Here is a 57671-nt window from a genome sequence, read left to right as displayed (position 1 = left end):
CGGCGACACCGCGTTTCAACAGAAGTGCCTGGGGAAAATGGGCCAGATCGCGCGGGGCGGGCGGACGGTGCTGTTCGTGAGCCACAACCTGTCCGTTGTGAACCAGCTCTGCACCCGCGGGCTGTACCTGCGCGACGGCGGGCTCGTCGCGCACGGCCCCGTCGCGGACGTCATCGGCCGGTACCTGGGCGGCGCGGACCAGGGGGCGTACGCCGGCGCCGCCCGCCCGGACCGGCCGACCGTAACCTCGGTCCGGATCGATACGGCCGAACTCGCCCGCGGGCACCTGAGCGTGGCGGTCGGCTTCGAGTCGCCGGTCGCGTTCGACCCGCTCGTCGGGGTGGTGGTCTCGACGGACCTCGGCACCCCGCTCTTCGGCACCAACCGCGACCTGCACCCGACGAACCCGCACGGCAGCTCTCGGACCGGGCGGTCGGCGGTCACGTTCCCGGACGTCCCGCTGCAGTCGGGGACCTACAGCGTCTCGGTCTGGCTCGGGGACGGGACCGGGGCGGTTCACGAGCACCTGCCGGACGTGGTGCGTTTCGATTTCGTGTCGAGCGCGGCGCTTTCGAGCCGGTACTCGACGCGGGTGATCGGCCCGTTGCGGGTTTCGGCGCGCTGGTCGGTCGCGCTCGGCACGCGCGACGCACACGACCCAAGTGCCGGCGGTGCTCACGAACGAGGCGTGCCGTGCTCCGGGTGACGTGGGCGCGCGCGGTCCAGGCCGCGCGCCGCGCGCGGTTCGCCTGGGCGGGCGCCGAGTTCGGCGCGGGCTGCGACCTCGCCCGCGGGGTGGTGCTCGCGCCGGGGGTTCGGAACGGCCGGCGGGGGCGCGTGACCGTGGGTTCCAACGTGAGCCTCGGGCGCGGTGCGGTTCTGCGGGCGTGGGGCGGCTCGGTGGCGGTCGGGGCGAACGTGTTCGTCGGCGAGTACACGGTCGTCTACGGGCACGGCGGCGTGTCGATCGGCGACGACACGCTGATCGCGATGCACTGCCGCATCCTCTCCTCGAACCACACGATCCCGCCGCGCGGCGAGCGCATCCGCCACCACCCCGATGTGCTGCTGCCCACGGCCATCGGCCGCGACGTCTGGCTCGGCGCCGGGGTCACGGTTCTGGGCGGCGTGACGATCGGCGACGGCTGCGTTGTTGCCGCCGGGGCGGTGGTCACACGCGACCTCCCCGCATACGCGGTGGCGGCGGGCGTCCCGGCCAAAACGTTTCGGTTCCGCGAATGAGCCCCACCGTCTCGGTTCTGATCCCGACCCACAACCCGGACGCAGGCCGGTTGGCCCGCACGCTGGACGGCCTTCGCGCGCAAACGCTCCCTTTGGAGCGGTGGGAGCTGATCCTGGTCGATAACGGCTCGGCCGCGCCCGTCGCCCCCGTGCTGAGCTGGCACCCGTCCGCGGGGGTGCTCCGCGAACCGCGGTTGGGGCTGACGTTCGCCCGGCGGGCGGGCGCGGCGGCGGCCGAGGGGGCGCTTCTGGTGTTCGTGGACGACGACAACGTGCTCGCCCCGAACTACCTCGCGCGGGTCGTGGACGCCTTCGCCCGCCGCCCGCGGCTCGGCGCCCTCGGCGGCCGGTCGGTGCCGGAATGGGCGGTCGAACCGGCCCCGTGGGTTCGCGAGTTCGCGGGCGCGCTGGCCGTGCGCGACCTCGGCGACGCGGAGCTGATCGCGGACCCGAGCGCCGAGACCGGCTACCCGGCGTGCGCCCCCATCGGCGCCGGGATGGCGCTCCGGACCGAAGCCTGGGCGGATTACGCCCGCGCGGGCGCTTCAGGCCGCGGCGCGATTACGGACCGGAGCGGCACCTCGCTGGCCAGCGGCGGCGACTGCGACGTCGTGCTGCACGTGTTCCGGGCCGGGTGGCAGGTCGGCTACACGCCGGAACTGTGCCTCACGCACCTGCTGCCGGCGGCGCGGTTGACCCGCGAGCACCTCGCGCGGCTGAACCACGGCATCGCGAAGTCGTGGGTCCAGGTGCTGGACCGCCACGGGCTCCGCCCCTGGCCGCGGGTCGCGCGCTGGACCGTGCCGCTGCGCAAGTGGCGCGCGTACCTCCGCTACCGGAGCTGGACCGGACCCGCCGCGTACGTCCGCTGGAGGGGCGCGTGCGGTCAGTTTGAAGGCCGCGCGCTCCTGGGGGCGCCATGAGCCGGTTGCGTCAGCTCGCCAAACGGCTGCGGGTCGGGAGGCTGGCCTATCGGCTGGTCCACGCGCCGCGCGCGTTCCTCAAGAAGTGCGCGCGGGAAGGGCCGCTGAACCTGTGGCTCGCGCGGCGCGGTCGGGCGGCGATGGAGCGCGCCGCGCTTCGGCTGCCCCCCGCTCCGGAGCCGCTCGGTGCGGACGTTCCGTGCGTGTACTTCCTGACCGGCGCCCAGTTCTGGTACCAGACCGCCTTCTGCGGGCACTCGCTGCGGGTCCGCGCCGGGGCGCCGGTGCGGATCGTCGTCATCGACGACGGCACGCTCCGAGCCGAACACGCCGCGGCGCTCGCCCGCGTGCTACCGGGGCTCGAAGTGCGCCCCGCGGACGCGGTCGTTCGCCGGCTGGACGAGCACCTCCCGGCGTCGAAATACCCGACCCTTCGCCGGAGGCGGCTCGTGTACCCGCACCTGCGGAAGTTGACCGACGTCCACGCGGGCGGCACCGGGTGGAAACTGGTGCTCGACTCGGACATGCTCTTCTTCCGCCGCCCGGACGTGCTACTCCGGTGGCTCGCCGCGCCGGACCGCCCGTGTCACATGCGGGACGTGGAAAGCGCCTACGGGTACTCGCCCGCGCTGATGGCCGAACTCGCCGGCGCACCGGTCCCGGACCGGGTGAACGTCGGGGTGTGCGGCCTGCGCAGCGACGGCATCGACTGGGACCGTTTGGAACACTGGTGCCGCGCGCTCGCGGAGCGCGAGGGCGACCACTACCTCCAGGAGCAGGCCCTCACCGCGATGCTCGTCGCGGGCACGCGGTGCGTCGAGGCGCCGGCCGCGGAGTACGTCGTGCGGCCGGCGCGCCCCGAAGCGGAGCGCCCCACGGCCGCCCTTCACCATTACGTCGCCGAGTCCAAGGCGTGGTACTTCCGCTTCGGGTGGCGGCGCGCTAACACGAACCGAGGTGAGGTATGACGGCCCCCGACCGCGGCGCCCCGGGGCTCTGGATCGGCCCGTCGCTCAGGGCGATGGAGCGGCTCAGCGCCCGCCCCTTTCTGGCCCACGGGCGCGGCTGCCACGGGTACGTGTATTCGGTGCCGAAGGGCGTACCGAAAGGGAGCGCGATCGAAGACGCAAACGAGATCATTGATCGCTCCCGGACCCGGTACTTGGGGGCGGAGGCGTCGTGACCGTTCCACTCGTTTCGTTTCTCACCCCGGCGTACAACGCGGCGGCGTACCTCCCCGACACGGTGCGATCGGTGCTCGCGCAGACGCACCCGCGGGTCGAGGTGATCGTCGTCAACGACGGCTCGCGCGACGACACGCTCGCCGTCGCCCGGTCTTTCACCGACCCGCGCGTGAAGGTGATCGATCAGGAGAACCGCGGCCAGAGCGCGGCGGAGAACCGGGCGTTCCGGGAGGCGCAAGGCGAGTACGTCGTCCACCTCGACGCCGACGACCTGATCTCGCCGAACAAGGTCGAGGTCCAGGTGCGGCGGCTCGCCGGGGCGGAGCCGGGCTGCGTGTCGTTCCACCCGTGGGGCCGGTTCGTCGGCCACCCGCGGGGCACCCGGGCCGTCCCGCAGCCGTTTTGGCGCGACATCGCCCCGGTCGATCTGCTGACCGAAATGTGGGAGCAGCACAGCATGGTTCAGGGCGGGTGCTACCTGCTCCCGCGAGCGCTCGTCGAACAAGCCGGGCCTTGGGACGAGTCGCTTTCCCTCATCAACGACTTCGATTTCTTCCCGCGGGTCCTTGCCCGCGCTCGCGCGGTGCTGTTTTGCCCGGACGCGTTCCTCCACTACCGCTCGGGGCTGGCGAGCGCGCTGAGCGCCACGAAATCCGATCGGGCGTGGGACTCGGCCTTCCGCGCCACCCTCGCGGGCACGGGAACGCTGCTCGCCGCCGGGGACACGGCGCGAAGCCGGAAGGCGTGTTCGCGTGTGTGGGAAGAGTTCATTTTCGCCTGCTACCCCGCGGTGCCGGAGCTGCGGCGGCGTGCCCGCGAGCAGGTGCGGGCGCTGGGCGGCCCGCACTTCTCCCCTCAGATGGGGCCCAAGATGCGTGCGCTCGCGCGGCTCGTCGGCTGGAAGCTGGCGAAGCGGATCGAGAGATTGGCCCGCCGCCTGACGCGCGCCAAGAAGGCGTGACGAGAGCGGCGGGCACCCGTTCACGCTCGAAACGGCCCGGCGGCGCCTCTCAAGGGAGCACATGTGGACATCAGCGTCGTGATCCCGGCGTTCAACCGCGTTGATCTCTTGCGGGCGAGCGTCGGAAGCGTCCTCGTGGCGGCCGGCCGGGCCGCGCCGCTGCGGGTCGAATGCGTCGTCGTGGACGACGGCTCGGATTCGCCACTCGAGCCTCGTCTGGGCGACCTCCGGGCGAGGTTCGCCCCGCCTCATTGCCTCCGCGTGATCCGGCAGGCGAACGCCGGGTCGTCGGCCGCCCGGATGACCGGCCTTCACAACGCGAACGGCGAGTTCGTTCAGTTCCTCGATTCCGACGACCTCCTGCACCCCGATAAACTGGCGGCCCACGTGCGGGCGATGCGCGAGACCGGCGCCGAGTTGTCGTACTGCGACCAGGCCACCACGCGACCTTACGATCCGCTCAACGACGCGCACGAGCCGGCCCGGCTGTCTGAAAAAGTGCTCCCCACGGTTGGGACCGCAGCCGAGCTGTTTATCGGCGTTCAGACCGCCCCGCACGCCCCGGTTTTCCGTCGCGCCGCGCTCCTGGCCGCACTGGCGAACCCGTTGGTGCCCCCGAGCCGGGTGTTCGAACCCGCCGGGGACACGTGGCTGTTCTTCAACTGCGCGACGCAACCGTGGCGCGTGTGCAAGGTGAACGGCCCGTTCGCCGTTACCGTGTGCCACGACGACGAGCACCTTTCGATGAAGTGGGAGAAGCTCGGCGTCCCGGCGCTCGCCGTGACGCTCGTGTTCGCGCTCCGGTGCCCCCAAACGCCGGAAACGCGGGCGGCGCGCGCGTTGCTCGGCGCAGCCGCGTTCCAGAGCTACCGCCGGCTCCCGCGGCGGTTCCACGCGGAGTACGAACGGCTCACGCTCGCCGTTTACCAGACCAGCCCCATCGACGCGCCCCGCGCGCGCCTCGGCGGCCGGCGGTTCGCGCGGCTCGCGTCCGTGCTCGGCCCCGCGCGGGCGGCGCGCGTCCTCCGCCGGTTCCAGTGCGGACCGTACAGCCGTTGCCGGACCATCGACCGCGAGGAGCTCGACGACGTGTTCGGCCGGGCGCTCCGCCACGTGATCGCGGTCAGCGGGCGCGAGCCGTTCGAGGCGCGGTTCGGCCGCAGCCCGGTCCAACTGGCGCCCACGCTCGTCGGGGGCGCCTGAACGTGGCCCGCCCGCGAATCTGTCTGATCGGCCCCGGGGCGCCGTCCTCGAACCCGCGGCTCGTCAAAGAAGCGGACGCCCTCGCGGGGGCCGGGTACCCGGTTCGCGTCGTGTGCGGGACCGGGCACTCGCTCGGCACCGATCTCGATGACGAGCTGTTCCGGGCACGCGGGTGGCAGGTGGTCCAGGTGCCGTTGGGGGCCAAGTGGCAACGGGCGGCCCGCGTCTTGCGACAGCGGGCGGCGGCGGCTCTCGTTCGGCGCGGGCTGTGCCACACGCGGTCCGTGGCCGCGTGGGCCGAATCGGAACTCGTCGTGCGGCTGGCGCGGGCCGCCGCGGCCGAACCGGCCGACCTCTACATCGGGCACTATTTACCCGGACTCTGCGCGGCCTTCCGGGCGGCCCGTCGGCACGGCACGAAGTTCGGGTTCGACGCCGAAGACAGCCACGTTGACGAGCTCCCCGACTCGCCGGAACACCGCAACAGGCGCGCCGCCCGCGAGTCGCTCGAACGCGGGCTGCTCGCCCGGTGCTCGCACCTCACGGCTTCGAGCCCGCTGGTCGCGGGCGCCTACGAGCGCCGCTACGGCCGGCGCCCGGCGATCGTCTTGAACGTGTTTCCGCGGTCCGAAGCGCCCCGCGAGCCGGTTCCCACCGCGTACTTGAAGGGCGAGGGCCGACCGACGCTCTACTGGTTCAGCCAGACGGTCGGGCCGGGGCGCGGGCTGGAAGCGGTCGTCGCCGCGATGGGTTTAATGGTCACGCCGGTCGTGCTGCACCTGCGCGGCGTTCCCGCCGCCGGGTACCGCGAACGACTGGACGCGCACGCGGCCGCGCACGGGGTCCGCGGGCGGATCGTGTGGCACCCGGCGGCCGCGCCGGGCGAGATGGTCCGGCTCGCCGGTGCGTTCGACCTGGGCTTCGGGACGGAAACCGGCTTCACTCCGAACAACTCGATCGCGCTGTCGAACAAGATCTTCACCTACCTCCTCGCGGGCGTCCCGGTCGTCCTGAGCCGAACGCCCGCCCAGGCCCGGCTCGCGGGCGAACTGGGGGACGCCGTCGCGCTGGTCGACCTCGGCCGCCCGGGAAAGTTTGCACGCGCGCTCGACGCCCTCGTGCTCGACCGCGACGGGCTCGCCCGGCGCCGGGAGGCGGCGTGGAACCTCGGTCGCAACCGGTACAACTGGGACGTCGAGCAGAAGGCGTTCCTGGCCTCTGTCGGCGCCGCTCTGCGCGATTAGCTCACATGCGCGTCTTGCTCACCGCCGACCCCGAGATCCCGGTCCCGCCGCTCACGTACGGCGGGATCGAGCGGATCGTTGCCGACCTCGCGGCCGGTCTGCGGGAGCGCGGCCACGCCGTCGGGTTGGCGGCGCACCGGGGTTCCACCGCACCGGTCGACGCGTCCTTCCCGTGGCCCGGCGCCGCCTCGCAGAGCCTGCGCGACACGGTCCGAAACACCCGCGCCCTCGCGCGGGCCGTGAACGCGTTCCGGCCGGACGTGGTCCACAGTTTCTCGCGGCTGATGTACTTGCTCCCTCTGTTGCCCGGGCGGCTGCCGAAGGTCATGTCCTATCAGCGCAACCCGAGTCTGCGAACGACCCGGTGGGCAGAGCGCCTCGCGGGCCGAACGCTCCGGTTCACGGGGTGCAGCGGGTACATCTGCGCAATCGGGCAACAGGCCGGCGGAACCTGGGACGCGATCCCGAATTTCGTCGATCTCACGAAGTACACCTTCCGGGCGGGCGTGCCGGCCGATGCGCCGTTCGTCTTTTTGAGCCGGGTCGAACACATCAAGGGCGCCCATGTCGCCATCGCGGTCGCGAAACGCGCGGGCCGGCGGCTCGTGATCGCCGGGAACCACGCGTCCGACGACACCCCGAACGGGCGGTACTGGCGCGACCAGATTCAGCCGCACCTTGGGCGGAACGGGATCGAGTACGTCGGACCCGTGAACGACGCGCAGAAGAACGAGTGGCTCGGTCGCGCGGCGGCGATGCTCGTTCCGATCCAGTGGAACGAGCCGTTCGGGATCGTGTTCGCCGAAGCGCTGGCCTGCGGGACACCGGTCATCAGTTGCCCGCGCGGCGCGCTGCCCGAAATCATTCGCAACGGGACCGAGGGCTTTTTGGCCGAGACCGAAGAGGCCCTCGCGGCCGCCGCGCGCCGGGTCGGTGAGATCGACCGCGCCGCGTGCCGCGCGCGGGCCGAATCGGCGTTCTCGGCGGAACGTGTGGTTGCCCAATACGAGCGCCTGTACACAGAAGCCGCACGGGGCGGGCCACAAGCCCGCCCGCTGGCCGGGCGGGTGCCCTGATGCGTCGCGTGCTGATCGTGAGTCCGCACTTTCCGCCCGTGAACGCCCCGGACTGCCAGCGGGTGCGGATGGCGCTCCCGCACCTGCGCGAGTTCGGCTGGGACGCGCACGTGCTGGCCGTCGACCCGTCCGGGGTCGAAGGCTTTCTGGACCCCGACCTCGCGCGAACGCTCCCCGCGGGGCAGGCGGTCACCCGCGTGCCCGCGGTTCCCGCGTGGCTGACCCGGGCGTTCGGGTTCGGCGGCCTCTGGCTCCGCGCCGGTGGGCGGCTCGCGGCCGCCGGGGCGGAGCTGCTGCGGCGCGAGCGGTTCGATCTGGTGTTCTTCTCCACCACCATCTTCTCCGCGATGAAGCTCGGGCCGCGCTGGCTCCGGCGGTTCGGCGTGCCGTATGTAATCGACCTCCAAGACCCGTGGATCAGCGACTACTACTCCCGCACGGGCACGCCCCCCCCGGGCGGGCGCCTCCGCTACGCGCTCGCACAGTGGGGCGCCCGGCGGGCCGAGCCAACGGTGGTGCGACACGCCGGGCACGTCGCGACCGTTTCGCCCGCGTATGCCGATGCGCTCCGGGCGCGCTACCCCGACGTCCCCGCCGAGCGCTACACGGTGCTGCCGTTCGCGGCGGCGGCGAGCGACTTTCAGGTGGTCGCGGAACGCAACATCGGACACGGGGTGTTCGACCCCGCGGACGGGTTGCGGCACTGGGTCTACCTGGGGCGCGGCGGCGCGGACCTCGCCCCGGCCCTGCGCGGGCTGTTCGGCGCCTTTGCGGCCGTTCGCCGCTCGGACGCGCGTGCGGACCGCGTGCGCATGCACTTCGTCGGGACGAGTTACGCGAAGAAGGGGCTGGCGCGCGAATCCGTTCGCCCGCTTGCGCGAGCCGCGGGGCTCGCGGCCGTGGTGACCGAACAGACCGACCGGTTGCCGTACCTGCGCGGGGTGTCGCTGCTGCGCGCCGCGGGCGCGCTGCTCGTCGTCGGCTCGGACGACCCGAGCTACAGCGCCTCGAAGATGTACCCGTACATCATGGCCCGGCGGCCGCTGCTGGCAATCCTCCACGAGAACAGCCCGGCCGCCGCGGTCATCACCGCGTGCCGGGCCGGTGAGGTGGTGCCGTTCGCGACGGGCGAAAGCACCGAGAACCTCGCAGCCCGCCTCGCGCCGGCGCTCGGGCGCCTGCTCGCCGCGACCGGCACCGAACCGCCCACCGACTGGGCCGCGTTCGCGCCCTACACCGCGCGCGAAATGACCAGGGTCTTGTGCCGCACGTTCGACTCTGCGATCCCCGCGCCCAACCGAACCGGTCCCCGATGATCGACCCCAAAGCCAACCCGCTGTTCCTCCGGCTGTTCTGGGGCGGCGCCGCCGTGCTGGCCCTCGGCGGGCTGGTCGCAGCCGAGTCGGTCGTCTCGGTGGGGACCGCCGCCGGGTTCCTCATCGCGGCCGCGGCCGCGGTCCCGGCGTACCTCTGGGCGCGGGGCCACGCGTGCGGGCTGCCCATTTATCCCATCGTCTGCCTGACGTACATCTGGACGTGCGCGCTGCCGCTGGTCCAGGGCCACCAGGCGGTGCAGAACTACTCGACCGGCGACCAGCTCACGGCCGCCGCGACGGTCATCGGGTACCTGCTGCTCGGCACCGGGGTCTGGTGGACGTTGACCGCGAGCCGGCCCCGCGTGCCGCGCGCCTACTGGGGGTTCCCGGAGGCCCGGAGCGGCGTGTTCCTCACGTTCCTGGGCTGCGGGTGCGTGTTCCTGTCGCCGCTCCCGTGGATGGTGGTGTCCCTCCCCGGAACGGTCCACAGCGCGCTGCGGATGGGCACCCTGGCACTCGCGATCCTGTCCGCCGTGGTGCTCGCGTTCCAGTGGGGCCGGCAGCAGTTGAGCATGAACGTGAAGGCCACGTTCGCGGGACTGCTCGTCGTCTACATGCTGCTGGACGCGGGCGGGCTGATCATCCACGGGGTCGCGATGCTCACCTTCTCCACGGCGGCCGCGTTCGCGCTCGGCCGCGGGCGGGTCCCGTACCGCCTGATTATCGTCGCGTTCGTGGTCTTCGCGGTGCTCCACAGCGGGAAGTGGGGCATGCGAAAGGCGTACTGGGGCGAGTCGCCGAAACCGTTCCCGGGCTACGTCGAGTTCTACGCCGAGTGGGTGAGCGAAGGGGTGGGCGAGTTCGTGTCGGGGCGCTTCGACCCGGCCGCGGCCGAGCGCCCGCAGGGCTCCTCCGTCCTGAGCCGGGCCTCGGTGATCCACATGATCCTGCTGGTTCAGACCAACAGCCCGTCGCAGGTCGAGCACCTGAACGGCTCGACCTACGAGATCATCCCGGCCCTCGTGCTGCCGCGGTTCTTGAGCACCGACAAGCCGTGGTCGCACGAAGGCACGTACATCCTGTCCACGCACTACGGGCTGCAAACGCGCAGCCAGACCCTTAGCACGACGATCGGGTTCGGGCTGCTCGCGGAGTCGTACGCGAACTTCGGCTGGTTCGGGGTTCTGGCCCTCGCGGTGCTGACCGGCACGGTTACCGGGACCGCGGCGCGGTGGGGGGCGACCGTGCCGGTCACCTCGTTCCCGGGGCTGTTCGGCTTCCTGGTGCTGTCCGCGTTCCTGCAAACGGAGGCGACCGCCGGGGTCGCGGTGACGTCGCTCGTGCAAGGGACGCTGGCGCTCCTGGCCGTCGGACTCGTGCTGATGCGGAGCACCCCGAACGGCGAGCGCGTCCCGGAGCGGCACGCGCGCCTCGCGCTCGCGGGGGGAGACGCGTGACCAAACTCGCGATCGTCACCACGCACCCGGTGCAGTACTACGCCCCGTGGTTCCGCCACCTCGCGGAACGGTCGGGGCTCGCGGTGCGCGTGTTCTACCTCTGGGACTTCGGCGTCTCGGGGCGGGTCGATCCCACGTTCGGGGTTCGTGTGACCTGGGACATCCCCCTGCTGGACGGGTACGAACACGAGTTCGTCCCGAACCGCAGCCGCAGGCCGGGCACGAACTCGTTCTGGGGGATCGACAACCCCGGCCTGCTCGCGCGACTCAAGCCGTTCGCGCCGGACGCGGTCCTGTGCCTGGGCTACAACTACGCGACCTTCGCGAAGCTACTCCTTTCGCGGCCGCGGTACACGCTCATCCTCAGGGGCGACTCGCACCGGCTCGTTCCGCGGTCAGGGTGGAAGGCGCGGCTCAAACGCGCGGCGCTGGCCCGCGTGTTCCGCCGGTTCGCCGCGTTCCTCTACGTCGGGCAGGCGAACCGCGAGTACTACCGACTTCACGGCGTCCCGGAGGACAAGCTCGTCTTCTGCCCGCACGCGGTCGACAACGACCGGTTCACCGGGGGCCGCGGGGCGGCCGAACCGGACGCGCGCGAGTGGAGAGCGGCCCTCGGCATCCCGGGGGATCACCGGGTCGTATTGTTCGCGGGGAAGTTCGAACCGAAGAAGCGGCCGCTCGACCTGCTGGAAGCGTTTCGGCGCGCCGCGCCCGGGCGCGCGTCGCTGCTGTTCGTCGGCAACGGGCCGCAAGAGCCCGAGCTGCGCCGCGCGGCGGCGGGTGTTCCGAACGTGTTCTTCGCACCGTTTCAGAATCAGTCGCGGATGCCCCGAACGTACGCCGCGGCCGACCTCGTCGTCTTGCCGAGTTACGGACCGGGCGAGACCTGGGGGCTGTGTGTCAACGAGGCCATGTGCCTCGGCCGACCGGTCATCGTGAGTTCGCACGTCGGGTGCGGCCCCGACCTCGTTCGCGACGACGAGACCGGCGGCACCTTCCCGGCGGGCGACGTCGGCGCCCTCGCGGCCCGGTTGCGCGCGGCCCTCGCGGCCCCGGGCGCCCTCGCGGTGTGGGGGCGGGCGGGCGAAGCGCGTGTCGGCCGTTACAGCTACGAACACGCCACCGCCGGCCTCCTCACCTGCCTGGCCCGGCTGAAGCCCTCTGCCGGCGCCGCACCCGAAGCCGGGACGATCGGACGCGCGCGATGACCCGCCCGGCCCCTCTCTCAGCCGCCCCCGCGCGAACCGAGCGGCCGCGGGTTCTGTTCGCGGCGACCTCGCTGGAAGCCGGGTCCGGCGGGATCCAGCGCGTCGCCCGGCTGATGGGCCGCGTCCTCCTCGAAGACTTCGCCGACCGCGCGACGGTTTCGCTCCTGAGCTTGCACGACGAGGCCCCGGCCGCCGACGTCGGCGCCCCGGTCCGGTGCGCCGGCGGCTCGCGGCTGCGGATGGCGTGGCACGCGCTCCGGACGCGCGGCACGCACCTCATCACGGACACCTGCAACCTCGGCCGGCTCCGCCGCCTCCCGGGGTTGAACCGGCCACACCTCGCGGCGCTCCACGGCATCGAGATCTGGGAAGGCGCCAGCCCCGCCTGGGTGTCGAGCGCGAAGGCCGCGACCGTCCAGATGTTCAACTCGGACTACACCCGCCGCCGCGCCGAGCGGGCTCACGGCCGGTTCGGGCGCGCGGAGGTGTGCTGGCTGGCGACCGAAGCCGAGCGCCCGCCGCCCCCGCGCCCGCGCCCGTCCGCTTCGGCCGAAGTGCTCGTGGTCGGGCGCATGGTCGCGGACCGGGACAAGGGCCACCGCGACCTGATCGCGGCCTGGCCGTCGGTCGTCGACGCGGTGCCCGGCGCCACGCTCCGGGTCGTCGGGCGGGGGCCGGGGCAAGCGGCCCTGGAGGCGCTCGCCGCGCAGAGCGGTGCCGGCCGGAGCATCGTGTTCGAAGGGTTCGCGACCGAAGAGCGCCTCGACGAGTTGTACGCACGCGCCACGGCGTTCGCGATGCCGAGCCGCGGGGAGGGGTTCGGCATCGTGTACATCGAGGCGATGCGGCACGGGCTGCCGGTCGTCGCGTCGGTGCACGACGCCGCCCCCGAGATCGTGCTCGACGGCGGAACCGGGTTCACGGTCGATCTGGACGCACCGGGGCAACTGGCGGATCGCGTCATTCGACTATTGAGGGAGCCGGGGCTGGCCGATCGGTTCGGCGCGGCCGCGCGGTGCCGGTGGGCGGAGCACTTCCGCTTCTCCTGTTTCCGAAAGCGGTTCGGTGACATTCTGGGCCGGTTCCTCCGATGACGCCGCTCCGCATCCTCCATGTGATCCCCGCCGTCGCGCCGCGGTACGGCGGCCCGAGCGCCGCCATCGTTCCGATGTGCGAGGCGCTCAACGCGCTCGGGGGCGTCACCGCGGACGTGGCGACCACAGACGTCGATGGCGCGGGCGCGTACGACGCGGCCCAGTGGCCCGCGCGGAGCACCGCACTACGCCTCTTCCGGGTCAGTCGGGGAACGGGGGCGCGCTGGGCGCACTCGGCGCCCCTCGCCCGGTGGCTGGACGAGCACGTTCGGTCTTACGACGTCGTCCACGTTCATTCCGCGTGGCTGCACCCGACCTTCGCGGCCTGCCGGGCGGCCCGGCGGCACCGCGTGCCCGTTGTGTACCGCCCGTGCGGGACGCTGTCGCCGTACACCTGGGCGCGTCACCGGCTGATGAAAGCGGCGTACTGGGTCGGCTTCGAGCGGTCGAACGTCCGGTCGGCCGCCGCGTTCCATTGCACCAGCGACGACGAGGCGGCCGAACTGCGCCTGTACCGCGCGCTGAAAGCCCCGGTGGTTGTTCAGCCGCTCGGCGTTGCCCCCGACGCGTGGGCCGCTCCGGCGCGCGCCGCCGCCCTGCGCGAGCGGTGCGGCCTCCCGGCCGACGGCCCACCGGTCGTCCTCTTCCTGTCGCGGGTGCACCCCAAGAAGGGCGTGACGGACCTGCTCCTGCCCGCGTTCGCCCGGCTCACGCGGCCCGCGACGCTCGTGATCGCCGGCGGCGCCGACGGGTCGGCGCCGGACTACCCGGACGAGGTCGCGCGAACCGCCGAGCGGCTCGGGCTGACGGCGCGCGTGCGCATCCTCGGCCCGATCGCCCCCCCCGACCGGTGGGCGGTGCTCGACGGCGCGGCGGTGCTCGCGCTGCCGAGCCACCAGGAGAATTTTGGCCTCGTGGTCGCCGAGGCGATGGCCCGCGGCGTCCCGGTGGTGGTGTCCGACCAGGTTCAGATCGCCCCCCATGTCGTGGCCGCGAAGGCGGGGGCGGTCGTTCCCCGCGACGTGGACGCGCTCGCCGCCGCGCTCGACGCGTTGCTGGAGCACCCGGCGGGGCGGACCGCGACCGGGGCCCGCGGCCGGGAGTACGCGCGAGCGGTCTTCGATTGGGCCGCGGTGGCGGCGCGGCTCCGCGACCTCTACCGCGCACTGACGAAGTGAGCGCCAGCCGTGCGAATCACCATCTTGAGCGGGCCGTTCCAACCGTTCCCGCCGGCCCCCGGCGGGGCCGTCGAGCGGGTCTGGCACGGGCTGGCCGAAGCGTTCGCGGCACAGGGCCACACGGTCACGGTCCTCTGCAAAGCGGGCGTCGGGCAGAAGGTCGAAGAGACCGTCAACGGGGTACGATACGTTCGCCGGACCGGGTTCACGGCCGGCCCGAGGCTCCTTCCGAATCTGGTGAAGGATTTGGGCTATTCGCTCCAGATGCAGCGGCTGCTCCCCCCGGCCGACGTCCTGGTCACGCACAGCTTTTGGGCGCCGGTGGTGGCCCACCTCCGGCGCGGGGTCGGGCGGGTCGTCGTCCACGTCGCCCGGATGCCGAAGGGCCAGCTCCGGTTGTACGACCGCGCCGCCCGGTTGAACGTGCCGTCCTCGGCGGTCCGTGACGCGATCGCCGGAGAGCGCCCCCAACTGCTCGCGAAGGTGCGAGTCGTCCCGTACCCGGTCGACGGGCGGTTCACCCCTCCCGCTGAGAAGCGCCCGCGCAAGCCCCAGCCCACGGTGCTGTTCGCCGGACGGATCCACCCCGAGAAGGGCCTCGACTTGCTGGTCGAGGCGTTCGCGCGGTTGGACCCGGTGCGGTTCCCGGCGCGCCTGCGGATCGTCGGCCCGTGGCTCGTCGCGCAAGGCGGGGCCGGGGGCGAATACCGGGCCGCGCTCGCGGCCAAATCGGCCGGCCGCGCGGTCGAGCTGGTCGAGCCGGTCTTCGACCGCGTCGGGCTGGCGAACGAGTACCGCGCCGCGGACCTGTTCTGCTACCCGTCGCTGGCCGAAGCCGGGGAGACGTTCGGCGTCGCGCCGCTGGAAGCGATGGCCACCGGGTTGCCCCCGGTCGTCTCCGACCTCGCCTGCTTCCGCGACTTCATCACCGACGGCGCGACCGGGGTCGTGTTCGACCACCGCCGCCCGGACCCGGCGGGGCGGTTGGCCGAACAGCTCGGCCGGCTCCTCGGCGCCCCCGCCCTTCGCGAGCAGATCGCCGGCCGCGCGGCGAGCCGGGCCGCGGCGCACACGCTCCCGCGCGTGGCCGCGGCCCACCTCCGGGACTTTGAAGAAGTGCTCTCCGAATGACGAACTCGCCCCAAGCCGAGCGGCGGACGATGCCACAAGCCACCGCCTACGCCTCGCCGTGGTCGCTCGGCGTGCGCGCCCGACTGGCGCTGTGGGGGCTCGTCTGGCTGACGCTGTTCCGGCCCACCCCCAAGCCGCTTTCGTTTTGGCGCGTGTTCCTGCTGCGGGCGTTCGGGGCGACGGTGCGCGGGACGCCGTTCGTGTCGCAGTCCGCGGTCGTCAAGATGCCGTGGCTGCTGACGCTCGAAGACCGCGCGTGCCTCGGCCCGGGGAGCGAGGTCTACAACCTCGACCGGGTCACGCTCGGGGCGCGCTGTACGGTCGCGCAGCACGCGTACTTGTGCGGCGGGACGCACGATTTCACGCACCCGGACCTGCCACTGGTCGTCGCCGCGATCGTGATCGGGCCGGACGCCTTCGTCGGCGCCCGGGCGTTCGTGCTTCCGGGCGTGCGGGTGGGCGCGGGAGCCGTGGTCGGCGCGTGCGCGGTCGTCACCAAGGACGTCGAGCCCGGGACGGTCGTCGCGGGGAACCCGGCCCGGTTCGTCAAGCGCCGGGGGCTGAAATGACCGCCCGAGCCACGCTGCCCGTCACGGTCGTCGTCGCGGTGCGGAACGAGGAGGTGAACATCCGCAAGTGTCTCGCCGCGCTCGGCCCCGCCCGGCGGGTGATCGTCGCGGACTCGCACAGCACCGACCGCACGGCCGCGGTCGCCACCGAGCTCGGGGCCGAAGTCGTCCAGTTCCGTTACACCGGCGGCTACCCGAAGAAGCGGCAGTGGGTGCTCGACACGGTCCCGATCACAACCGAATGGGTGCTGTTCCTCGACGCCGACGAAGAGGTCCCCCCGGCGCTGTGGGACGAGATCCGGACCGCGGTCGCGGACCCGCAGGCGCCCAACGGGTTCCTGATCGTGAAAGGCTTCCACTTCCTCGGCCGGCGGTTCCGGTTCGGCGGGTTCTCCTTCGCCGCGGTCCTCCTGGTGCGATCCGGCAAAGCCCGATTCGAGCGGTTGGCCGGTGACGCGACCACCGCCCTCGACATGGAAGTTCACGAGCGCGTGATCGTGGACGGCTGGGTCGGGAAGCTGCGCACGCCCCTCATCCACGACGACTTCAAGGGGATGGACGCGTACCTCGACCGGCACAACAAGTACTCGACCTGGGAGGCCAAACTCCGGCACGCGTTCCTGACCACCGGGCAGTACGGCGACGCCCAGATCGCGCCGCGCCTGTTCGGCAACGCGCAGGAGCGGCGCCGCTTCCTGAAGAGGTGGGTGCTCCGGCTGCCGTGCGAATCGCTGATCTGGTTCGCCTACCACTACTTCGTCCGGCTGGGCTTCCTGGAAGGCCGGCCGGGGTTGGTTGCCAGCCGCATCCGGGCCGACTACATCGCGGCGGTCCGGGCAAAAATGTACGAACTTCAACGACAAGTAGATAGCAAGTAGCACCGACGCCACGCGCCGCGCACCGGCGCCACCGGTCCGCCCCGGCGCCGACTCAGGAGATCCCACGATGGGTCCGTTATCGGGCCGGCGGGTGCTGGTCACCGGTGGTACCGGGTTCCTCGGCCGGGCGGTGTGCGCGGAAGTGCGCAAGCGCCGGCCCGGCGCCCTCATCGCCCCCCGCAAGGCGCAGTACGACCTGACCGAACAAGCGGCCGTCCGCCAGATGCTCGACGAGCACAAGCCGGACCTCATCATCCACCTCGCGGCGGTGGTCGGCGGGATCGGCGCGAACCGCGAGAACCCCGGGCTGTACTTCTACCAGAACGCGGTCATGGGCATCATGCTCATGGAGGAGGCGCGCAAGCGCGGCGTCCAGAAGATGGTGACCATCGGGACCATCTGCGCGTACCCGAAGTTCACCCCGGTGCCGTTCAAAGAGGACGACCTCTGGAACGGGTACCCGGAAGAAACGAACGCGCCCTACGGGATCGCCAAGAAGGCGCAGCTGGTCCAGGCGCAGGCGTACCGGCAGCAGTACGGGTTCAACGCGGTCGCGCTGCTGCCCGTGAACCTCTACGGGCCGGGCGACAACTTCGACCCGAGGTCGAGCCACGTCATCCCGGCGCTCATCAAGAAGGTTGTGGACGCCCGCGAAGCCGGCCTGGGGCACATCGACGTGTGGGGCACCGGGGCGGCGTCGCGCGAGTTCCTGTTCGTCCGGGACGCGGCGGAGGGCATCGTGCTCGCCGCCGAGCACTACGACCACCCCGACCCGGTGAACCTCGGGAACGGCCGCGAGATCACCATCCGCGCGCTGACCGAATTGATTTGCGAGCTGTGCCACTTCGACGGCGAGCTGCGCTGGGACGCCACCAAGCCGGACGGCCAGCCGCGCCGGTGCCTGGACGCGACCCGGGCGCGCGAGCGGTTCGGGTGGTCGGCCCGCACCGAGTTCCGCGCCGGCCTCCGCGAAACGATCGTCTGGTACGAGCAGCTCCGGGCGACACAGACGCCCCCCCCCGCCGCGCCGCTGAACCTGGCGTCGCCGGGCACCGAACCGCTCGCGGCACTCGCTTCGGCCCCCCCGCGATGACCACCGCTGCCGCGTGCCCGAGTTGGCACCCGTCGCACGAAGCGCTGGGATTGACAGAGCTTTATCAACGGTTGCCCGCGGACAGCCGTCGGCGCGCCCCTCAAGCCTTTCAACCAACCACAACCATGTCCGACCGCCCACACGCCGTTCTGCTGTACCACTACTTCCACCCCGATGACGTGGTCAGCGCGCGAATGTTCACCGACCTCGCGGACGGCCTCGTCGCGCGCGGCTGGGACGTGACCGCCATCCCGTGCAACCGCGGGTGCCGCGAAGAGTCCATCGCTCACCCGCTGAACGAGACGCACGACGGCGTGAGCATCCGGCGCGTGTGGCGCCCGCCGTTCCGGCAGGCGTCCGCGCGCGGCCGGGTGCTGAACGCCGCCTGGATGCTGTGCGCCTGGGCGCGGGCCGCGGTGACGCTCCCGCGGCGGCGGAACGAGGTCATGATCGTCGGAACCGACCCGGTGCTGGGCGTCCTCGCGGCGCTGCCGTGGTGGGCGCTCCGCTGGCGCGCCGGGATCGTTCACTGGTGCCACGACCTCTACCCCGACGCGGCCGTCGCGGAGGGCATGTTGAAAGCCGGTTCGCTTCCCGTCCGGGTGCTGAACTGGTTGCTCGCGAAGGCCTACCGGCGCTGTGGCGTGATCGCGGACCTGGGGCCGTGCATGCGCGAGCGGCTCGAGCGGTACGGTTCGCACGCGCGGCCCGCGACGCTCACCCCGTGGGCGCTCGTGGAGCCGAGCCGGCCGGTCGAGGCGGACCCCGCAACGCGTCGGGAACTGTTCGGGACCGCGGCTCTCGGGTTGCTGTACTCCGGAAGCTTCGGCCGCGCGCACTCGCACACCGAGTTCCTGGACCTCGCGCGGCTGCTCCGCGGCGCGCCGGTGGGCCTGTGCTTCGCGGTCCGCGGGAACCGGGTCAACGAGCTCAAGGCCGCCGTGACGCCGGACGACGCGAACGTGTCGTTCGCGGGGTTCGCCCCGGAAGAAGAACTGGAGCGGCGGCTCGGGGCGTGCGACCTGCACCTGGTGAGCCTGCGGTCCGAGTGGTCCGGCGCCGTCGTCCCGTCGAAGTTCTTTGGCGCGCTGGCGGCCGGTCGCGGGGTGGTCTACGCGGGGCCGCCGGATTCCGCCATCGGCCGGTGGGTGACCGAGTACCGGGTGGGCTGGGTGCTCACCCCGGAAACGCTCGGGGCCGTTGCGGCCGACCTCCGGGCGCTCGCCGCCGAACCCGGACGACTCGCCGCGCTCCGCGCCCGGTGCCACGCGGCCTACCACGAACACTTCTCCAGGGACCGCCAGCTCGACGAGTGGGACGCGGAGTTGCGCGCCCTCCTCCCGGTCCCCGCACCGCAGCCGGCTATGGCACGGTCGTCGTGATGACGGAGCTCGCATCGGACCGGCGCAGGATGTTGAACACGCCCGACAGCCGGAACGTCTGGGTGAAGTACCGCGTGAGCGACTCGCCCGGGGCTTCCTGGAGAACCAGGACGTCGCCCGATTGGATCAGGATGCGCTCGCGGGGGTCGCGGAACGCCTTGTTCAAGTCGACCCGGATGGTGATCTGGCGCCGGTCCGGCAGCTGGCGCAGGACCGAGCACAGGCTGGCGCTCGGGTTCCCGATCCCGTTGTTCACCGAGGACGCGCTGAACGCCGTCTGGCTGAACGACCCGTTGAGGAGCGGGCCGCGGACGAACGCGATGGCCTGGATCACGTCGAGGTCGTGATCGCGGGGCAGCGGCACCACAAACGACCCCATGATCCCGGACGTGTAGAAGACCTCCGTTTCGCGCGACTCGATCACGACCACATCGCCTTCGTGCAGGATCACGTCTTCCGCCCGGATGACGAGCTGCTGATCGGGGTACACGCGGAGCGGGATGCGGACCAACTGGGCCGCGGGGTCGGTCCCCGCGCAGAAGTCGCGCCCGCCGCGGATGATGACGATCTCGTTCTTCGCGTCCGAGCCGGGGAGCCCGCCGGTCGCGTTCAGTGCCCGGAGGACGTCGTTTTCGCCCGCCGGGAGGTTCACCGTGAACCCCAGCCCGCGCTTCCCCTCGCCGCCGAGCGCGCCGACGTTGGAGAACGGGTTCGCCAGCCCCGGGCCGCCGAGCGGCCGGCCGGACGTGCCGCTGGCCGAGTCCTGCCGGACCACGAGCACCTGGTACTGCCGGCGCTGGTACATCTGCACCGACACCCGCGCCGCCCCCGGCTTGACGATTTCCGGGCCGCCGTTCTTGCCGGTCACCGCGTCGAGCAGCATGCGCTCCACGTCCCGGATCGTCTTCCCGCGAACGTTGAGCGGCTTGAGCAAGGGGAGGGACAGGGTCCCGTCGTCGCGGACGGTCACCGGGTAGCCCACGACCGGGGGCCGGCCGCTGGCGTCGGCGGGCCGGACCGGGGGGAGCTGGTCTCCCGGCGCGAAGATCTCGTTCGCGGTGATCGCCAGCACGTCGCCGGCGTCGAGCGTGTATTCGGCCGGGGCGGCCTGGCGGAGCAGCGTGAGCGGCAGCGGGCGCAGTTCCGACTTCGGCCGCCCGAGCACCTCGGCGGGAAGGCGGTTGACCGGGACGCCGTCCGCGACAGGGTTCGTGAGCGAGGCGCAACCGCCCGACGTGCCGACCACAAGTAGGAAAAGGAGTGCGCGGGTCGTGGTCATGGTCGTTGGTCCGGTCACGGAAAATGGGCCGTTAATTGAGCGCCACCCAATACCACTGCCGACACCGCGGCGCGCCCGATGGTCCGCCGCTGCCCCGTCCGGTGCCCATAACTAAAACAGTTCCGGCATCCGCCGATCGTATGGCCCCCACCCGTTCCCGCCCGACGGAATCACGGGCCAAGACAGAGGCATCCCCATGGCAGGACGCGGTGACGGCGAGAACCTCCCCCTGACAGGAGGTAGTGCTGGCGAGGCGGGTGGCGGTTGTGGCGCGCCCGGCACCGGGGGCACGGACGGCGGGTCGGGCCGCGGAACCGCCACCGGGGGCGCGGGCGGTTGTGGCGCGCCCGACACCGGGGGCACGGACGGCGGGTCGGGCTGCGGCCCCACCTCCAGATCCGGGGCCGGTTCGAGAACCGGCCCCGACTGGTAGCGCCAGCGAACGGGCCGCATCCGGCGGCTGAGCGGCGACGGGGACGGAGCCGGGGCGGGCGGTTCCGCGGCCGGTGGGCGCCCAGCCGGTGCGGTCGGTTTCGGCATCGGGGGCGGGTTCGCGGGCGCCGGCACGCAGATGATGTTCAGGGGTTGCTCCGGTTTCGGGGTCGGGAGCACCACAGGCACGACGAAGTTCTGTCGGCACCCGGTTGCGGCCGCGGCTTCGGCCCCGTGCTGGAACCCGGCCAGGTAGTCCCTTTGCGCCACCTGCCCCGCGGGCGTGAAGTCGTTCGCGTGGCGCCGGTAGCTCGGCGGCGGCGTGCCGGGCGGTAAGGGTGCCCCGCCATTATCGAGGTGATCGGCGTACCCGTCGATGAAGCCGTCCGCGTAGGCTCCGGAGTAGGTGCCCGGCGGGTGCCGCGCGCATTCCTCTCGCCACGCGGCACTCGCCGCGGCGTTCATGCGCTGGCGCAACTTGAGTTTGGTCAGCGTCTGCGACTGTTCGTTCACGAGGTTGTGGGTGGCGTAGGCTGCGATGTTGCACCCCGACGTGAGAGCCGGGGTGCCGGCACACAGGACCACGGCGACTCTCCAACCCATGACGGTCTCCGCAACGAACACCACCGCGTTCTTGAACGGAATGCTAAGGGTGATATCGGACCGTAAGAGTTCCGAGTTGACCAGTTCTGGCGACTCTACGGAATTTGCCGCGTGCGTAGATTGGCGCCGGTGTGTGAATTGGGCGGAATTTATTAGCTCAGTCCCGCGAACGGCCCATTTTTCGGAGGCGCTTCCCGTGCTACCTTTCATCGGGTTGATGCTGATGGTCGCGTTCGCCCCGGTCGACGCCTCGGCCCCGACAGCCGTTGACGCGCAGTGGGCGGCGCTCGCGGCGTGTCCGCGGGTCGGGGGCGGGCCGGGCGGCGGGACTCGCGCAACAGCCGTCTGCATCGGGTGCAAGGACGGCTTCGCGTACCTGCTCACGGCGGCGCACGCGGTGCCGAAGGGCGAACCCCGCGCCTACGAGTTCTTCACACGCGAATCGTATCCGAAGGTCGCGCGCACGCTGACACACGGCGAAGTCGTCGTGCGGCTCACCGACCCCGACCTCGCGCTGGTGAAACTGCCCGTCGGCGCGCCCCCGGCTCCGGTGGTGCGGTTGGCCGGACCGGGCGCGCGGCCGAAGCGGTTCCCCGTGGCGGCGGCGGCGGTCGGGTGCCCGCGCGGTGCCCCGCCCACGTGTCGCGCGGAAAAGCTGATCGAGAAGGCGTTCGTCCGGCGCCCGGGCGGCGGGGCCGCGTTTTTCTGGGGGTCGGAAGGCGTCCCGGTCGGCGGGATGTCGGGCGGCCCGCTACTCGACGCCGAGGGCCGGGTGATCGGCATCTGCGCGGCGGCTCAAGGCGGTCGGGGCTACTTTGCGCACCTCGATGAGATCCACTACGCACTGAAACGGAACGGCTACGACTGGCTGTTCGCCCCCTGACGGCCCCGGTGAACGCCCCCAACCGCGAGGGACACATGACCTGGCCATTTTCGTCCGGTGCCTCTTGGGCGCGCGTGGCCCAGGCCGGTGCGCTCCTCCTGCCGGTCGCGCTCGTGCCGGGAGCCGTTGTCCTGATGGGCGCGGCGCTCATGGGAAGCGACGACCTCCCGGCGGAAGCGCGCGCCTTGGTCGGTCAACCCGCCCCCGCGGACCGCGTCGCGCCGGCCCCGGAGGAGCTGTCGACCGCGGCCGTTCTGCGGGACTGGGAGGAAGTTTCAACCAGTCCCTCAACACAGGCGCCTGCGCGTGTTCCCGTCCGCGATCCGCGGGCCGGTGGGGCCGCCCGGACCGCAAAGGACACCGGGCTCACCACTCGCGCCCCGGGGGGGGCGCTGCTGAAACCGCGAATGCAGCCGAAATAGCGGCCCGCCCGTGCTGCCCGAAAGGCGCCCGCTATGCGCACACCTTCGCCGCGTTCGTCGTCGGCCTCGAAGCACCGGGCGTCCGCCGCCTCGCCGGTTCCGCGGTCCCTGCGCGGCGCCGGCGAGGCGGTTCTGTTTGCACTCGTGACGCTGGCCCCGTGGCCGTTCGCGTCCAACGACCCGCCGTTCGAGTCGGCTCTTGCCGCCGGGGTGCTGCTCCTCGTGGCCCTCTGGGCGGCGCACGCGGTCGCGACCGGACGGTTCGCGCTCCGCCCCGATGTCGTGACCGTGAGCCTCAGCGGCATCGCACTTTGGTCGGCGGTTCAACTGGTCCCGCTACCCGAATCCGTTGTGGGCGTGCTATCGCCGGCGCGGCTCGAGTGGCACCGAACGCTCGTTCCCGACACATCGGAATTGCTTCCGGGCGAAGTCGGCGCGACACGGCCGACGGCACTCGCGCTGAGCGTCGACCCGGCGGCGACGCGCACCTTCTTGGCCCGCGTACTGGCGGTTCTGCTGGTCTACGCGGCGGCCCGGAACTGGCTCGCGACGCCCGCCGGCTTCCGCCGGTTGGCCTGGGCGCTAACCGCGAACGGGGTTGCGCTCGCGGTGCTCGCACTCGGGCAGTTCTTCTCCTCCGCACCGAACGTATTGTTCTGGTCGGTGCGGTGCGAAGGAGCGGTGTTCGGCCCGTTCGTCTGCCGGAACCATTACCCGGATTACGCGGCGGTGTGCCTGGGTTTGGCGGTGGGGTTGATGTTGCACCGCGAGCGAGGTCGGACCCGCGGGGGGGTGCCGGCCGGGCTGTTGACGCCGCGCAACGTGGGGCTGGCGGCGGCCGTCGGGCTAATGGCCGCGAGCATCGCGTTCAGCCTTTCACGGGGCGGGATCCTTGCGGTGGTCGCGGCGGGGGCCGGTGCGTTACTGTTGAGCCGACCGTGGCGCGGCCGGCGCGGGCGCCGGGGCAACCCGGCGGCACTCGCGGGTGCGGTTCTCGTCGCGGGCGGCGTCTTCGCGTGGTTCGGGACGGTGAGGATCGAGCAGCGCCTGGCCACCTTCGGGTCCGCGGAAACGGCGGACAGTCGGACCGATCTGTGGCGCGACGCGGTTGATCTGGTTCCGCGGTTTTGGACGAGCGGAACGGGCGGCGGCACGTTCGTGTGGGCCGAACCGCTCGTGCGAACCGGTCGGCCGACGGCGGCCGTCGAAAGCGCCCATAACGAGTACCTGGAAGCGGCCGTCGAGGGGGGCGTGGTCCGCTTCGGGTTGACACTCCTCCTCGCGGCGGGCGTCGCGGTGGCCGTGGCGCGCGGGTTCGCCCGGAAGCGCGAACGGTCGGCCGGTCCGTTGATCCTCGGCGCCTGGTTCGGGCTGGCCGCGGTCGCACTTCACGCCGTCGCGGAGTTCGCGGTTCACATGCCCGCGGTGGCGCTTCTCGCGGCCACCGTTGCGGGGTTCGCGATGGCGGCCTCCGACTGTGATTTCGAGCGGCCGCCTCCAGCCGCTCGCGAGCGCGGGTGGTGGACCGTCGGTGCCGGTTTGGCCGTCGCGGGGTTGGCCCTCTTTGTCGCGCTCGACGCGCGCGCCCGCGAGCGGGTTCACCGGCTGAAGCTCGCGGCGGACGTGACCTACCGCGACACCGATTCGCCCGACCGGCTCGCGCGCCGGGCGCGGTATCTGGACGCGCGCGTGGCCCTTCGCCCGGACGACCCGGCCGTGTTGTTCGACGCCGCACAGGGGCAAATCGACGCGGCCGTTGAAGCCACACTCGCGGGCGCGCCACCCGGAACCGAGCCGCCCGACCGGTTCCCGGCGGAGGTCGTCTCGCGTCACATCGTTCCGGCCCTCCGCTTCCTTCGAGCCGCCCGCGCGGTCACCCCGATTGCCCCGAAGCCGCACACGCGATTGGCGCTCCTGGCGGAACACTTCGAGCGGTCCGAACCCGCTTCCGTTCACTTCGACCGGGCAAAACGGTTGCTCCCCGCCGACGCGGATTTGTGGTTCACGAGCGGGAAGGCCGCGCTGCGGCGGGGCGATCGGACTTCGGCCTGGGCGGATTGGCAGAAATCGCTCGCCCTGTCGCCGCGGCACCTCGGCGCGATCCTCCTGGCGGCCCAAGAGGTGCTCTCGGGCGGCGAGATGCGCGAACACGTGCTCCCGGACGAGCCCGTGATTCTGTTGGCCGCGACCGACCTGTTATACCCGGACCGCACGGCCCGCGCCGAGCGCCAGCCGTTCCTCGAAGCGGTCGCGGCTTGTGGTGATCGTTCCGGCGCGACCGGCGCTCAGCTCGGTGCGGTCGCGCGGGCTCACGCAGAGCTCGACCACACCGAGGACGCGCTTCGGGCGTGGCAACGGGCGGTCGCGGCCGCGCCCGATGAGTTCGGCATTCGGGACGGGTACAGCCGCTGGCTCGAACAACAGGAGCGGTACGAGGACGCCGTCCCACAACTCGAATGGCTCCGGAGCCGGACGCAAAACGGGGCGATTCAGGACCGCCTGGATGCGGCGCGGCACGGGCTGGAATTGAAGCGCGTGATCGAAGCGAACTGACACCCGAGGTGCTCGCGCCAGCTTCGACCGCAGGGACTTCCGGCCGGCAGCCACGATGTCGAGAATTGGTTGCGCAGAATCGCGGATCAACGGCTTTCGGTCTGTGGTCACCTGGGGTACGATCGTGCGATAAGCTGACCGCCCGGAACCCGCCATGCGAACGTCTCTCGCGCTCGTGCTTTTCGCACTCTGTACTTCGCCCGCAGCCGCCGACGACGCCTTCGAGAAGGAGGTGCGCCCGCTGCTCGTGAAGCACTGCGTCGGGTGCCACGGCCCCGAGAAGCAGAAGGGCGGGCTGCGCCTCGACACCCGCACCGGCTGGGAAACCGGCGGGGACAGCGGGCCGGCGATCCGCCCCAGGAAGCCGGACGAGAGCCTGTTCATCAAGGCGCTCCACGGCAAGGACGGGCTGTCCCAGATGCCGCCCGCCGGGAAGCTCCCGGACCGCGACATCGCCGCGCTCACGAAGTGGGTCCGCGACGGCGCCGCCGACCCGCGCACCGGCGGGCCGGTGAAGCTCGGCGGGGTGACGCTCGAAGAAGCCCGAAAGTGGTGGGCGTTCCAGCCCGTGCGCCGGCCCGCCGTACCGAACCTCCAAGCCCCGCATCCCGAGACCCGAAACGAGATCGACCGCTTCGTGCTCGCGAAGCTCGAAGCGAAAGGGCTGAAGCTCGCTCCGGCCGCGGACAAGCGGACGCTCCTCCGCCGCGCGACCTACGACCTCACCGGGCTGCCGCCGACGCCCGAAGCGGTCGACGCGTTCCTGAAAGACGACGCCCCCGACGCGTTCGCGAAGGTGGTGGACCGGCTCCTCGCGTCGCCGCACTACGGCGAGCGGTGGGGCCGCCACTGGCTCGACCTCGTGCGGTACGCTGACACCGCCGGCGAGAACAGCGATCACCCGCTCCCGCACGCCTGGAGGTACCGCAACTGGGTGATCGACGCGTTCAACCGCGACATGCCTTACGACGAGTTCCTGCGCGAGCAACTCGCCGGCGACCTCCTCGCCGCGAAGGGGCCGCCCGAGAAGTACGCCGCGCGGGTGGTCGCCACCGGCTACCTGGCGCTCGCGCGCCGGTTCGATCACGACAGCGACAAGTTCATGCACCTCACCCACGAGGACGGCATCGACACCCTCGGGAAAGCGTTCCTCGGCCTCACGCTCGGATGTGCCCGGTGTCACGACCACAAGTACGACGCCGTCACCGCCCGCGACTACTACGCCCTGTACGGCATCTTCGAGAGCACTAAGTTCGCGTTCCCCGGGTGCGAGGCCAAGCAGCAGCCCCGCGACCTCGTGCCCCTGCTCCCGCCGGCCGAGTGGGACCGCGTTGTGAAGCCGCACCGGGAGCGGCTCGCGAAGCTCGACGCCGCGATTCGAGCCGCGTCCGGCGATGGCCGCACGCACGCCCAAGCCGCGCAAGCGGCGTTCGCGAAGAGCCGCCGGGTGCTGTCGCAGGGCGAAATCTCCGAGGGCGGGGACAAAGCGTTCGACGCCGGCGAGATCGAGATCGGCGCCGGCGAGATGCTCCTGCTCTCGATCACCCCCCTCAAGAACCACGGGGCCGACACCACCCTGATCGAGTTCGACATCACCGAAGTCGGCGGCCAGAAGCGACGCTGGAGCGCCCGGGACGATCTCCTGCGTGACGCGCTCGCCAGTAACCCCCACGCCGACGGGTACGGCACTAACGGCGTATGGTGGCTGCTCGACGCCCGGAACCAACCGACGCTGCTCCCGGAGTCCGTGCGCGACCTCAACGGCAAGCCCGGACTGCACGCACGGCGCAACGGCGACACGCCCTCGGTACTCGTGAACAGCGCGAAGAACGAAGCCGCCGTGTGGACGAAGCTCCCGCCGCAATCGCTGTTCGTTCACCCCGCGCCGGACGGGAACGTTGCAATCGGGTGGCTCAGCCCCATTGCCGGGAAGGTCACGATCCGGGGCCGCGTCAAGGACGCCCACCCCGGCGGACCGGACGGCGTCGGCTGGGTGCTGGAGCGGTTCGCGGCGGACGTGCGGCCCTTCTTCGCGGCCCAAGCCGAAGCGGCGGTCAAGCTCGCGGCGCTGACGCGCGAACGCGCCGAGCTGTTGAAGGCGGCGCCGACCCAGGAAGTCGCGTTCGCAGTAACCGAGGGTCAAGCGGCCGACGCACGGTTGCACCTCCGCGGCGATCCCGAAAAGCTCGGCGACGCGGTCCCGCGGCGCTGGCTCGAAGCGCTCGGCGGCACCCCGATCACCGACGCGACCGCGAGCGGGCGGCTCGATCTGGCGAACTGGGTCGCGTCGAAGGACAACCCGCTCACGGCCCGGGTGATGGCGAACCGCATCTGGCTGCACCACTTTGGCAAAGGGCTGGTGGCGACGCCCAACGACTTCGGCACCCGCGGCGCGGCCCCGACGCACCCCGAACTGCTCGACTGGCTCGCGTCGGAGTTCGTGCGCGGCGGCTGGAAAGCGAAAGCGCTGCACCGCGCCATCATGCTCTCGCAAACCTACCAACAGGACGCCACGCACCGCGACGCAGCGGCGAAAGTCGATCCCACGAACGAACTGTACTGGCGATTCGAGCGCCGGCGATTGAGCGCCGAAGAGATGCGCGACACCCTGCTGGCGGTCAGCGGCCAACTCGACCGCAAACCGGGAGCGGCGCACCCGTTCCCGCCGGAGTCGGCGTGGAGCTACACGCAGCACGTTCCGTTCGGCACGTTCTTCGAGACCGACAAGCGGAGCGTGTACCTCGTCCAGGTGCGGAACCGGCGGCACCCGTTCCTCGGGCTGTTCGACGGCGCGGACCCGAACGCCACCACCCCACAGCGCCAGACCACCACGGTGCCGACGCAGGCGCTGTACTTCCTCAACGACCCGTTCTTCCACGCGCAGGCCGAAAAACTCTCCGCCCGCGTCCTCACAAAGCCCGAAGCCGACCGCGCGAGCGAGCTGTTCCGGCTCACCCTCCAGCGCCCACCGGCCGAGCGCGATCGGGCGTTCGCGGCCACGTTCCTCAATCGCTATCAGGCCGCACTCGGGAACCGCCCCGACGCCGACCGCGCCGCGTGGGCCGCCCTCTCGCGTGTCGTGCTCGCCAGCAACGAATTCCTTTTCGTGGAGTGACCGCACATGCACCCGTCGCGCAGAGGGTTCGTTCGCTCCGCGGTGGCCGGTTCGCTCATCATGCCCGGCCTCCTCGCGGAGCTGTTGGCGGCGGACTCGGCCGACCCGCTGGCCCCCAAGAAGCCGCACTTCGCGCCGAAGGCGAAGAGCGTGATCTTCCTGTTCATGAGCGGCGGGGTGTCGCACGTCGATTCGTTCGACCCGAAGCCCAAGCTGGTCGCGGACCACGGCAAACAGGTCACGTTCGACCACCCCGAGACGCGGAACCGGCCCGGGTACGAGAAGCTGTTCCTCAAGAAGCCGAACTGGAAGTTCGCCCCGCGCGGCAAAAGCGGCACCGAAGTGAGCGACCTGTTCCCGCACCTCGGCCAGCAGATCGACGACGTGGCGATCGTGCGCTCGATGCACACGAGCCACTCGAACCACTACAACGCGACACTCGGGATGCACACCGGGTCGTTCGCGTTCGCCCGGCCGAGCATCGGGGCGTGGACCAGTTACGGCCTCGGCACCCCGAACAAGAACCTGCCGTCGTTCCTGGTGCTGGCCCCGCAGATGCCCTACGCGGGCACACAGGTGTGGGCCGCCGACTTCCTCCCCGGCGCGCACCAGGGGACGCGCGTGGTGCCCGGCACCGAGCCCATCGCGAACCTGAAGCCGCGCGTGCCGGACGCGCCGCGGCAGCAGCTCGAACTGGATGCGCTGAAAGAGTTCAACGAAGCGCACCGGACGACGCGCGCGGACGATCCCGCGCTGGCGGCCCGGATCCGGTCGTTCGAGACGGCGTTCGGGATGCAGTCCGAGATGCCCGACGCGCTCGACCTCTCGAAGGAAGACGACAAGACCCTCGCGCTGTACGGCCTGAGCCGCGGGCAGACGAGCGGGTTCGGGTGGCAGTGCCTGGTCGCCCGCCGGCTGGTGGAGCGTGGCGTGCGGTTCGTGGAACTGATCCACACCGGCTCGTCGGGCAACTGGGACTCGCATGGCGACATGGCCGACCACGGGCGGCTCGCGCAGCAGGTGGACCGGCCGATCGCCGGGCTGCTCCAAGACCTGAAGCGCGCCGGCCTGTTCGACGACGTGCTGGTGGTGTGGACGACGGAGTTCGGGCGCACCCCGTTCAACAACACCGCGGACAACCCGGGCCGCGAGCACCACAACTGGGCGTTCAGCTCGTGGCTCGCCGGCGCGGGCGTGAAGCGCGGGCACGCGCACGGCGCGACCGACGAGTACGGCATGAAGCCCGTGGAGAAGCCGGTCCACGTCCACGACTTCCACGCGACCATCTTGCACCTGATGGGCCTCGACCACACGAAGCTGACGTACCGACACGCCGGGCGCGACTACCGCCTGACCGACGTTCACGGCGAGGTCGTGCGCGACCTCCTGACCTGACGCCGGGCCGGGCGAATCCCCATTCCGCTCGCGGTGCCGCAGTCGATCGGCGAATCGGTACATCGGTTCTTTCCCCACCCTCAACACGCCATTTCGCACTTCCAGAAGTTTCCGCCGCGCTGCAACCGCATCCGGCGGGGTCAGGAACCGCGTTTCTGCTCGGCGGGCCAATCCACGCGACCAGATTGAAGCGGACACAAACAGCACCTCCGCAACAGTTTGCAACTTGGGCACTCGCCACCGCCGCGGTCAGGGGCCGTTGGCACTGCGGTGTCCGGACCTGTGATTCGGTGGTAGCAACTACCCAGCGAACTACCGGCGAATTGCCAGTCCTTGGCCAGCAGATGTCCAGTCGGTGCCCCATCGGTTATTTTTCGCTCGCGCGGTTCTGACTACGGCACTGCGCGAGCGCGAAACGGCAGCCTCCTAATAGCCAGATGGCACCGCCTCCTTCCGACGGATGCGGAATCCAGTGGAGTCGTTCGAGCGCGTGTCTTGGTATGCTCTGCGGAGCGCGGGCATCTTGCCCGCCTGGGTCACTCGGTGGTATCGCGACACGCGCGCGCGTACCGTATGGGTGCGCGTCGCAAGGCGGCCGGGACGGCCGCGCTCCACAGAGCAAACCAGTTACCTGCGGCACACTCGAAACAACTTGAATCCGCTTGTTGGCCGAAAATGCCGATTTCACAAGCAGCCACGTGCGAAAGGGCGGCGTGCCCGGTCAGCTTGCGTCAAATCGGTGAACGAGCCGTAAGTGCCGCGACCGGTTTCAAAGGCCCCGCCGGCCGTGGCACCAAGTCACGCGCCAACAGAAGCGGCATCACGCTACGGCACAGCGGGCCGAAAATGTCGCTGACCAACGCCCTTCGCATCCGATAAATTGGCACCGACAACACGCTAGCAATCGATATACCAACCGTAAAAGACTAATAATAACCGGAATGAAACAGCCGTATGCCGCTATTGCCGCCGGAACGATCGTGGCGGTGGGAGTCGTTCTGCTCGTGGCTTCTGTTCGGCCGGAGGCGCTCTCCGTCGGTCGCATCGCGCGGGTCGAAGATTTCGGGGCGTATTGGACCGGAACGGTCGTAAACCTTCGCGGCGAAAACGCTTACGACCCTACCAACCTGGCCCCGCTTCAACGCGCAATCGAACCGGATCGGCCCACGCCCCTGCCCGCCTGGAGCCCGCCCTGGACGTTTGCAGTCTTCACCCCGATGGCCGGGTTGCCCTTCCCTGCCGCTCGGTGGGTTTGGCTCATCATCCAACTCGGCACCGTTTTCGGAACCCTCACGGCCCTTTGGCGCATCTACAACGGCCCAAATGAACGCCTGTCGGTCGCGTGGATGCTCGGGCTCCTTTGGTACCCGACGCTCCAAACGCTGGGCCTCGGCCAACACAGCTCGTTGGTTCTGTTGGGGGTCGTTGGCTGGCTCGCCGGGCTATCCGCCGGGCGCCCGGCACTTGCGGGCGCGCTGCTCGCGCTCGTTCTGGTTAAGCCGCAGAATTGGCACTTGGTCGGAAGCCTTGTCGCGGTTTGGGCCGTCAGCAACCGCGCGTGGCAGATGGTCGCCGGAATAGTCGGCGGGTCGATCTTGCTTACGGCGGTGGCGGTGGTGCCGAACCCGCTCGTATTTGAGCAGTACCGCGAAGCACTCACGGCCCGCCCGCCGTCCGAAATGATCCCCCCGACGCTCGGCACACTCCTACGACTCGCGTTCGGGCCGGAGCGTTTTTGGTTGGCCTTCGTCCCGGCCGTCGGGGCGCAAGTCTGGGGCATCCGGTACTATTTCGTGAACCGGCATCACTGGGTCTGGGCCGATCGTCTTCCGATTTTGCTCCTCGTGTCCTTCATGACCAGCCCTTACGGCTGGGTCTACGACCAGATCTTGTTCCTGGTGCCTCTCGCGCGCGTGTTCGCGACGGCGACCGCGCGCCGCCCGAAAGCGGTCGCTCCGATGCTCATGGTTGTCACGGGGGTTACCACCGTGTGTTTGGCGATGAATGCCGCCAAGTACCAGGAGTTCACCTTCGTTTGGCTCGCCCCCCTGACACTCGTTCTTTATTGCTGGGGAATGCGGCTCGCCAAAAGAACAGAACCCACACACGTGTAAACACAAGAGACGGCGAACGGAAACGGCACGAGCAGCCGGCCGTTCCGCGGTTCTGGCTTTGAGTGTGGTCCGCTCACTCCGTGAGCGGTCGCTCCGCGGATCCGATCCGCTCCCGGTATCATCCGCTCCGTCGTTATGCGCAACGCGCATCCGATCCCCGGAGCGACCGCTCACGGAGTGAGCGGACCACACTCCGAACCAACGTACCGTATCATCCGCTCCGTCGTTGTGCGCAACGCGCATCCGAGATGCCGAGCGACCGCTCACGGAGTGAGCGGGCCACACTCCGAACCAACGCACCGTTCCGAGGTGCGAACTGGAAACGACTGGATTCTGAATATTATCAGCCCGCCAGCACACGGGCCGAGCGCCAGGGGGTCACGGTTTCACGGCCCCGAACGCGGCGAAGCACAGGTGCTTGTGGAGCACCTCCGGAGTACGGAACCCGGTCCGCGCCAGCAGGTCCAGTTGATAGCCGAGCGGCGCCGGCGTGTCTTCCTGCTCGATGTACGCGAACACGGCGTCGCGGTACGCTTCCCCTTTAAAGCCGGCCAAATACTCACCGTAGTGCCGCCACATCACGGATTGCACGGCCGGCAGCGGGCTCGCCACCAAGTCGAAGACCCACACCGAGCCGCCCGGCCGCAGCCACCGGAAAATCGACGCGAACACCCGCTCCCACTCGGCGTCGGTACGAAGGTGGTGCAGCACCGCGGCGGCCAGCACGACATCGAACGTGCCGTCCGGGAAGTCGGTCTCCCGCACGTCCGTCTGGAGTGTGGTCACGCGCCCCGTGGTGGCGGCCCCGACCCGCTCGGCGGCCCGGTCCAGCATCGGCCGGCTCAGGTCGAGAAGTGTCGCGTCGAGGCCGGGGAGCCGTTCGAGCAGCTTGAGCGTGTAGTTCCCGGCCCCGCAACCGATATCGAGGACGTGCCGGGCGTGCGGAGTGACGGCCGCAGCCGTCTCCGCGACCAGCGCCATCGCGAGCGGCGCATCGACCGTGGCCGACTGCCCGGTTTCGAGGTTGCTGAACCGCTCCACGTCGGCGTCGAACCGCCGCCGGATCTCATCGACCGAAGACTTCATTCCCGCTCCACAGTACAAACACAGCGCAAGAAACGCCCGCTCATCCTGCGACCGAACGGCCCGGGGCGTGACGGCGGGTTGTTCCCTGGGACCGCGGACGTCCCGTCCGCTGCTTGGAAGCTCGGGTCGCGTGGCGGAACATCCGCACCACGAAACGACGTGCCGACCAGCGGACGGGACGTCCGCGGTCCCAGGGAACAACCCGCCCGCGGTCCAGGGCACAATCACAAGTAGCGGACCAACTTGAGACGGCCGAAATCCGGTTAGAGCATCACCCGATCGCAACTACAGCACTTCGAGCAGCGCGCGCCAGCCGACGGCTTGTCCCAGCACCACCAGAGCCGCCAGCAGCGACAGCATCAGCACCCATTTGAGCGCGAACAGCCGCCGCTGGAACCGCCGCTCGTCGTGCGGGCGCGTGGCTAGGTCGCTCAGGTAGGCGATCCGGCGCGACATCGGGCCGTGCTGCCACGCCCGCAGCCACCCCCACACCGCCCGCGCCGCCCGCCCCAGCCGGTGCCGGCCGCCCTCGTCGGCGTCGAGCCCGTTCAGGTCGCGCACGCGGTCGAGCGCGCGGGCGAAGGTCCGGATGCCGGTCGGGCACAGGCACCGCCCGCCGGTCGCGTACACGGTCTTCTCGTCGTGCCCCGTGCAGGTCGGGTCCGCGCACGACATCGCCCGGCACCCGAACAGGTCCGCCTGCCGCTCGCACCACCGCGACAGCGCCCCGAACACCACGAACAGGTACGCCGTCACCAGCACGACCGGGGGCAGCGCCGCCCAGGTCTTAAAGCCCTTCAGGACCTCCCGCAGCCGCTCCACCTCGCCCGACGTGCCGGTCTCGATGACCTGTTCCACGAAGAGCACGAGGGCCGCCAGGACCGACAGGCTCAGCGCCAGGAACCCGGCGTACAGCCAGATGTGCCCGTGCCGCGCGTGCCCCACCTCGTGCCCCAACACCGCGTCCAGTTCGTCCGGCGGGAGGTCGTCCAGAATGCGGTCGGTGAACACGACGTACCGCACCCGGGGGAGCAGCCCGGTGATGAAGGCGTTCGCGATCGCGCCGTGCGTGGGCCACAGCAGGAAGTCGGCGCACCGGAACTCCAGCCGGCGCGCGAGCGCGACGAACCGGTCGCGCACCGGCCCCGGCGGCATCGGGCGCAGCCCCAGGAGCGGCTTCATCAGCAGCGGCATCAGCAGGATGAGCCCCGGCACCACGGCCAGCGACCCGAGCTTGTACACGAGCGTGCGCGTGATCTCGGGGAGGTAGCGGGCGAGCGCCTGCTGCGTCACCCACAGCAGCACCGGCAGCATCACCATCAGGGCGAACTGGCGCAGGTTGTACAGCAGGTAGGCGGAGCGCGACCAGAACGGCCGCTCGCCGAGGTGCAGCACGCGGTGGAGCGCGCGTTCGGCGTCGTAGTAGATCAGCCAGCCGCCGACCAGGAGAACGAAGTACGGGAGCGGGACCGCCAGTTCCCCGAACGGCACGAGGCGCGCTTCGCCGTCCCAGAAGATCAGCAGTTCGGACTGGACCAGCCAGCCCCAACCGAACGCGAGCACGCACGCCGCGGACACGGCGAGGTTGACGAAGAACAGCCCGCGGCGCCACCGGTTGTACGCGCGAGCCACCTCGTACCGCCGGAGCGGATCGCGGCGGACGGTCCGGATCACCCACCCCCGCAGCGCGAGGGCCAAGCCGAAGGCCGTCGCGACGGCCCCGCCGGACAGCGCGAGCGCCGCCTCGCGCTCCGGCCCGACCGGCGGGGGCGGCCACTCGATGGGCAGGCACGCGGCAATGAGAGCGAACACCAAGAGTATTGGCATATCCCCAGTGTACGCGCAACGAAGCGCGAAAGAACCTACTTCACCTCGGCCCCCGATACGACGATCAGCCGGCTCCGGTCGCCGGCCCCGAGCGTCACGGTGCGGTTCGCCTCGTAGGTCTTGCCGCCGGCCGCCCAGCGCGCTTTGACCGCGAAGGCGTAGGACTCGCCCGGCTTCAGCACCGGCGAGGTCAACACGCGCTCGTCCGCGGCCGCGCCACTCACCTCACGCCCGTTGAGCCACACGTCGGCCGCGGCCGGGAACTGAACGACGAGCGTGGCCGGGAACTCGTTGGCCAGCACGACCGTCGGCTCCGGCCGCGCCGGCCGTACCACCGGCCCGACGACCGGGTAGACCGGTTCATCGTAACCCGGCTGTTCGATGTACTCGTAGTCGAGCCCGTAACTGTACCCGAAGTAGTACGGCCTGGGGAAAAACTGGTACCCGCCCGTCGGGCGCCCGGCGTACGGGTTGATCCACGACGCACCGGAGTTGAAGCGCGAGGTCGGCTGTGGCAGGAATTGGGTTCCGGGACCGATCGAACTCCCCTGGTACACGCCCGGCGCAAGTGGGAGGCGCGAGTGGGACTGCGGTAGGAACTGAGTTCCGGGGCCGATCGAGCTACCTTGATGCACGCCCGGCGCGAGCGGCAAGCGCCCGGGCTGCGCGGCGGCGGTCAAGGTGACCCCGGTGAGCACCAGCGACGCGAGGGTGAAGCGAACCATGATGCGGCTCCGCGGGGTGCAGGCGGTAGGATTATACCGCCGAGCGCGGGCCGGTCTCACAACGGGACGCTAGCCCGGAGTGGGCGGCGGGAGAGGGGCATCCGGCACGACGCCCGGCGGCACCACGATCGAGCCGGCACTTTCGTCGCTCGGGGCGGGCACGGCGGGCGCGCTGGCGACGCTCCCCGCCGTCTTACCGAGTACAATGATCGGCTTGATCTCGCCGGTCGCCACGTCCAGCACGATGCACGTTTTCGGGTTGGCGCGGAACAGCGCGCCGGGGTTCGCGACGAGCGTGCGGCCGGTGCGGTGCTGCTCGCGGACGTGCGTGTGGCCGTAGAACACGTAGTCGAAGAAGTCCGCGTTCTCTAACTGCCGCAACTGGTGCCGCTCGTGGCTGTGGACCCACGCGATGCGCTTGTCCCCGAGGGTCAGCGCGCCGAACGAGTCGTAGTGCGTCCCGCCCACGTCCTTGATGGCCGCCGCGAGCCGGTTTTTGTCCTTGTCCCAGTTGCCGAACACGAAGTGCGTGGGGACCGGGCGGAACGCGCGAACCGTATCGGGCGACTCGATGTCGCCGCAATGCAAAATGAGCTCAACCTCCTGCTCCATCAGGAGGCGAACGGCTTCCGCGACCGCCTCCTGGCGGTCGTGGGTGTCGCTGACAACCCCGATCCGCATGGTTCCCCCGTTACGCCCCCGGTTCAACGCCTGCGCACTCTTTGTCTACCTTAACAAACCGTGCGGGTTGTGGGCAGTGGGCAGCGGGCAGTGGACAGGAAAACACGACGCGCCGATAATAACCCGCCGCATTTTCGGTTCCAGCGTAACGCCCGGCCCGCGGCCCTCCGTCCGCGTGCGGCCGGGCGCGTCCGCGACTCACTTCTTTGTGGGGAACGCGATCGCGTTGAGCAGTTCGCGGTCGCGGTTGCCGACGGCCTTCACCTTGTCGGGTTTCATCGCGAACGTCACCGCGACCTGGTCCCCCTGGGGACCGGCGAGCAGGTTGAAGCTCTGTACCACCGGCAGATCCTCCATCTTACCCTCCGTGACGATCCGGTACAGCCAGCGGCCGTCCGGCGCGGAGGTCTCGGTGTCTTCCAGCAGGCGCGTCGGGGTCCAGCCCGGCGAGGCGTTCGCGGCCTTCTTGAACTCCTCCGCGGGGGTGTGCTTGCCCGCGGCCTCTTTCTTCCACGCGACCAGCGTCGATTGGGCGACGAACTCGCCCTTGTCGAGCAGGCGCAGAATCAGGTGCTGGTCGGTCTGGCCGGTCACGTGCCAGTCGCGGTGATAGAGCAGCTCGTAACGGTTTTTCGGGTCCGTGTGGCGGAGCAGCGCCAGGGCCGGGGGCACGTCCGTCTTCGGAACGGCCGCCAGCGCGACATCGGCCAGCTCCTGCGGCGGCGCCGCCAGCGCCTCGCGCTTCAGCACCACCGTCACGTCCACCTGCGACGCCGGCGCCACCGGCCCCTGGTTGCGGTCGTCCTTCTGCTTCCAGGTCAAACCGGTGACGCGCTTCGCGGTTGTGTCGAACGTGCCGGCGGCGCTGACCGTCAGCGTCACCTTCGCGCCGTGCTCGATGCCTTCCGCCGTCCCTTCAATGGTGAACGTCGCCGCGCCGTTGGCGGCGGCGGTCAGTTTGCCCACCAGGGCGTTCTTCAGCAGCCCGTCGAACTGACAGGCGGTCTGCGCCGCGGCCGGGGCGACGGCCCAGGTGTCGCCCACGTTCACGGCCTTGTTCGGCAGCAACCCCGTGACGCACTGCGGGTTAAAGTGCTCGGTCACGAGGTCGAGCTCGTCGCGGGTGAGCGGCCCGGCGGGGCTGAAGCAGAAGGTCCCGTCCGAGCCGCGCGCCGCGACGATGAGCCGCCGGTCGGCCGGCAGCGCTCGGTCGGACCGCTCGGACGCGACCACCGCCGACGCCCCGGCCCCTTCGTAGTAGCGCACGGACCGCACGGGGAGCCCGTCCGCGGCGCTGAGCGTGCGCTCGGCGAACGTGTGCCGGGCCTTGGCCGCCAGCCGCACCTCCTCCTTCGCCCCCTCCTGTGTGACGATCAGCTTCCCCGCGAGGTCGAACTCCACGCTATACCGGAAGCACTCGCCCGCCGCAGGGGTTTCGCCGAGCGCCACTTGCGCCCGGGCGAGGGACGGGCTCAGGCCCGCGAAGACCAGGATCGCGATTGCGGTTGCGGCGCGCCTCATGTTCGGTGCTCCCGTGACACTTGAGAGTGGACATCTAACCCGGCGCCATACCCGCGGGGCGCGCGGGGGGTCAAGTGGAAGCCCGGCGCAGCGCGCGGCGGGGCTTCGCACTTGGCGGCCCAAACGGGGGAGGGTACGATAGGTTCCACGATCCGCGACCCAGGAGCGAGAACGATGAGCGACACCGCGCCCGCGGCCGACCCTGCCATGCCGTCCGCTCCGTCTCGACGCGGGAGCCGCTTACCGTGGCCCCTCGCCTTTACCCTGGCCCTTCCCCTCACCCTCGGGTGCGGAACCAGCGACCTCGCGGCGGACGCCGCCACCGGGCGCGCGAGCGCAAGTGCGCCGATCGCACCGGGCGACAAAGGCCAAAACGGCCTGCCGAACCTCGGCGCGCTCGCGAGCGTCCGGCAGGACGGGAAAGGTGGGAAGAAGGACGAGAAAAAGGAGCCCGCACCGGAGCTGGACGGCGGGGTCGCCTGGCTCAACAGCGCCGGCCCGCTCACGCTCAAAAAGGACCTCAAAGGCAAAATCGTCATCCTCGACTTCTGGACGCTGTGCTGCATCAACTGCATCCACATCATGCCGGACCTGGCGAAGCTCGAAAAGAAGTACCCCAACGAGCTCGTCGTGATCGGGGTCCACTCGCCGAAGTTCGAGAACGAGAAGGAGACCGCCAGCATCCGCAAGGCGATCCTGCGCTACCAGATCGAGCACCCCGTGGTGAACGACGCCGACCACAAGCTCTGGAACAAGTTCCAGGTGGACGCGTGGCCCACGTTCGTGGTGATCGACCCCGAGGGGAATCTGGTCGGGTACACCTCGGGCGAGGGGAACTACGAGCTGCTCGACGTGGTCGTCGGGAAGCTCGTTGACGAACACAAGAAAAAGAAGACGCTCGACGAGAAGCCGATCCGCTTCGACCTGGCCAAGTTCCGCGAGACCGGGGACACGCCGCTGTTCTTCCCGGGCAAGGTCGTCGCGGACGAACCGGGCCGGCGGCTGTTCATCGCGGACAGCACCCACCACCGGATCGTGGTCACCGACCTCACGGGGAACAAGCTGCACGTCATCGGCACCGGCGCGCCGGGCAAGACCGACGGGGCGTTCGATAAGGCGCAGTTCGACGACCCGCAGGGGATGGCGGTGCGCGGCGACACGCTGTTCGTGGCCGACCGCAAGAACCACCTCGTCCGCGAGATCGACCTGAAGGCGAAGACCGTTGCGACGATCGCCGGGAACGGCACCCAGGACCACGAGGCCGAGAGCCGGCGGCTGACGCAGCCCGTCCCCGCGAAGGAGATCGGGCTGAACAGCCCGTGGGATCTGTGGCTGGGCGGCGACAAGCTGTACATCGCGATGGCCGGGCACCACCAGATCTGGGCGCTCGACCTCAAGGAGAAGAACCTGATCCCGTACGCCGGGAACGGACGCGAAACGATCGGCGACGGCCCCCTGCGGCGGGCGATGTTCGCGCAGCCCAGCGGGCTGACCAGCGACGGGAAGTTCCTGTACGTCGCGGACAGCGAGATCAGCGCGATCCGCAAGGTGCCGCTGGACCCCGAAGGTAAAGTGGAAACGCTCGTCGGCCGCGGGCTGTTCGTGTTCGGCGACGTGGACGGCGCGGGGCAGGCGGCCGACGGCCCCCTCGCCGCCAAAACGGAGGCCCGGTTGCAGCACGCCCTCGGGGTGGCTCACGCCGACGGCAAGCTGTTCATCGCCGACACGTACAACAGCAAGATCAAGACCTACGACCTGAAGTCGGGCGAGGTGAAGACGTTCCTGGGCGGGCGGCCGCTCGGGTGGTTCGGCCCGGACCTGTTCAACGAGCCCGCGGGCATCAGCTACGCCGGCGGCAAGCTCTACGTCGCCGACACGAACGCCCACCGCGTCCGCGTCGTGGACGTCGCGACCAAGACGGTCACCACGCTACACCTGAAGGGCGTCGAACCGCCCGCCGCACCGAAGAAGTGACCCGGCCGACGCGCCCACGGAACACACGAACCGCACTCTGAACGTTGAGGACCTCTGATGATTCGCACTTACGCGGTTCCGTTCGCGCTCGCGGCCGTTGCCCTGCTCGGGGCCGCCCCGGGCACCGCGAGCGCCCAGAAGTGGTACGAGAAGGCCGTGAAAAAGGTGGAAGCGAAGTTCACGCCGGCCGAGGCCAAGCCGGGGCAGACGGTCACGTTCACGCTCACCGTCGAGCTCAACGACGGCTACCACACGTACCCGCTCACCCAGCCCGACCCGAAGGCCGACGGAATGGTGAACGTCCTCAAATTCCCCAAACCCGACAAGCTCGTGTTCGTCGGCAAAACCGAGGACCCGAAGGGCGCCCTCTCGAAGGAAGAGCCCGACCTGGGCATCCGGGAACTCCTCTACTGCCCCGGCACCGTGACCTACACCCGGAAGGTGGTCGTTTCGCCGAAGGCCGCGCCGGGAGCGGTTACGGTGAAACTGGACACGTTCAGCCTGAGCGTGTGCGACAGCAACAACTGCTTCCCGCCGAAAAAGGTGCCGGTGGAAGCGACCTTCAAGGTGCTCGACGGCCCGGCCGTCGCCGTGGAGCAGACCTACGCCGCCGAGGTGGCGAAGGCGCTCGAGGGCAAGTGACCCGCGGGCGCCTCTGAATAGCGGCGCCGCGGGCCGCGTCTGTAAGAATGTTCGCGGGCGGCGTGTATGCCCCCTCAACGGGGCAGACCGACATGTCGCCCCTGATCGATAGAAAAGCCCACGGTCGCCCGTGGGCTTTGTTCTTGGTTCCTCTCTGCGGTGCTTCGTTATGGTGCGCTCCGCCCTGCCCCTCGCCGCCTTCGCGCTGTTCGTGCTCGCCGCACCGGCGGGCGCGCAACCCGGCATCGGCGCCAAGGGGAATTTGCCGAAGGAGTTCGCCGCCCGCGCGAGCGTGAGCGTCGAGGTCGTGCCCGCGAAGGCCAAGCGGGGCGAAACGGTGCTGATCAAACTGACGGTCGCCCCCCGGCCGGAGGCGCATGCGTGGACGTACCCCGCCTTCCCGAAGGACGGGGAGGAGCAGTTGTCGCGCAACACGCTCGCGTTCCCCCCGCCCGGCGACCTCATCTTCATCGGCAAGCTCGCCGACCCGGCGGTGGCGTGGAAGGAGAAGCCGCGCGACACGGGCTTGGGACTGGACCAGTACACCGAGTCGCCGGTCACGTGGGAGCTGAAAGCGGTCGTCTCGCCGAAAGCGGCGGTCGGGCCGAAGGCGGTTCTGCTTGAGGGCATCCGGCTCCAGGTGTGCGACGCGCGGACGTGCATCGCGGCCGACAGTCGGAAACTGCCGCCCGCCGAGTTCACCGTTGAAGACGGCGAATCCACCACCATCAACGCCGCGGACTACGCCGAAGCGACGAAAGCCCCGCCGCCACCGGCGCCGAAGGAGCCCACCCCGTCCAGCGCGGGCGGTACCAAGCCGACCACCACCGCGGCACAGGACAAGGTCGCGGTACGCAAGACCGCCAAACCCACCGACGCCTACGCCGCGGAGATGAAGGCGTTCGAGACCAGGGTGACGGGCGCCGAACCGCCGCCGCCGCCGACCCTGTGGGCGTTCGTCGCGACGGCCGCCGCGTGGGGGCTGATCTCGCTGGTCACCCCGTGCGTGTTCCCGATGATCCCCATCACGGTGAGCATCTTCCTGAAGCAGGCGCACGGGTCGCTGGGCGAGCGGCTCAAGCTGGCGTCCGTGTACTGCCTCACCATCATCACAGTACTCGGTCTGTCGGCGTTCACGCTGCTCAAGTTCATGGCGTGGCTGAGCACCCACCCGGTCACGAACGTCCTCCTCGGCGCGCTGTTCTTCGTGCTGGCGCTGAGCCTGTTCGGGATGTACGACATCGGGCTGCCGAACGCGCTCCAGAAGCGGCTCCAGGCGAAGCAGTCGAAGGGCGGCGTGGTCGGCACCATCTTCGGGGCGCTGGCGTTCACCGTCATCAGCTTCACCTGCGTGGCCCCGTTCCTGGGCGGGTTCGCGGGGATCGCGGGGTCCGACAGCAGCTTCACCGTCAAAGAGATCGCGGGCGGGCTGGCGTTCGCGACCGCGTTCGCCGCGCCGTTCTTCGTGCTGGCGCTGGTGCCTGGACTGCTGAAAGCCCTGCCGCGGTCGGGTGGGTGGCTGGACAGCGTGAAGGTGGTGATGGGGTTCCTCGAACTGGCCGCGGCGCTGAAGTTCCTGCGCACCGCCGAACTGCGGCTGCTGCCGAGCACGGAGTACTTCACGTTCGACCTCGTGCTCGGCGGGTGGGTGGCGATCAGCTTCGCGTGCGGGCTGTACCTCTTGAATGCCTACCGCCTGCCGCACGACGAAGAGCAGCCGAACATCAGCGTCCCGCGGCTCATCTTCGCGCTGCTGTTCCTCGGGCTGTCGGCGTACCTCGCCCCGGCGCTCCTCAAGTTCGACGGCAAGCCGCAGCGGCCGTCGGGGTCGGTGTACGCATGGGTGGAGGCGTTCCTGCTGCCCGAAGACAAGCCGACGGAATCGGGCGCGGAAGAGGCGTGGGGCACGGACCTTCAGGAAGCCCTCGACGCCTCGAAGAAGAGCGGGCAGCCGGTGTTCGTGGACTTCACCGGCGTAACGTGTACGAACTGCCGCATCAACGAGGGGAACGTGTTCCCGCTGCCGGCGGTGCGCGACGAGTTCCGCAAGTTCGAGAAAGTGAAGCTGTACACCGACGAGGTCCCGGAGCCGTTCTACGCGGCGGACCCGGGCGGTCGCGCCCGCACCGCCGAGGGGACCGCGAACGGCGACTTCCAGCTCGCGGTGTTCAAGACCAACCAGCTCCCGCTGTACGCCGTGCTCGCCCCGCAACCGGACGGCAAGGTGAAGGTGTTCGGGGTGTACGACGAAGGGAAGATCAACGACGCCGGGAAGTTTGCCGCGTTCCTGAAGGAGTCACGCGAGAAGGCGAAGCGGTGACCACTCAGGCGCTCGCCCACCGAATGCTCTCTGTGGAGCGCGGGCATCTTGCCCCGCCTTCGTTTTGCCCGTCGTGTCGCATCGCGGCTCTGGCGGTAGCCGGCAAGAAAGCGATGAACTGACGCGCACGCCACGTCGCACCGCAAATCCTGTGGTTAACGAACGCGGGCAAGATGCCCGCGCCGACTTGAACGATTCCGCGGTTTTCCTCTGGCGTCCCGCTCGCCGCGACGCTATCTCGCGGCAACACCGATTACAGTTTTCGCCACACACCCACGGACGGGGGGAAGACATGCGCAAGAAGGCGCTGTTGGGAGCCGGTTTGGCGCTGCTGACGGGCGGGGTGGTCGTGGGCCAGCAGTCGGGAACGTCGCGGCCCGCCCCAGCCTTGCCGGCGGGCGTAACGCCCGTCGGGTCGGCGCAGCCGACCAACCCGGTGGCACCGGCCGGAGGGGCGTACTTGCCCCCGACCAGCGGCATTCAGCCCGCGAGCGTCACGTCCGCGCCGGTGCCGCTGCCCACGAACATCGAGATCAAAACCGCCCTGGGCGCCGACCACCCGTGGCTCCTCAAACCGGAGCACGGGGCGTTCTTCATCATGGTGAAGAGCTACGTGCGCCCCGCGCAGGGCACACCGGCGGCAAAAGAGGACCCCGGCCCCTCGGCCCGCGAACTGGCCGAGGCGCTGGCCCATGAGATCCGCGACACGTACCGCGTCCCGGCGTTCCTGTTCGAGTACATCTCGGAGGAGCGCAAAGCGGAAATGCGCCAGATCGCGGCGGCCCGGCAGAAGGCGCAGGCGTACGCGGCCGAGGTCGCCAAGCTCCGGCAGCGCAGCCAGTTCCAGGGAACGGAGTTCCTGGAACCGGACAACAAGATGCACGTGATGACCCACCACCACCGCGACCAGATCGGCGTGCTGGTGGGCGGCTTCAAGACCGAAGAGGTCGCCAAAGAGGCGCTGCTCAAGCTGAAGACCTGGCCCACCCCGAAGAACGAGATCCTGGTCGACAAGAGCGCGATCGTTCAGACCGGGGCGAACGGGAAGTCCGAAATCGTGAAGGCCGCGATCAACCCTTACGCCAGCGCGTTCGTCGTACCGAACCCGACCGTCCCGCGGTCCGCGCAGCCGCAGCAGGGCTTCGACCCGTTCATCGTGAAGCTGAACGAGGGCATGCCGTACAACCTGCTGAAGGCGAAGAAGGGCTGGACGCTGGCGGTCAAGTCGTTCGTCGCGCCGGTCGAGGTCACCAACAAGGAATCGACCCCGAGCGTGATGCAAAAGATGGGGTTCAGCAAGGGCGCGGACGCGCTGGCGGCGGGCGCGGAACAGGCCGAAGGGCTCGCCAAGGCCCTCCGCCAAATGAAGGGACCGAACGACCAGGGGCTGAACCTGGAAGCGTTCGTACTGCACACCCGCAACGCCAGCCTCGTCACCGTCGGTCAGTTCGACGGGCCGGACGACCCGTCCCTGCTCGCGACCAAGCGGTTGCTGGCCGCGCTCCAATCGAAAACACGGGTGACCGAGGACAAGACCGGCCTGCGGCCGGTCGCGAACGCCCCGACGCTGTTCGACAACATCATGCCGATGCCGATCCCGAAGGCGAAAGGGTAAAGCACCGGGGACGACCGCGGGCGGATCAGCGGTCGTCCGCGTTCAGCCGAAACGGGACGAAGAGCGGCTCGTGGTCCACGTCGTCGCCGTGGCACCCGTGGGCAACGATCGGCAGGGCCAACAGGGCCGCCGTGACGACCACGAGGAACCCCAGGCGAACGGGGGACACGAGCCCGCCGGGTACGAATAACCGCTGACGACGGTGAACGGGCGGCCGGCGCACGCTAGGTGTGTGCCGGCGTAGGAACCCGCTCGAAGGGCTCCGTGAAGCGGTTCTCACTTCTGCTCCTTCCCCTTCAGGTGCGTGTCCAGGAACGTCAGCGCCTGAGTCAAGCTCTTGGCGAACGTCCGCCCGGTCCACCCGTGCCCCTCGCCGAACAGGGTGACGAGCTGGCAGCTCGCGCCGCAGTCCGTGAGCTTCTTGTGCAGCGATTCGGAGTGGACCACCGGCACCACCACGTCGAACGTGCCGTGGAAGATCAGGACCGGGGGCGCGGCCTTTGACGCGTACGTCACCGGCGACGCCTTTTTGAACACGTCTTTGTCGGTCTTGGCGTCCTTCCCGAACACCGGCACCAGGTACCCGTCCAGGATCGCCTCGGTGTTATACAGACTCAGGTCGGTGGGGCCGAAGAAGTCCACCACGCACTGCACCTTCGAGCTTTGGTCGAGGTTCGATCCCGCATCCCAACCCGCGACCTTGTCCGCCAGCCCCAACAGCAGCGCGAGGTGCCCGCCGGCCGAGAACCCGGCCGCTGCGAACTTGTCGCGGTCGATGCCGTAGGTCTTGGCGTTCGCGCGCAAGAACCGCACCGCGGCCCGAACGTCTTGGATTTGGGCCGGGAACCGGTGCTTCGGCGCCAGCCGGTACCCGACCGACGCCACGACGTACCCCTTCGCCGCGACTTCCTCAATCAGTGACGCCCCGCCCTTCGGACCCACCGACAGGTCTTTGCGGCTCCCGCCGATCCAGGCACCGCCGTGGAGCAGCACGATACAAGGGTAAGCCCCGCTCTCCTTCGGGGCGCAGATGTCGAGCTTTAGCTCCTGCTTGTCGATGGTGTCGTACACCACGTCCTTTTCCGTCTTCACCGCCAGGGGCGCGGCCCCGCCGGGAGCGGCGGGCGCCGGCCCGTCTCCGCGGGCCGGCAAGGCCGGAAGAGTCGCGGTCAACACGAGTAACCCGGCCGCAAGGACCGAACGCAGTCGCGTCATCGTCTGTTCTCCGAACTGGTTCCGGTGAGTGCCCATTTTACGCCCCGAACCGGCTCGCGCCGCGCGGTTCTTGCCGGCGCTGAAACCTGGCACCGTCACCCGGTGTGAGCTACAGTTCGGGCGGCCGCCAAATTTAAAACATCGCCAGAACTCAGCCCGCACCATGAACCTGATCGTGAGCTGCCCCGGCTGCGGGCTCCGCGGCCGACTGCCCGACAACTTGCTCGGGCTCAAAACGATCGTGTGCCCGAAGTGCCGCACCGCGGTGCCGGTGGCCGAGTTGCTGAACCGGGCGTCGCCGGTCGCGGACGACTCGTTCCCGATCTGGGTGGACGGCGAGTTCACCACCGCCGCGCTCGCCCAGGCGCCACCGGCGCCGGCCCCGTCGAAGGCCGAGGAGCCCGTTTACGCCGGCGACTTCATGAAGGAAGAGGCGGCCCGGTTCGAGCAGTACGTGGCAGCGCGGCTCGGCGAGTTGCACAAAAAACGCCGCGAGCTGGCCGAAGCCGAATGCAAATTCGAAGCGCTCACCATGCAGCGCAAGCAGGAGCTGCACCGCCAGCAGGGGGCGCTCGCCGCGACCTCCGACGAAGTCGCGAAGCGCGAGCGCGACCTCCAGGCGCGTGAAGCCGCTCTCCAGACGCGCGAGGCCGAACTCGCGGCGCGGGAAACGAAGGTATCGCGTTCGGACCAGCGGGCCGCCGACCTCGACCGGCGGGCGGCCGAACTCCGGGTCACCCTCGACCAGCTCGAAGGGCGGCGCGCCGCCGTTGCCGAAGAGCGGAGCGCGCTGGAGCGGCGCGCCGCCGAACTCGACCGCATCGAGCTGGCCCTCCACCGCCGCAGCGCGGAGCTCGACGAACTGGACGAGCGCCTCCGCCAGGAGCAGGAGGAGTGGGAGCAATCGCACGAGCGAACGCGCTGAAAACCGAACCCAGAACCGCCACCGCCGCTCGCACCGCACCGGCCGTTCTCACTTCAGCGGACGGATGCGGACGTTGCGGAACGCCGTCGGGCCGTGGTCCGTCTGGAGCATGAACGCCCCGGTCGGGGTCTCCTTCTTACCCCAGTTACTGCCGGTCGGTGTTTTGACCTCGGCGTTCTCGTGAATCACCTGCCCGTTGAGCGTCGCGTTCACCACCACCGCGCTCGCGACCTTCTCGCCCTTCTCGTTGAACCGCGGTGACTTCCACGTCGCTTCAAGGGTCTGCCACTCGCCGAACGGCTTCGCGGCGTTGACCTTCGGCGGCACACCTTTGTCCAGGTACCCGCCCATCTCCAGGTTCGCCCGCGGGTAGATGCCGCCCATGTGGCGGCCGTCCAGGTTCTTCTTGCCGTAGTCGTCCTGGATCTGGATCTCGTACACCTCGTGAAACTTGACGCCGGCGTTGGACCCCTTCGCAATCAGAAACTCGACGTGGATCTCGCAGTCACCGAACGCCTCTTTCGTGATGAGGTTCGGGAGCCGTCCGGTCTCGCCGTTCACCCACACCGCACCGCCCGGCTTCTTTTCCGCCTTCAGGCGCACGTCGGCTTTGCCCTTTGCGTCCGGGGCGAGTTTCACCTCGCCCGCGAAGATCCACCGGTCGTCCACCTTCTTCCACACCTCGGGCCTCATCAGGTCGATCCACCCGTCGGCGCCCGCGGCGAGCTTTTTCGGCTCGTCCGCTCCCGCAACCGCGCCTGCGAACACCGCAGCGACGAGGGCGACGAGCCTGTGCATGTCAGCATCCCGAATGGCAGTTTTCGTTACCCGTGTGTAACCACGGTCATTATCATCAACCCCCGACCCGCACGGGTCTACCGCGAATTCCAAAAGGAGCACTCTCCGATGCTGATTTCTCGCCTCGCACTGGTCGCCGCGCTGACCGCGGTCGGGTCGGCCGCAAACGCCGCCGAGCACTGGGTGTACTTCGGCACCTACACCGGGAAGCGAGAAACGGACAGCAAGGGCATCTATCGGGCGAAGTTCGACGACGCCAACGGTACGCTCACCGCCCCGGAGCTGGCGGCCGAAATGGACAGCCCGTCGTTCGTCACGGTCCACCCGAACAAACAGTTCCTGTACGCGGTGGGCGAAGGCGGGGGAAAAGAGGGCGGACCGGTGGTCGCGTTCGCGATCGACGCGAAAACCGGTGAACTGAAGAAGCTCAACGAGGACAAGAGCGGCGGCCCCGGGCCGTGCTACATCGTGATCTCGCCGAAGGGCGAGTTCGCGGCGGTTGCGAACTACGGCGGCGGCAGCACCTGCGTGTTCGCGGTGGAAGCCGACGGGAAACTCGGCAAGCGCCTCGGGTTCGTGCAACACACGGGCAGCAGCACCAACCCGAACCGCCAGAAGGAGCCGCACGCGCACTGCTGCGCGTTCAACGCCGCCGGCGACCACCTGTACACCGTGGACCTTGGGATCGATAAGATTAAGGTGTTCCACGTCAGCCTGAAGAAAGGTGTCGAAGAGGACACGGACGAGGACATCACCACCCCGCCGGGGAGCGGCCCGCGGCACATCGCCTTTGCCCCGGACGGCAAGGGCATTTACGTGTGCGGTGAGCTGGACTCGACCGTCAACGTGATCAAGGGCGGGAAGGTCGTACAGTCGCTCTCGACCCTGCCGAAGCCGACCCCGGGCAACTCGACCGCCGAGTGCATCATCTCCCCGGACGGGAAATTCGTGTACGTGTCGAACCGCGGCCACAACACCGTCGCGGCGTTTAAAGTCAAAGAAGATCGCACACTGGAACCCGCCGGGCACATTGCCGGCGACATCAAGACCCCGCGCAACTTCAACATCGACCCCTCGGGGAAGTGGATGCTGATCGCGAGCCAGGACGGCGGTAAGGTCGGGGTGTGGGCGCGTGACGCCGCAACGGGCGGCGCCAAAGAGACCGGCACCACCGTGCCGGTGAGCCGGTGCGTGTGCGTCAAGTTCGTACCGGTTAAGCAGTAGCAGGCCGGTGACCTACCGTGTCATCGGGATCGACGACAAGGTGCGATCACGGACGAGGCGGGACACGCCATTCTGTTGGCCGCGACGCGGCTCACAGGTTGTAACCGTCCACGGGGTGCCGAATTCGCGTTTTTCATGGTCTTTCGGCCCCGGTCCAGGGCTGCGCAAGGTTTCCATCTGGGCAGCCTGGGCAACCACAAGATCCACCCGAAAAAGCGACATAATAATTGGACATTTCGACCCCGCCGCCATTCAACCGAGTTTGGATCTCCGCACTGTCCTGCCAGCGAAACAAAATCGGTTGATTCGCGCCCTCACATATGATGGTGTGAGGGCTGAGACCCTGCCACATCCTGCGAGCAACACGATGATTCACTTCGAAGGCGACAAGCGCATCGGGCGGCCGATCGCCGAGGTCGCAGCCAAACTGTCCGACGCCGGATTCCTTGCCAACAGCGTACCAGACGCAGAGGTGTCCGAGAACACGCCGGACCGCGCCACGGGCAAGATCAAGCCGAAGCTGTCCTTCCTCACCGGCAGCCTGACGCTGCACGCCGAGGTGACCGCGCGTGCCCCGGGGAAGTCCGTTGCTTACCGCATCGAGACGAAAACGATGGGCGCGAGCAGCACCGTCGAAACGGCGCTGGTGTTCAGCGAGGCCGAGGGCGGAACGTTGGTCCACTGGACCGGCGACATCGTGGCCGTGACCGGTTTGCTGAAGATGGTTCCCAAAGGGTTGCTCGAGGGCACCGCGAAGAAGGTGATCGAAGACGTGTGGGCGGCGGTCGAAAGCAAGATCACGGGCGGCGGTTAGTGGAGCGGCGGTCCCCGCCGCTCCGCCGCCGGTCGCTCCCGCCGCTTACTTCACCGCGTCGTAGCGCACCGACTGGATGGTTTTCACGAGCTTGTCCATCGCGTCCAGATCGAGGGTGCCGTTGATCTTCAGCCGCAGGCGGCCCGCGGCGTCCACCACGGCGATGTTCGTTTCGCCCGCCGTGACGCCGAACGTGTCCTTCATCTTGTCGGCGAAGTCGAGCCACACCACCGTGTCCGGCGCGCCCTTGAGCACGCCCTTACGGATCGCCGGACGAACCGCCGTCGGCACCTTTCCGCAGCACGCCACCGGAACCACGATCACGTCCGGCGACGCCACGCCCGGCGGCAGCCCGTCGAGCGGCGCCACCGCCGCCGCGCGCGCTTTCGCCGGCGGCTGGCCCTTCGCGTCCGGGTGCCAGCGCACGTGCAGTTGCTCGCCGAGCACGCGGCACGCGTCGTTCCCCTTGCGGTCGCCGAACACGAGAACCACCACGCTGCCGCGCAGGTCCGCGAGATCGGTTTTGCGCTCGAACTGGTCCTCGAGCGCCAACTCGACCTTCGGCGCGGGCGCCGCGGCCGGCGGCTGAGCCCCCAGCGGTAACCCCGCCACCGCCGCGACGAGCGCGGCCCACATCGAGCGCTTCATGCGACCACTCCCTTAAGTTCGGCCCCGACGCAACCCCCGCTCCGCCAGCGTCAGCTTCAGCGCCGCGGCCCCGAGCAGCACCAGCGCGAACCCGGCCACCGCCGCCGCGCTCGGCACCGCCGCCCAGAACCCGCCGCCCTGCCAGGTCACCGCCTCGAACCCCTTCAGCGCCCAGGTGGTCGGCAGCGCCAGCGACAGGTCGCGCGCCCACCCCGGGAGCAAGAACGACGGCACCCACAGCCCGCCCAGCATCGACGCGCCGAGTATCACGAGGATGCTCACGTTCCGCGCCCGGGCCTCGGTTGTGCCGACCGCCGCGACCAGCAAGCCGGTGGCCGCGGCCAGGGCGCACGCCGTGAACGCCAGCAGCGCGAACCCGACCGGCGAGCCGATCGTGACCCCGAACGCGAGGTACCCGACCCCGAACGTGCAGAACACCTGGAGCAGCGCGACCAGGGCGGTGGCGAGGGCCTTGCCCGCGATCACGCACGACAGCGGCACCGCGGCCACGCGCACCCGCGTCCACACGCTCCGCTGGCGGTCGCGCAGCAGCACGAGCCCGCTTTCCATGCCCCAGAACAGCAAGTACTGAAGGGTCATTCCGCAAAAGCTGTGCGCGTAGGAACTGAACCGCGCCCCCGGGTGCGGCGAAACGCTCCGCGGCTCGACCTTGAACGGCGGGGCGAGCGTGGCGCCTTCCGGTATCACGTCCGCGAACGCCTCGCGCGTGACCCGCTTCATGACCGCTTCGGTGACCACGCCCTCGGCCATCTGCCGCTCGGCGCTCGCGTTCGGGTGGTGGAGCAGGTGCAGTTCGGGCCGCTCGGCCGTCACCCCGGGCTGCCAGTGCTTGAGCTGCTCGAACCCGGCCGGCAGCACCACCGCCACGGCCGCCCGGTCCGTGACGGCCTGTTCGGCCTCGGCGCGTGACACTTCCCTCGCCTCGAGCCGCGGCGAGCTGAGCAGCTCCTGCGCGACCTGTCGGGTAAACGGGCCAGTGTCCTCGATCACTAGCACCACCGGCAGTTTTGCCGGTGCGCCGGACGCGGGGCGGTTGAAGACGGTGCCGAACGCGGCTGCCAGCACTACCGGTACGACAAAGCACATGAGTGCGGCCCGGCGGTCGGCCCAGAACAGCCGCCAGTCCTTTCGCGCGAGCGCCAGCGTCAGCCCGAACCGAGTTGTCACGCGGCGTCCCCCGCGGCGGTGTGTTCCGGGCGCAGCCGGCGCTCCAGCGCCCCGGCCGGGGTGCGGTACGCTTCCAGTTCCAACCCGTCGGCCAGGAGCGTCGCGAGGGCGGCGCCGAGTTGCTCGCCGGTCCCGGCCGAGAGGCGCAGCCGGCGCCCGGTGATTTCGAGCTCGACGCCGGCACCGAGCCGCTGCCGGATCGCCCGCTGAAGGTACTTCGCCGGCCGGGCGCGTAGGTGCCCGTACAGCACCGCCCGCTCCGCGGGGCGCGGCCGGAGCAGCTCCGCCGGCGACCCGATCGCTACCAACTTTCCGGCCTCGAGTATCGCCGCCCGGTCGCACCCCGCTTCGGCTTCATCCAGGTGGTGCGTCGTGAGCAGCACGGCGTGGCCGTCGTCGCGGAGCCGGGTCAGATCGGCGAACAGGGAATCGCGGCTGGCCGGGTCGAGCGCGGCGGTCGGTTCGTCGAGCAGCAGCACCGGCGGGTCGTGGAGGAGCGCGGCGGCAAGGTTCAACCGCTGCTTCATCCCGCCCGAGAAGGTCGAAACGCCTTGCCGGGCGCGGTCGGTGAGCTTGACGCGGGCGAGGGCGCGGGCCACGCGGCGCCGCAAGTCGCTCCCGGCGAGCCCGTAGAGCCGGCCGAAGAAGTTCAGGTTCTCGGCGGCCGAGAGCTCTTCGTACAGCGCGGGCTCTTGCGGCACGAGCCCCACGCGCCGCGCGAACGCGGCCGGGTCGGCGGTCCGGTCGCGCCCCTCAACACTGACGGAACCGGCCGCCGGGTCGAGGACGCCCGCGGCGACGGCCAGCGTGGTGCTTTTGCCGGACCCGTTCGGCCCGAGCAGCCCGACGATCTCGCCGCGCCGCACGGCGAGCGACACGCCGTCAAGGGCGGTCCGCTCGCCGTAGCGCACGGTCACGTCGGCGAGAGTGAGGGCCACCGGCAGTGGCATCGCGAACCCCGGCACAGGAACTTGGTCGCCGCGGCATAGCCAGGACGCATCCGGGGTGCAAGCCGAACGGCGCCAGCGGCCCACCAGGACCGCTCCGGCGCGGATCTGGTGCCCGCAGCCTTTCGCTTGCTTCGGGCCGCCCGTTCCGCCACAATGAGGAAGTTGCGTCTGAACGGCGGTACCGGTTACAGGTTCTGTAGTCGTGCCATTCACCCCGCCGGGACGGGACCACACGTGTGCTCGGAGGCGACCTGCCATGTCTGCCGGCCGTCGCGGTCTGATCCTGTCAGCAGGTTTCGCGCTGCTTGCCCTCGGGTTGCCCCGCACGGCACACGGTCAGCCGCCCCCACCCTTCATGCAGTTCCGGCCGAACGGGTTCAACGACCCGCAAACCGGGCGGCACACCATCTGGCAGCACCACCTCACCACGGACCGGATCCGTGAGCTGTTCAGCCAGTACGGGCAGGACGACGCCGCGAGCAAGCAGCTTGAAAAGATGATCCGCGACGCGGTCAAAAAGAACAACCCGAACGCGAACGACGAGCGTCTCAACGCCGCAATTCAGAAGGCGCTCGCGGACAAAGAGTTCATGAACCGGCTCGTCGATATGGCGCAAAAGCGCCAGAACGACTCGAACCGCGCGCCGGGCACCGAGTTCGTACCCGCAGAATTCGAGCGCGACTTGGCACGGCTCAGAGAACAGAGGGCGCGGAACGGTCGGCCCGACCCCCTTAAGGCGCCCAAGATCGACCCGACCAGTCTGCCCAAGTTCGATCCCAAGAGTTTCGATCCGAACAACTTCGATCCGGAACAGTTTCCGTTCGCGGACCCCCAAAAGCGCCCACGCATCGACCCGAACTCGGGTCTGCCGCTCGACCGGCGAACCGGGCGCCCGTACGACCCGCGCACCGGGCAACCGCTCGACCCGCTCACCGGCGAGCCGCTCGTGCCCAAAGGCGCCCCCAGGCCCCCCGAAGCGCAGGGGGAGTCGAACCCGAACAAAGTCGGCGATCCGAACAAAACCCGCGAGCCCGACAAAACCGCCCCCAAGCAGAACGAAGATCAGAAGGGGGTCGAAGACGCGCCCAGCGGGCGCCCGATCGAACCGCGACCGCCGGAACCGGAGCCGGAATTTGACCCCGAGCGGCCCCAACCGCCCCGGGATTCGCCCGAGCGGCTGGCACAACAAAAGGCCTACGAGGCCGCAAGCGCCTTGTGGGAAAAGAACGTCGGCCCGCTCGACGAGTCGCCGGCCGTTAAGCGCGCGATCTACGACCTGATCTCGGACCGCGAGGCGATGGACGCCCTGACCGACGGCAAGGGCAACAGCCTGTTCGACATGTTCAAGGACGGGATCGACGGGGACGGGCTCAAGGACCTGTTCGGCGGGCTGGACGGCAAGTGGGAGTGGCCCAAGCTCGACTGGAAGCTCGACTGGGGGAAGAACACCGGTATCAATTTGCCGGACGCGCGGCCCCGGTCCCGCTGGCCCGACACGAGCGGCCGGTGGCCCAGCAACAGCAACTGGGGCGGGTGGGGGTCGTTCAACTTCGGCGGGGTGCAGGTGCCCTGGCTGCTGTTCGTGCCGCTGCTCGCGCTAGTTGTCGCGGTCGTGGTGTGGTGGAAGTGGGCCGCCATCGCGCGGCTCGGGGGGCGCGGCCGGGTCGCGGTGGCGGACGGGCTCGGCCCGTGGCCGGTCGACCCGCGTGCGATCAACAGCCGCGAAGACGTGGTGAAAGCGTTCGAGTACCTGAGCGTTCTCATCTGCGGGCCGGGCGCGAAAACCTGGACGCACTCGACCGTCGCGGACGAACTGACGGTGCTGGCGCGGACCCAGCCCGACGCGGCGCTGACCCTGGCACGGCTCTACGAGCTGGCCCGGTACGCCCCGCTCGACGAGCCCCTCAGCCGGGCCGAACTGCTCGAGGCCCGGCGGCTGGTGTGCGACCTTGCGGAGATGGGCTGAGGCCATGAAGCGACGCAACGCCCGCCGGTGCTCGGGACTCGCCCTTGTGGGCCTGCTCGCGCTGGCCCTTGCACTCGAGCCGCCCGCGGCGCGGGGCCAGCCGCCGCTCGGCCCGCGCCCGCAGCCGGGGCAGGCGCAGCCGCAGCTCGTGGTCCCGGGGGGCGGGACGGAGCTGTTCCGCGCGATCTTCGACGCCGCCAAGGTGCGGCCGGTGCAAGGGTACGAGTTGCAGCTTCTTCTCAAGGACCTCGCCTTCGAACCCGGTCCCGCCTTCAAACCCGGTCACGACCTGATCGTGGTCGTGCTGGGCGACCCGCACCAGCGGCAGGCGAACGACCCGCTGTGGTGGGCGCGGCAGGTCGTTCGCAACGGCGGGGCGGCGCTGATCGCCTCCGACGACCGCTGCGAGCTTTACACCGCCGGCAACCGAAACATGGCTCGGCCGGTCGGCAACTTCAACGGCGACACGGTTCGGGCCAACGACCAGAACCCGAACGACACGCACCGCGGGAACGACGAGTGCCCGTATGCGGTTCCGGTCGCGCCGGACGAGCGCCCGGGGGCGGACCCGAACGGGCGGGTCTGGGGGGTGTTCCGCGGGCTCACCCGCGTCGCGACCAACCAGCCCACGTACATCAACATCACCCAGTACCAGAACGAGTACCAGCACCCGCTGGCGCGGCTCCCGCGGTCGTCGTTCTCGCCCACCGGGTTCGGGTTCCGGACCCCGCCGACGTTCGCCGTGGGCGGCGACGGGGCGCCCGACGGGGGCAAGCCCGGGTACTCGTTCCTGGCGGTCGCCGACTCCAGCGTGTTCATCAACCAGATGCTGCTCGAGCCGGGCACGGACAACCGCAAATTGGCGTTCCGCACGGTCGAATACCTGCGCGGGCCGGACGGCGAGCGGACGCGGTGCGTGTTCTTCGAGAACGGGCGGCTGGTGGAGCGGTTCGACGGCCTCCAGTCGGCGTTCTCGCCCCCGCTGCCCCCGGTCCCGCCCGACGCGATGCCCAACCTCGGCACGCTGTTCGGGAAGAACCAGGACAAGCTCATCGACTTCCTGGACGCCAAGGCGGACGAACTCCAGGACCGGGACACGTTGCATAAGGTGATGGTCGGTCCGCCGGGGTCCGAACGGGAGGAGCGGTCCGCGGCCCGGTGGGTGGAGCGGACGCTGGCAATCGCGGCCGTCGCGGTCGTGCTCTTTCTGCTCCGGAAGTTGTGGGGCGGGCGGCACCCGCAGGACGCCCCGCCGCCGCCCAACGCCGGCGCCGGCGCCGCCAGCACCGGGCCGCCCGGGGTGTTCGACCGCCGGCAAAAGGAGCTGGCCCGCCGGAACAACCTGTACGAGCCGGTGAGGGCGGTGGTGCGGGAGTTCTTCGCGAGCGCCGGCGCCCCCGCCGCCCCCGGCCCGCGGATGCCGGCGCTGGAAATCTCCCGCGCGGTGCGCAAGCCGGAGTCGCTGCGGTTGGCGCTGCGCGACCTGTGGCGTCTGGCTTACGGGCCGCCCGCCCCCCTCACCGCCCAGCGGTGGTACGAGCTGGAACCGTACTTCGAGCGGCTCAAGCGGGCCCACGCGGACGGCAAGTGGAAGTTCGAACCCGCGGCCTGATCGTCCCCGCACGAAACAGCGGGACCCGTCTCTCGGCGCGCCCCGCGGGGGCGGCCCGGCCGGCGCCGCACCGCACTGATCGACACTGACCGGAGTTAGGCATGAGTTTGGCCTCGACCTCGACCCCGGGCGCCGGAGCGCCCCCCGCCGACCTCCGTGCGGCGGCCCACGAGTTGGCCCAGGAGGCGAAGCTCCTCAGCCAAAAAGTCACGGCAGAAGTCGGCCGCGTCGTGGTCGGGGCCGAGGACATCACCCGGCAACTGCTCATCGCCATGCTGGCCGGCGGGCACGTCCTGCTCGAGGGCGTGCCCGGGGTCGCGAAGACCACCATCTCGAAGGTGTTCTCGCGCCTGCTCGGGTGCCAGTACCAGCGCGTCCAGTTCACCCCCGACCTGCTCCCGTCCGACGTCACCGGCACGTCCATTTTCGACCGCAACAAGAACGACTTCGTGCTCCGGAAGGGGCCGATCTTCACCCAGGTGCTGCTGGCCGACGAGATCAACCGCGCGCCCGCGAAGACGCAGGCGGCGCTGCTCGAGGCGATGCAGGAGCACCAGGTGACGGTGGACGGCGAGACGATCCCGCTGACGCCGCCGTTCCTGGTGATGGCGACCCAGAACCCCGTCGAGCAGGAGGGGGTGTACCGGCTGCCCGAGGCGCAACTCGACCGGTTCCTGTTGCGGGTCGAGATGGGGTACCCGGGGCACGAGCACGAGGTGAACCTGCTGAAGCTCCACAGCAAGCCGGTCGTGGACGTGCCGCCGATGTTCACCCCGGAGACGATCCTGAACCTCCAGCGCAAGCTGCCGGGGGTGTACGGGGCGGACACGCTGTACGAGTACATCGTGGAACTGGCCGAGCGGAGCCGCGAGCACCCCGACGTGGCGCTGGGGGCCAGCCCGCGGGCGTCGCTGAACCTGCTCCGCTGCGCCCGCGCCCGCGCGGTCCTCGAAGGGCGGCACTTCTTCACGCACGAGGACGTGCAGGCGGTGGCCTTCGGGGTGCTCGGGCACCGGCTCATCCTGCGGCCCGAGGCCGAGATCGAGGGCAAGCGGGTCGCCGACATCGTCCGCGAACTCCTTGAAGCGGTCCCGGTGATGGAAACCGTCTAGGCGAGCGGGGGGCGTGAGCCCCCCGAGTGCGCCAGAAGAACGCGCCAAAAAAACGCGCCGCCCGGGCGCGCGAGGGGCGTGTGGCCATTAGCGGTTCCGAGTTTCGTAACGGAACCGGGTCCGAAACTCGGGGGGCGCGAGCCCCCCGCTCGCCGGATACATTTCAATGCTGACGGCCCGCGGATGGTGGTTCCTGCTGATCGTCGCCTTCATCCTGGTGATGGGGGCGTTCGTGATCCCCTACTTCACCACGGTACCGGCCATCCTCGCGGTCACGCTGCTGGCGTGGTTTGTGTGGGAGTACCTCCAGTTCCACACCAAGTCCAATGCCGCCGTGGCGCGGCTCCGCCAGCGGCGGTTCGTCACCCAGAGCGGGCGCGACGCGCCCATGCTGTGGGCGAACGTCCCGTTCCAAGTGCGTGTGCAGGTGCGGCACGACGGGTTCGTGACCATCGACTACGCGCTCGTCGAGGACCGGCTGCCCGCGGGCGCGAACGTACTCGCCGGTGAGCCGAGCAACCACGCCACCGTCCGCTCCGGCGAGCCGGCCGACGTGGCCTACACGCTCCTGTGCCCCGCGCCGGGCGTGCTGCGGTTCGAGGGGGTGAAGGTGCGGGTGGCGGACCTGCACGGGTTCTTCTACCGCCGGCTGTTCCTCCGCGACCCGATCGAGTACCTCGTTCTCCCCCCCCTGGTCAGCGAGGAGAGCCGGCAGCGGGCGGACAAGCGGTTCAACACGCTCCCGCCCCCCGGCATCCACCGGCTGCGCCGCCCGGGGTCGGGCGACGAGCTGCTGGACCTCCGGGACTACCGCCCCGGCGACCCGCCCAAGATGATCGCGTGGAAGCCGTCGGCCCGCAAAGACAAGCTCATCACCAAGGAGTACGAGAACG

At 70.1% G+C, this 57671-nt stretch carries 49 protein-coding genes (2 of these 49 cut by a window edge); 36 read left to right on the top strand and 13 right to left on the bottom strand.

All coding sequences use genetic code 11. The annotated features are described in order from the left end of the window. The 19 genes from R5W23_RS01895 to R5W23_RS01805 form a co-directional block, all read left to right on the top strand. A protein-coding gene (locus R5W23_RS01895; RefSeq protein ID WP_320684870.1) for an ABC transporter ATP-binding protein crosses the window boundary here: on the top strand, positions 1-706 show its 3' portion. The gene continues 584 nt to the left of window position 1, outside the view; only the last 706 of its 1290 coding nucleotides appear in the window; its start codon lies off the left edge, out of view; the stop codon is at positions 704-706. Further along, on the top strand, positions 694-1242 hold the full coding sequence (locus R5W23_RS01890; RefSeq protein WP_320684869.1) for an acyltransferase: 549 nt from the start codon (positions 694-696) through the stop codon (positions 1240-1242). Before R5W23_RS01895 ends, R5W23_RS01890 begins: the two co-directional genes overlap by 13 nt. Continuing rightward, entirely contained in the window at positions 1239-2165 is a 927-nt protein-coding gene (locus R5W23_RS01885) for a glycosyltransferase (RefSeq protein WP_320684868.1), read from the top strand. The genes R5W23_RS01890 and R5W23_RS01885 overlap by 4 nt, the downstream gene beginning before the upstream one ends. Then, positions 2162-3133: a glycosyl transferase gene (locus R5W23_RS01880; protein WP_320684867.1), complete on the top strand. Its 972-nt coding sequence runs from the start codon at positions 2162-2164 to the stop codon at positions 3131-3133. The genes R5W23_RS01885 and R5W23_RS01880 overlap by 4 nt, the downstream gene beginning before the upstream one ends. Next, positions 3130-3348, top strand: coding sequence for a hypothetical protein (locus R5W23_RS01875; RefSeq protein ID WP_320684866.1), 219 nt, complete (start codon positions 3130-3132; stop codon positions 3346-3348). Before R5W23_RS01880 ends, R5W23_RS01875 begins: the two co-directional genes overlap by 4 nt. Further along, a complete protein-coding gene (locus R5W23_RS01870) occupies positions 3345-4310 on the top strand; it encodes a glycosyltransferase family 2 protein (protein WP_320684865.1) in 966 nt (321 codons plus the stop codon). Before R5W23_RS01875 ends, R5W23_RS01870 begins: the two co-directional genes overlap by 4 nt. A gap of 63 nt (positions 4311-4373) precedes the next feature. Beyond that, on the top strand, positions 4374-5513 hold the full coding sequence (locus tag R5W23_RS01865) for a glycosyltransferase family 2 protein (protein ID WP_320684864.1): 1140 nt from the start codon (positions 4374-4376) through the stop codon (positions 5511-5513). A gap of 2 nt (positions 5514-5515) precedes the next feature. Beyond that, positions 5516-6757, top strand: coding sequence for a glycosyltransferase (locus tag R5W23_RS01860; protein WP_320684863.1), 1242 nt, complete (start codon positions 5516-5518; stop codon positions 6755-6757). Between the two features lie 5 nt (positions 6758-6762). Next, entirely contained in the window at positions 6763-7833 is a 1071-nt protein-coding gene (locus R5W23_RS01855; RefSeq protein ID WP_320684862.1) for a glycosyltransferase, read from the top strand. Continuing rightward, entirely contained in the window at positions 7833-9149 is a 1317-nt protein-coding gene (locus R5W23_RS01850; RefSeq protein ID WP_320684861.1) for a glycosyltransferase, read from the top strand. Before R5W23_RS01855 ends, R5W23_RS01850 begins: the two co-directional genes overlap by 1 nt. Then, positions 9146-10606, top strand: a complete 1461-nt coding sequence (locus tag R5W23_RS01845; protein WP_320684860.1) for a hypothetical protein — start codon at positions 9146-9148, stop codon at positions 10604-10606. Before R5W23_RS01850 ends, R5W23_RS01845 begins: the two co-directional genes overlap by 4 nt. Next, entirely contained in the window at positions 10603-11814 is a 1212-nt protein-coding gene (locus R5W23_RS01840; protein WP_320684859.1) for a glycosyltransferase family 4 protein, read from the top strand. Before R5W23_RS01845 ends, R5W23_RS01840 begins: the two co-directional genes overlap by 4 nt. After that, a complete protein-coding gene (locus R5W23_RS01835; protein ID WP_320684858.1) occupies positions 11811-12908 on the top strand; it encodes a glycosyltransferase family 4 protein in 1098 nt (365 codons plus the stop codon). Before R5W23_RS01840 ends, R5W23_RS01835 begins: the two co-directional genes overlap by 4 nt. Beyond that, on the top strand, positions 12905-14086 hold the full coding sequence (locus R5W23_RS01830; protein WP_320684857.1) for a glycosyltransferase: 1182 nt from the start codon (positions 12905-12907) through the stop codon (positions 14084-14086). The genes R5W23_RS01835 and R5W23_RS01830 overlap by 4 nt, the downstream gene beginning before the upstream one ends. A gap of 9 nt (positions 14087-14095) precedes the next feature. After that, a complete protein-coding gene (locus tag R5W23_RS01825) occupies positions 14096-15217 on the top strand; it encodes a glycosyltransferase family 4 protein (RefSeq protein ID WP_320684856.1) in 1122 nt (373 codons plus the stop codon). 29 nt (positions 15218-15246) lie between these two features. Continuing rightward, positions 15247-15786: a DapH/DapD/GlmU-related protein gene (locus tag R5W23_RS01820; RefSeq protein ID WP_320684855.1), complete on the top strand. Its 540-nt coding sequence runs from the start codon at positions 15247-15249 to the stop codon at positions 15784-15786. Then, positions 15783-16664, top strand: coding sequence for a glycosyltransferase family 2 protein (locus R5W23_RS01815; RefSeq protein WP_261185119.1), 882 nt, complete (start codon positions 15783-15785; stop codon positions 16662-16664). Before R5W23_RS01820 ends, R5W23_RS01815 begins: the two co-directional genes overlap by 4 nt. Before the next feature lie 67 nt (positions 16665-16731). Beyond that, entirely contained in the window at positions 16732-17757 is a 1026-nt protein-coding gene (locus tag R5W23_RS01810) for a GDP-L-fucose synthase family protein (protein ID WP_320684854.1), read from the top strand. Positions 17758-17882: 125 nt separating this feature from the next. After that, positions 17883-19139 carry a glycosyltransferase family 4 protein gene (locus tag R5W23_RS01805; protein ID WP_261185121.1) on the top strand — a complete coding sequence of 419 codons (1257 nt, stop codon included), beginning with the start codon at positions 17883-17885 and terminating at the stop codon, positions 19137-19139. Here the strand turns inward: R5W23_RS01805 and R5W23_RS01800 are convergent. Both R5W23_RS01800 and R5W23_RS01795 read right to left on the bottom strand, forming a co-directional pair. Beyond that, on the bottom strand, positions 19120-20418 hold the full coding sequence (locus R5W23_RS01800) for a polysaccharide biosynthesis/export family protein (RefSeq protein ID WP_261185123.1): 1299 nt from the start codon (positions 20416-20418) through the stop codon (positions 19120-19122). The two genes, R5W23_RS01805 and R5W23_RS01800, sit on opposite strands and share 20 nt — an antisense overlap. 111 nt (positions 20419-20529) lie before the next feature. After that, entirely contained in the window at positions 20530-21453 is a 924-nt protein-coding gene (locus R5W23_RS01795) for a hypothetical protein (protein ID WP_320684853.1), read from the bottom strand. A 196-nt stretch (positions 21454-21649) separates the two neighbouring features. Between R5W23_RS01795 and R5W23_RS01790 the strand changes: the two genes are divergently transcribed. From R5W23_RS01790 to R5W23_RS01765, 6 genes are all read left to right on the top strand, one after another. Next, on the top strand, positions 21650-22336 hold the full coding sequence (locus R5W23_RS01790; RefSeq protein ID WP_320684852.1) for a S1 family peptidase: 687 nt from the start codon (positions 21650-21652) through the stop codon (positions 22334-22336). A 35-nt stretch (positions 22337-22371) separates the two neighbouring features. After that, positions 22372-22758: a hypothetical protein gene (locus tag R5W23_RS01785; protein WP_320684851.1), complete on the top strand. Its 387-nt coding sequence runs from the start codon at positions 22372-22374 to the stop codon at positions 22756-22758. Positions 22759-22791: 33 nt separating this feature from the next. Further along, the gene (locus R5W23_RS01780) at positions 22792-25311 is read left to right on the top strand and encodes an O-antigen ligase family protein (RefSeq protein ID WP_320684850.1); all 2520 of its coding nucleotides are present in this window, start codon (positions 22792-22794) and stop codon (positions 25309-25311) included. A 154-nt stretch (positions 25312-25465) separates the two neighbouring features. Then, complete coding sequence (locus tag R5W23_RS01775) at positions 25466-28426, top strand: PSD1 and planctomycete cytochrome C domain-containing protein (RefSeq protein WP_320684849.1); 2961 nt, start codon at positions 25466-25468, stop codon at positions 28424-28426. Positions 28427-28432: 6 nt separating this feature from the next. After that, positions 28433-29821: a DUF1501 domain-containing protein gene (locus R5W23_RS01770; protein ID WP_320684848.1), complete on the top strand. Its 1389-nt coding sequence runs from the start codon at positions 28433-28435 to the stop codon at positions 29819-29821. A gap of 941 nt (positions 29822-30762) precedes the next feature. Further along, positions 30763-31935 carry a glycosyltransferase family 87 protein gene (locus R5W23_RS01765; RefSeq protein ID WP_320684847.1) on the top strand — a complete coding sequence of 391 codons (1173 nt, stop codon included), beginning with the start codon at positions 30763-30765 and terminating at the stop codon, positions 31933-31935. 378 nt (positions 31936-32313) lie between these two features. Here R5W23_RS01765 and R5W23_RS01760 read toward each other — a convergent pair whose 3' ends face one another. The 5 genes from R5W23_RS01760 to R5W23_RS01740 form a co-directional block, all read right to left on the bottom strand. Then, positions 32314-33021: a class I SAM-dependent methyltransferase gene (locus tag R5W23_RS01760; protein ID WP_261189310.1), complete on the bottom strand. Its 708-nt coding sequence runs from the start codon at positions 33019-33021 to the stop codon at positions 32314-32316. 285 nt (positions 33022-33306) lie between these two features. Then, a complete protein-coding gene (locus R5W23_RS01755) occupies positions 33307-34848 on the bottom strand; it encodes a M48 family metallopeptidase (RefSeq protein ID WP_320684846.1) in 1542 nt (513 codons plus the stop codon). 35 nt (positions 34849-34883) lie between these two features. Then, complete coding sequence (locus R5W23_RS01750; RefSeq protein WP_320684845.1) at positions 34884-35573, bottom strand: TIGR03000 domain-containing protein; 690 nt, start codon at positions 35571-35573, stop codon at positions 34884-34886. A 69-nt stretch (positions 35574-35642) separates the two neighbouring features. After that, positions 35643-36254, bottom strand: a complete 612-nt coding sequence (locus tag R5W23_RS01745; RefSeq protein WP_261189313.1) for a metallophosphoesterase family protein — start codon at positions 36252-36254, stop codon at positions 35643-35645. Between the two features lie 198 nt (positions 36255-36452). Next, positions 36453-37775, bottom strand: coding sequence for a hypothetical protein (locus R5W23_RS01740; protein WP_320684844.1), 1323 nt, complete (start codon positions 37773-37775; stop codon positions 36453-36455). Between the two features lie 174 nt (positions 37776-37949). Between R5W23_RS01740 and R5W23_RS01735 the strand changes: the two genes are divergently transcribed. The 4 genes from R5W23_RS01735 to R5W23_RS01720 all read left to right on the top strand — a co-directional run bounded on the left by R5W23_RS01735 (position 37950) and on the right by R5W23_RS01720 (position 44326). Beyond that, complete coding sequence (locus tag R5W23_RS01735) at positions 37950-39749, top strand: thioredoxin-like domain-containing protein (RefSeq protein WP_320684843.1); 1800 nt, start codon at positions 37950-37952, stop codon at positions 39747-39749. A 57-nt stretch (positions 39750-39806) separates the two neighbouring features. Beyond that, positions 39807-40391: a hypothetical protein gene (locus tag R5W23_RS01730; protein ID WP_320684842.1), complete on the top strand. Its 585-nt coding sequence runs from the start codon at positions 39807-39809 to the stop codon at positions 40389-40391. 169 nt (positions 40392-40560) lie between these two features. Beyond that, positions 40561-42711: a protein-disulfide reductase DsbD family protein gene (locus R5W23_RS01725; RefSeq protein WP_320684841.1), complete on the top strand. Its 2151-nt coding sequence runs from the start codon at positions 40561-40563 to the stop codon at positions 42709-42711. Between the two features lie 292 nt (positions 42712-43003). Continuing rightward, positions 43004-44326, top strand: a complete 1323-nt coding sequence (locus R5W23_RS01720) for a hypothetical protein (RefSeq protein WP_320684840.1) — start codon at positions 43004-43006, stop codon at positions 44324-44326. A 25-nt stretch (positions 44327-44351) separates the two neighbouring features. Here the strand turns inward: R5W23_RS01720 and R5W23_RS01715 are convergent, their stop codons facing one another. Both R5W23_RS01715 and R5W23_RS01710 read right to left on the bottom strand, forming a co-directional pair. Then, positions 44352-44495 carry a hypothetical protein gene (locus R5W23_RS01715; protein WP_261189319.1) on the bottom strand — a complete coding sequence of 48 codons (144 nt, stop codon included), beginning with the start codon at positions 44493-44495 and terminating at the stop codon, positions 44352-44354. A gap of 107 nt (positions 44496-44602) precedes the next feature. Then, the gene (locus R5W23_RS01710) at positions 44603-45541 is read right to left on the bottom strand and encodes an alpha/beta hydrolase (protein ID WP_320684839.1); all 939 of its coding nucleotides are present in this window, start codon (positions 45539-45541) and stop codon (positions 44603-44605) included. 163 nt (positions 45542-45704) lie between these two features. Here R5W23_RS01710 and R5W23_RS01705 point away from each other — a divergent pair, with 163 nt between their 5' ends. Further along, the gene (locus R5W23_RS01705) at positions 45705-46466 is read left to right on the top strand and encodes a hypothetical protein (protein ID WP_320684838.1); all 762 of its coding nucleotides are present in this window, start codon (positions 45705-45707) and stop codon (positions 46464-46466) included. A gap of 48 nt (positions 46467-46514) precedes the next feature. Here the strand turns inward: R5W23_RS01705 and R5W23_RS01700 are convergent, their stop codons facing one another. After that, a complete protein-coding gene (locus R5W23_RS01700; RefSeq protein ID WP_320684837.1) occupies positions 46515-47264 on the bottom strand; it encodes a 3-keto-disaccharide hydrolase in 750 nt (249 codons plus the stop codon). A 108-nt stretch (positions 47265-47372) separates the two neighbouring features. On the opposite strand from R5W23_RS01700, the gene R5W23_RS01695 reads away from it, so the two are divergent. Both R5W23_RS01695 and R5W23_RS01690 read left to right on the top strand, forming a co-directional pair. After that, positions 47373-48488 (top strand): lactonase family protein, encoded by a 1116-nt coding sequence (locus tag R5W23_RS01695; protein ID WP_320684836.1) that lies wholly within the window; start codon positions 47373-47375, stop codon positions 48486-48488. 367 nt (positions 48489-48855) lie between these two features. After that, positions 48856-49302, top strand: coding sequence for an SRPBCC domain-containing protein (locus tag R5W23_RS01690; RefSeq protein ID WP_320684835.1), 447 nt, complete (start codon positions 48856-48858; stop codon positions 49300-49302). Between the two features lie 45 nt (positions 49303-49347). On the opposite strand, the gene R5W23_RS01685 is transcribed toward R5W23_RS01690, so the two are convergent. The 3 genes from R5W23_RS01685 to R5W23_RS01675 are packed head-to-tail and all read right to left on the bottom strand — an operon-like array spanning position 49348 to position 52088. Beyond that, the gene (locus R5W23_RS01685; RefSeq protein WP_261189325.1) at positions 49348-49950 is read right to left on the bottom strand and encodes a hypothetical protein; all 603 of its coding nucleotides are present in this window, start codon (positions 49948-49950) and stop codon (positions 49348-49350) included. Between the two features lie 12 nt (positions 49951-49962). Further along, complete coding sequence (locus R5W23_RS01680; protein WP_320684834.1) at positions 49963-51138, bottom strand: ABC transporter permease; 1176 nt, start codon at positions 51136-51138, stop codon at positions 49963-49965. Next, complete coding sequence (locus tag R5W23_RS01675) at positions 51135-52088, bottom strand: ABC transporter ATP-binding protein (RefSeq protein WP_320684833.1); 954 nt, start codon at positions 52086-52088, stop codon at positions 51135-51137. The genes R5W23_RS01680 and R5W23_RS01675 overlap by 4 nt, the downstream gene beginning before the upstream one ends. A gap of 256 nt (positions 52089-52344) precedes the next feature. Here R5W23_RS01675 and R5W23_RS01670 point away from each other — a divergent pair, with 256 nt between their 5' ends. The 4 genes from R5W23_RS01670 to R5W23_RS01655 all read left to right on the top strand — a co-directional run. Next, positions 52345-54054, top strand: a complete 1710-nt coding sequence (locus R5W23_RS01670) for a hypothetical protein (protein ID WP_320684832.1) — start codon at positions 52345-52347, stop codon at positions 54052-54054. Between the two features lie 4 nt (positions 54055-54058). Then, positions 54059-55666, top strand: coding sequence for a hypothetical protein (locus R5W23_RS01665; RefSeq protein ID WP_320684831.1), 1608 nt, complete (start codon positions 54059-54061; stop codon positions 55664-55666). Between the two features lie 101 nt (positions 55667-55767). Further along, positions 55768-56778 carry an AAA family ATPase gene (locus R5W23_RS01660; RefSeq protein WP_261189330.1) on the top strand — a complete coding sequence of 337 codons (1011 nt, stop codon included), beginning with the start codon at positions 55768-55770 and terminating at the stop codon, positions 56776-56778. A gap of 166 nt (positions 56779-56944) precedes the next feature. Continuing rightward, positions 56945-57671, top strand: partial view of a DUF58 domain-containing protein gene (locus R5W23_RS01655; protein ID WP_320684830.1) — the 5' end (the start) only. It continues 1355 nt past the right edge of the window; the window shows 727 of its 2082 coding nt (coding positions 1-727); it begins with the start codon at positions 56945-56947; its stop codon lies beyond the right edge, outside the window.

Origin of the sequence: Gemmata algarum, assembly GCF_034097035.1 — a bacterium.
Lineage (GTDB): Bacteria > Planctomycetota > Planctomycetia > Gemmatales > Gemmataceae > Gemmata > Gemmata algarum.
The sequence above is the reverse complement of the archived record's forward strand: the minus strand, read 5'-3'. Positions and strand labels throughout refer to the sequence as shown.

Bases quoted from the DNA above. Each gene is read 5' to 3' on its own strand.
- R5W23_RS01885 (WP_320684868.1), top strand. From the start codon at position 1,239: ATGAGCCCCACCGTCTCGGTTCTGATCCCGACCCACAACCCGGACGCA.
- R5W23_RS01880 (WP_320684867.1), top strand. From the start codon at position 2,162: ATGAGCCGGTTGCGTCAGCTCGCCAAACGGCTGCGGGTCGGGAGGCTG.
- R5W23_RS01875 (WP_320684866.1), top strand. From the start codon at position 3,130: ATGACGGCCCCCGACCGCGGCGCCCCGGGGCTCTGGATCGGCCCGTCG.
- R5W23_RS01855 (WP_320684862.1), top strand. From the start codon at position 6,763: ATGCGCGTCTTGCTCACCGCCGACCCCGAGATCCCGGTCCCGCCGCTC.
- R5W23_RS01850 (WP_320684861.1), top strand. From the start codon at position 7,833: ATGCGTCGCGTGCTGATCGTGAGTCCGCACTTTCCGCCCGTGAACGCC.
- R5W23_RS01845 (WP_320684860.1), top strand. From the start codon at position 9,146: ATGATCGACCCCAAAGCCAACCCGCTGTTCCTCCGGCTGTTCTGGGGC.
- R5W23_RS01835 (WP_320684858.1), top strand. From the start codon at position 11,811: ATGACCCGCCCGGCCCCTCTCTCAGCCGCCCCCGCGCGAACCGAGCGG.
- R5W23_RS01830 (WP_320684857.1), top strand. From the start codon at position 12,905: ATGACGCCGCTCCGCATCCTCCATGTGATCCCCGCCGTCGCGCCGCGG.
- R5W23_RS01820 (WP_320684855.1), top strand. From the start codon at position 15,247: ATGCCACAAGCCACCGCCTACGCCTCGCCGTGGTCGCTCGGCGTGCGC.
- R5W23_RS01815 (WP_261185119.1), top strand. From the start codon at position 15,783: ATGACCGCCCGAGCCACGCTGCCCGTCACGGTCGTCGTCGCGGTGCGG.
- R5W23_RS01810 (WP_320684854.1), top strand. From the start codon at position 16,732: ATGGGTCCGTTATCGGGCCGGCGGGTGCTGGTCACCGGTGGTACCGGG.
- R5W23_RS01805 (WP_261185121.1), top strand. From the start codon at position 17,883: ATGTCCGACCGCCCACACGCCGTTCTGCTGTACCACTACTTCCACCCC.
- R5W23_RS01800 (WP_261185123.1), bottom strand. From the start codon at position 20,418: ATGACCACGACCCGCGCACTCCTTTTCCTACTTGTGGTCGGCACGTCG.
- R5W23_RS01795 (WP_320684853.1), bottom strand. From the start codon at position 21,453: ATGGGTTGGAGAGTCGCCGTGGTCCTGTGTGCCGGCACCCCGGCTCTC.
- R5W23_RS01785 (WP_320684851.1), top strand. From the start codon at position 22,372: ATGACCTGGCCATTTTCGTCCGGTGCCTCTTGGGCGCGCGTGGCCCAG.
- R5W23_RS01780 (WP_320684850.1), top strand. From the start codon at position 22,792: ATGCGCACACCTTCGCCGCGTTCGTCGTCGGCCTCGAAGCACCGGGCG.
- R5W23_RS01775 (WP_320684849.1), top strand. From the start codon at position 25,466: ATGCGAACGTCTCTCGCGCTCGTGCTTTTCGCACTCTGTACTTCGCCC.
- R5W23_RS01770 (WP_320684848.1), top strand. From the start codon at position 28,433: ATGCACCCGTCGCGCAGAGGGTTCGTTCGCTCCGCGGTGGCCGGTTCG.
- R5W23_RS01765 (WP_320684847.1), top strand. From the start codon at position 30,763: ATGAAACAGCCGTATGCCGCTATTGCCGCCGGAACGATCGTGGCGGTG.
- R5W23_RS01760 (WP_261189310.1), bottom strand. From the start codon at position 33,021: ATGAAGTCTTCGGTCGATGAGATCCGGCGGCGGTTCGACGCCGACGTG.
- R5W23_RS01755 (WP_320684846.1), bottom strand. From the start codon at position 34,848: ATGCCAATACTCTTGGTGTTCGCTCTCATTGCCGCGTGCCTGCCCATC.
- R5W23_RS01750 (WP_320684845.1), bottom strand. From the start codon at position 35,573: ATGGTTCGCTTCACCCTCGCGTCGCTGGTGCTCACCGGGGTCACCTTG.
- R5W23_RS01745 (WP_261189313.1), bottom strand. From the start codon at position 36,254: ATGCGGATCGGGGTTGTCAGCGACACCCACGACCGCCAGGAGGCGGTC.
- R5W23_RS01740 (WP_320684844.1), bottom strand. From the start codon at position 37,775: ATGAGGCGCGCCGCAACCGCAATCGCGATCCTGGTCTTCGCGGGCCTG.
- R5W23_RS01735 (WP_320684843.1), top strand. From the start codon at position 37,950: ATGAGCGACACCGCGCCCGCGGCCGACCCTGCCATGCCGTCCGCTCCG.
- R5W23_RS01730 (WP_320684842.1), top strand. From the start codon at position 39,807: ATGATTCGCACTTACGCGGTTCCGTTCGCGCTCGCGGCCGTTGCCCTG.
- R5W23_RS01725 (WP_320684841.1), top strand. From the start codon at position 40,561: ATGGTGCGCTCCGCCCTGCCCCTCGCCGCCTTCGCGCTGTTCGTGCTC.
- R5W23_RS01720 (WP_320684840.1), top strand. From the start codon at position 43,004: ATGCGCAAGAAGGCGCTGTTGGGAGCCGGTTTGGCGCTGCTGACGGGC.
- R5W23_RS01710 (WP_320684839.1), bottom strand. From the start codon at position 45,541: ATGACGCGACTGCGTTCGGTCCTTGCGGCCGGGTTACTCGTGTTGACC.
- R5W23_RS01705 (WP_320684838.1), top strand. From the start codon at position 45,705: ATGAACCTGATCGTGAGCTGCCCCGGCTGCGGGCTCCGCGGCCGACTG.
- R5W23_RS01700 (WP_320684837.1), bottom strand. From the start codon at position 47,264: ATGCACAGGCTCGTCGCCCTCGTCGCTGCGGTGTTCGCAGGCGCGGTT.
- R5W23_RS01695 (WP_320684836.1), top strand. From the start codon at position 47,373: ATGCTGATTTCTCGCCTCGCACTGGTCGCCGCGCTGACCGCGGTCGGG.
- R5W23_RS01690 (WP_320684835.1), top strand. From the start codon at position 48,856: ATGATTCACTTCGAAGGCGACAAGCGCATCGGGCGGCCGATCGCCGAG.
- R5W23_RS01685 (WP_261189325.1), bottom strand. From the start codon at position 49,950: ATGAAGCGCTCGATGTGGGCCGCGCTCGTCGCGGCGGTGGCGGGGTTA.
- R5W23_RS01675 (WP_320684833.1), bottom strand. From the start codon at position 52,088: ATGCCACTGCCGGTGGCCCTCACTCTCGCCGACGTGACCGTGCGCTAC.
- R5W23_RS01670 (WP_320684832.1), top strand. From the start codon at position 52,345: ATGTCTGCCGGCCGTCGCGGTCTGATCCTGTCAGCAGGTTTCGCGCTG.
- R5W23_RS01665 (WP_320684831.1), top strand. From the start codon at position 54,059: ATGAAGCGACGCAACGCCCGCCGGTGCTCGGGACTCGCCCTTGTGGGC.
- R5W23_RS01660 (WP_261189330.1), top strand. From the start codon at position 55,768: ATGAGTTTGGCCTCGACCTCGACCCCGGGCGCCGGAGCGCCCCCCGCC.